Source organism: Streptomyces lycii (assembly GCF_009735685.1).
Taxonomy (GTDB): Bacteria; Actinomycetota; Actinomycetes; order Streptomycetales; family Streptomycetaceae; genus Streptomyces; species Streptomyces lycii.
In genome coordinates this window covers 1-57671 of record NZ_WHPN01000347.1, presented here as the reverse complement: position 1 = coordinate 57671, position 57671 = coordinate 1, and the positions used below count along the sequence as shown (strand labels likewise).

Sequence of the window (57671 nt, the reverse complement as noted above, 5' to 3'; positions counted from 1 at the left end):
ACCGGCTGGACCTCGTAGGCGGTGCCGGTGAGGAAGACCTCGTCCGCGCGGGACAGTTCCTCCGGCCGGATGTGGCGCTCGTACACCGCGATGCCCAGTTCCCGGGCCAGGTTGATCACGGTCTGCCGTGTGATGCCGTTCAGGACGACGTCCGGGATGGGGGTGTGCAGGGCTCCGCCGATCGCCAGGAAGAGGTTCGCCCCGGTGGCTTCGGCCAGGTGGCCGCGGTGGTCCAGGAGGAGGGCGTCGTCGTGGCCGGCGGCCACGGCCGCGTCCCGGGCCAGGGTGCAGATGTTGTACAGCGACGAGGCCTTGGCGTGCACCGGCGCCGTGTCCGGGGAGGGGCGCCGCCACCTGGAGGTGGACAGCCGGATCCCGCGCAGCCGGGCGTCGGCGGAGAACACGTGCGGCCATTCCCAGGCGGCGATGGCCACATGGACCGACGTGCCCGCGGAGGACACGCCGAGCTGCTCGCTGCCGCGCCAGGCGACCGGTCTGACATAGCCGTCGGCGATGCCCTGCCTGCGCACGACCTCACGGCTCGCGTCGTCCAGTTCGGACACGGCGAACGGCAGCCGGAAGCCGAGTTCCCGGGCCGAGGTGTGCAGGCGCCGCGAGTGCTCGGTGAGTTTGAAGACGCGTCCGCCGTAGACGCGTTCGCCCTCGAAGACGCCGCCGCCGTAGTGCAGTCCGTGGGAGAGGACGTGCAGCTTCGCGTCCCGCCAGGGGACGAAGGCACCGTCCAGCCAGATGCTGCCGTCGCGGTCGTCGAACGGGGGCGTGGTCATCGTGTCGTGTCCTCGGGCTCGTAGTCGATCCGGACGGCACGGTCCAGGAAGCGGTGGAACTCCTCCGCCTCGGCGGTGGACGCGTGGTGGGAGAGGATGAACGCGGGATAGCCGGTGAAGTCGGGATACGGGCGCACGACGTCACCGGGGCGGAGCATCCGCACGACGTGGTCGACGCGCGGGTCCCCGGCCAGTTCGTCCAGGCCGTGCACGGCGGTGATCCGGCCGGAACCGCCGCACGGCACGATGTAGTTCGCCGCGGCGCCGACGGCGCGGGGATCACGGCCGGCCTCGAAGGACTCCGGCGGCAGCCCGGCCGCGATCCGCAGGGCGTCGGCCGCGAGGTCGATCCCCGTCACCCGGTGGGCGATGTACTGGGAGACGCCGGAGCCCCCGATGCGGGCGCCCATCTCCAGCAGATGGGGCCGGGTGCCGCCGCGGAGCCTCAGCTCCGTGTGGGTGGGGCCGTCCGTGACGCCCAGCGCGGCGTGCGCGGCGATCACCTCGCGCCGGACCGCCTCCTCAACGCCGCCCGGCAGTCCGGCCGGGGCCCGGTAGACGCTCTCCTCGAAGTGCGGCCCCTCGGGCTCGCCCTTGTAGCCGATGGACAGCACCTGGACCCGGCCGCGGTGGGCGAGGGATTCGACCGCGTACTCCGGGCCGTCCAGGAACTCCTCCACGATGAGGCCGCCCCCGGCCCGGCCGGGCCTGCCCGCGCTGACCCGCCGCACCTCGTCGACGACGCCCTTCAGCTCCGCCCGGGTCCCGGCCTTCATCACGCCGAGGCTGGAGAAGCCCTGAGCCGGTTTGACGACCACGGGAAAGTCCAGCCCCGGGACGTCCGTGCCCGGCGCGTCGCCGTCCAGCCGGACGAAGCGCGGGACGTTGAGCCCGGCGGCGGCCAGCCGCTCCCGCATGATCCGCTTGTCCTGTGCCGCGAGCGCGGTGTCCCGGCCGACACCGGGCAGCCCGAGGGCCTCGGCGGCCTCGGCGACGAACGGCACGGCCGGGTCGTAGAGCGTGGTGATGCCGTCGAACGGGGCCTCCCGGTGCCGCCGCCGCAGCGCGGCCAGCGCGTCCGCCGGGTCGTTCTCCCAGTCCAGCGGCAGGACGTCCACCACGGCGGGCGGCAGCTGCTCCGGGCCGGGCCGCTCGTCGGGCCGGGGTACCAGGACGATCCGGATACCGGCCCGCCGGGCGCTGTCGAAGACCCAGGGCAGAGAGACCCGTTGATACACCAGGACGACGGTGGGAGGGGGGCTCGGGCGAGGGTTCACGGTGCTCCTTGCGTGCGTCGGGCATCGGCCGGCGCGGGAGCGGCGGCAGCCGCGGCGGGCGCCGCCGGACGCCTTCCGCCCACCGTCAGCCACACCCCGGCCGAGCAGAGGCAGATGAGGGCGAGCGCGGCCGGTCCGGGCGGCCCGGCCCAGCCGAGGGCCCACTCCCCCAGCCGGATCAGGAACGGCACGACCAGCGCCACGGCCGAGGTGAACAGCGGCCCCTTGCGCAGGATCAGTTCGTGCGAGATCAGGAAGACCGGGGCGGTGAGTACGGCGCCGAGCAGCAGGATCCCGCCCCAGTCGGCGGCGGTCACCCCGGTGAGCGGTACGAACAGCGCGACGGCGAGCCCCAGCATCACGGTGCCCGCGCCGGTGATCGCGGGCAGGGCGGCGAGCGGCGGGAGATCGGCCATCCGCTGCCGGTAGACGTAACCGTAGAGCGCGTAGGTGACCGTACCGCCGAACGCGAAGAGGCCGCCGGTCAGCAGGGCGTCCCCGCCCGCCGAGGCCGGCCCGGCGGCGCCGCCGTCCACGAATCCGTAGCCGAGGGCCGCGGTGACGGCCAGGGCGGTGCCCGCGGCCTTGCGGACGGAGGACCGCTCCCGGTAGGCCGCGATGCCGATCAGGAAGGTGACGCACGGCAGCAGGGAGACGATCAGCCCGACGCGGGATGCCCCGATCCGGCCGATGCCGAGAAGCGTTCCGGTGTAGTACGCGAAGAAGCCGAGGAAGGCCAGCAGGACCACGGCCCGGGGGCGGCGGGCCGCGGTGCGGACACCGGACCACGCCCCCGGGCGCAGGGCGGCGACGACGGCGAGCGTCACGAAGGCGGCCGCCGTGCGTCCCGCGGCCACCGCGAGCGGGGGCGCGCCGCTGACCAGGCGCCCGGAGAGCAGCCAGCCGGCGGCGAGCAGGATGACCATGAGCACGGACAGGGCGGGCACCAGGAGGGGCCCGCCCTGCCGTCGCGCCGGGTGGCTTCCGGTCACCACTCGGCCCGGGCGAAGCGGAGCGCCGGCAGCCGGGCCAGTCCCTGCTTGGCGCGCAGCAGCGTCCGCTGGTCGTCGGTGAACCGGTAGCGCTGCTTCTCCTCCCCCTCGGGAAGGTACTCGCGGACCATGGCGCGGGCCGCCGCCCGGTACTCGTCGTCGGTGCCGATGTCCGCCTCCAGCTTCTCCACCGCGGCGACGTAGTCGCGCAGTGCCGCCACCGCCCGGCCCCGGTCGAGCCGCAGCAGTCCCCCGCCGTCCGGGGAGCCGGTCAGCGCGCCGTGTTCCCGCAGCCAGGTGTAGAGGAAGACACCGGTGCCGGAGTCGAAGTTGCGGGTGGCGTCGTCCGCCTGCGGGTAGCGGAAGACCCGCTCCAGCAGGATCATGTCGATCTGCTGCTCGGCGTACGGGATCCCGCCGTCCGCGCAGGCGAGCACGGTCTTCGCGTCGACCTTGATCTCTTCCAGGAGGCCGACGAACCAGTTCATCTTGAGCGAGATGTTCTGGTCGAACGGCCACAGGCCCTGGTAGTGCATGGAGTCGTGCAGGTAGCCCCAGATCGCGCGCGCCTCGAAGCACACGCCGGGCGCCAGGCCGGTGGAGGCGCGGGGCACGGAGTCCGCGGTCAGGACGGCCTCGGCCCCGGGCAGCGCGTACGTTTCATGGATCTTCCGCATCTTGTTGTAGAAGAACATGGCGTACGGCTGCTCGCGGATCTTGTCGTGCGACGCCACGTTCTCCGGGAAGAAGACCAGGCAGTTGCCGTGCGCGACGCCCTCGCTGCCCGTGACGAGCAGCAGCGACTGGCAGTTGTTCTTCGGATGCGGGTGGGTGACCGCCAGCTCCGGCAGGGCCGCGGGCTCCTTGCGCAGCGCGTAGAAGCACTCCAGCCGCTTGCCGACGGGCGGCACGCTGTTGGTGCTGCGCAGCGGGGCGAGGAAGAAGACCGGCGAACCGTCCTCGGGAGGGAGCAGCGCGTCGCGGGAGCGGGCGAAGTGCGGCGGTGTGTCCAGGCCGGCGGCGCGCCATTCGTCGATGTCCCGGGCCAGCGCGTCGGCCTGGTGGGCGAGGCCGTGGCGGCCGTACCAGTCGCAGGCCTCGTCCCGGACGGCCGCCAGCAGCGCGTCGTCGTCCGGTCCCGGCGCGGCCACCGTGCCGTCGCCGGCCTGCCGGGCGCGGAACCGGTTGACCTTGGGGACCAGGGAGCGGTCCAGTTCCGCGGCGTCGCCGAGGACGTTCGCGGGGACGGGGGCCCGGGCGGTCACAGCGCCGCCTCCAGCTCGGCGGCGGCCCGTTCCGCCCGTTCCGCCTCCTCGGCCCGTCCCGCGTCGCCGGCCGGCTCCGGCCCGGAGTGGGTCCCGGGTCCGACCTGGTGCACCGTGAAGACCATGGGCACCGGCCCGAAGTCGCGCAGCACCCGCAGGCCGTGGTTGTGCGCGGCGACGAGCGTGGTGACGCAGCCGTCGACCTCGCCGTGGGCGCAGTCGAGAGCGGCCTGGGAGTTGCTCAGCACCTCGCGCACCTCGGCGCCGGCGGGGACGAGTCCCCTGGGCGCGGGGTGCGAGGCGACGGTGCGCGGTTCCGCCGGTCCCGCGCTGGCGAGCACCATGTTGTGGGTCGGCATGACGAAGCTGTCGATCATCCGCAGCCGGTGCAGGTTGCCGAAGACCAGGGTGTGCAGCGCCGGATAGACGGCACACGCCGTCAGGGCGTGCTTCCCGTCGGCGGGGACGGCCTCGAGGGCCGACTCGATGGAGGCGTGCAGTTCGACGGTTCCGTCGATGCCGCGCCTGCGGAGCCATGCGTGGGACGCGGCTTCCAGGTTGGTTCCGTGCGGACCGAGTGTGTGCAGGTGCCGGACGTCGGTTGATGTGTTCTCGTCGCGCCTCATGGGCGTGGATCCCCCCGGATGTGAACATGTCGATGACCCGCGGAGAGGTCGTTCTCCGGGCCATGGCCGCTGGAGTGGTGCTCCGCCGGGCCGCCGAGATCACAACAGGAAACCGGGTGTTGACACAAGGTAATCCTGACAACATTTCATATCGTAAGATGAAATTGCAGTGAGTAGTGGGCATGGGCGGACCGGGAGAGACGGCCCGTCCGCGGCGGCGGGGCGGCGCCGGCCGGCGGGTGGGAAGCTGGGATGTCCGAACGGGATGTCGCCGCGCGAGGAGGGCCCGAGCATGAACGGAACGGTCACGGCGGTCAGCAGCAACGCCACGTACGCCTTCACCAAGCCGAACCGGGAGAGCGTCACCCTGCTCGCCGGTCTCGGCGTGGAGGGGGACGTCCACGCGGGGGTGACCGTCAAGCACCGCTCACGCATGGCCAAGGACCCCACGCAGCCGAACCTGCGGCAGGTCCACCTCATCCACGAGGAACTCTTCGCCGAGCTGGGCGCGGCCGGATTCCGGGTCGCCGCCGGGGAACTCGGGGAGAACATCACCACCCGCGGCGTCGACCTGCTCGGCCTGCCCGCCGGCACCGTGCTGCGCATCGGCGACGACGCCGTGGTGGAGGTGACCGGGCTGCGCAACCCCTGCCTGCAGATCGACGCCTTCAGGGACGGGCTGCTGAAGCAGGTCGTCGGCCGCGACGAGGCCGGGAACACCGTGCGCAGGGCCGGCGTCATGAGTGTCGTCAGGGACGGCGGCGTCGTGCGTCCCGGCGACCGGATCGCGGTGGGGCTCCCGGACGGACCGCACCGGCCGCTGGAGCGGGTCTGACCGCTGCCGGTCCCTCCGCCGCGGCGGCCGCGGGCGGCCCGCATCGGCGCGTGCACCGCCACGGCGTGTGGCTCACCGCGAGGGTGCGGCGGGTCCCGTACGTCCCGGCCGGGTGCCGGGCGGATCCCGCCGCCGGTTGCCGGGCGCGTTCCCCGGCGTGTGTCCGAAGGTGCGGCGGAAGACGTCGATGAAGGCGCTGGCGGAGGACCAGCCGCACCGGTGGGCCACCGCGGTCACCGGGGTGTTCTCCGCCAGCAGGATCAGGGCGTGGTGCAGGCGCAGTTGGGTGCGCCACTGCGGGAACGTCATGCCCAGGTCGGCTCTGAACAGCCGGGACAGGGTCCGGCTGCTCGCTCCGACCTGTCCGCCCAGCGCGGCCAGGGTGCGGTTGTCGGCCGGATCGTTCCGCAGGATGTCCCACAGTGCCCGCAGCTGCGGGGCGCTGGGGATGGGCAGGTGCAGCGGCTGCCGGGCGGAGACGCGCAGCTGGTCCAGCAGTACGGCCCGCAGCCGCCGCTGTTCGGGGCCGTCGCGGTACGGGGTCCGGGTGTGGGCGAGGATCAGCTCGCGCAGCAGCGGGCTGACCGACAGCACGGCGGGCTCGTCCAGCGTGAGCGGATTCTCGCTCGTGGGCAGGCCGACCAGGTGCAGTTCCAGCTCGCCGTGGGCCTGGTGCGCGTGCACGGCGCCGGCCGGGACCCAGATGGCGCGGGTGGCCGGGGCGATCCAGGAGCCCGCGTCGGTCGTGACGGCCAGGACTCCCCGGGCGGCGTAGACGATCTGGTGGTCGTCGTGGCGGTGGGCGCTGATCGGGCCGCCGGAGGCCAGTTGCCGCGCGCGGGTCGGCGCGGCGGGCACATGGCGGATCCTGGGCATTGGTTGGCAGTTTATCGAAAGGCGACCCCGGTGCCCGCGGCGACGATGGCCCGATGCCGTGGAACAAGACCCTGGCCCGATGCCGTGGAACAAGCCGGTCGTCCTGCTGTCAGCCGGACATGCCTGTGTGGACGTCTACCAGGGTGCCGTGGCGGCCCTCGCGCCGTTCTTCGTCGCCGAGCGCGCCTCCTCGTACGCCGCCGCGTCGGGCGTGGTGCTCGCCGCCTCCCTGCCGCCATCGGTGGCGCAGCCGCTGTTCGGTGCGCGCTGACCACGCGCGGGCTTGCGCGCGAGGCCCGCTAGGAGGGCGGCCTCTGCGAACCGCCGGGCGTGTCCGCTCCCTTGATCCTGATGTTCTGGCGCACCACGTCGAAGACCTCCCGGTGGCGGTCCCATTCGGTGCTCGGTGCGGAGAGATACAGGGCGTACTCCTTGCCCCCCGGTTCGCCGAAGCCCAGGTACACGGCCCGGAATTCGCGTGCCCGGCCCCGGAAGGTGAACTCCCAGACCGCGGCGGGCATGCCGCGGTACGTCGTGCGCTGCATGCGCAGCTCGCCGTACCCGGGGAGCTTCCCCGCCCCGATGGACCGCTCCCGGTCGTCCTTCCAGCGCTGGAGCTGGTCCGACGCGGCCAGGTCGCCGAGGCTGACGCGCAGGCCGGCCAGGCCCTCCGGCCCGGTGTACGCGAGGTCGCTGTCGGCGGTGTCCGCGGGACGCCAGCCGTCCGGGACGGGCACGGAGAGGCCGGACTCCTTCTCCTCCTCGAAGTGGTAGCCCTCCGGGAGCGGCGACACGGGCGCGGTGTCCCGGCTCGGTGCGGCGGTGGGCGACGTCTCCGGGCGGGCGCCGTCGCCCCAGTCCTGTGCCACGACGGCGATCCCGGCCGCGGCAGCCCCGGCCAGCAGCACGGCGGTGGCCGCCAGTACGGCCCGGCGCCGGGCGGTGCGGCGCCGCGGGGCCGTACCGGCGGCCGCCACCGTGCGGCCGCGGTCCGCTGCCGGCGGGTTCCGCGGTGTGGTGGCGATCCGCGGCGTGGTGGCGAACGGAGCGGCACCGGGCGTCGCGCGGGCCCGCAGCCACAGTTCGACGTCCTCGCCGGACGGCCGGTTCGCGGGGTCCTTGGCGAGCAGGTGCTCGATGAGCGGGCCCAGCGGTGTGTCGCGGGCGGGCGGGCGCGGCGGGTCGGCGCAGATGGCGTAGGCCGTCGCCATGGCCGTGTCGCGGTGGAACGGTGTGCGGCCCTCGACCGCTTCGTAGAGCGTGGCGCCGAGCGCCCACAGGTCGGACGCGGCGGCGGGCGGTCCGCCCCGGAGGCGCTCGGGCGCCAGGTAGTCCATGGAGCCGATGACTTCGCCGGTCCGGGTGAGCGTCATGGTGTCGGTGGTCGTCGCGATGCCGAAGTCGGTCAGGACCACGCGGCCGTCGGTGCCGAGCAGCACGTTGCCCGGTTTCACGTCCCGGTGGAGGACGCCCGCGGCGTGGGCCGCCCGCAGCGCGCCGATCATGCCCCGGCCGATCCGTACGGCCTCGTCCGCGGTCACCGGGCCGTGCTCGTCCAGCACTTCGCCGAGGGTGCGGGAGGGGACGTACTCCATGACGATGCACGGCAGCCCCTCGTGGTCGGCGACGTCGTGCACCGCCACCACGTTCGGATGGCTGATCCGGGCGACGCTGCGCGCCTCCCGCCGCATCCGCTCGTACGCCGTGGCCTCCGCACGGCTGTTCACCCCGGGCGGCGCGTGCATCTTCTTCAGCGCCACCCGCCTGCCGAGGACCGGGTCCTCGGCCAGCCAGACGGATCCCATGCCGCCGCTGCCTATCCGTTCCAGCAGCCGGTAGCGTCCCGCCACGACCTGTCCCGGACCGGCCCGTCCCGGTTCAGCCCCCGTGCCCGACAACACCTTTCCCGCTCCTCGTCGTTTCGCGGACGGTCCGGCCGGGACGCCAACGCGGTCCCGTCCCGGGCCGATCGGCCCAAGCTGCCACATCCTCTCCTACCCCCGGACGGCCTTCCACTCCGGGCGGCGGACGGTCCGCCGGTCCGGCGGCCGGGGGCGAACGGGCAGGGGCGCGGCGCCGTACGGCTGGGGCGCGGCGCCGTACGGCTGGGGCGCGAGGGCGTTCCCGATGCCCGGGCGGACACCGCAGGCCGGGCCGGCCGGGCTACGCGCAGGGCCGCCCCGGGTAGGTGTCGCACTCCGGCGCTCCCGCCTCGCGCATCCTGCGCAACACCTCGCGCAGTGCCTCCTCGCCGTCGATGTCCACGGGGCGGTTGTCCGCCCGGTCGAAGACCATGGTCTCGGCGGCGGTGGTCCAGATGACCCACCGGTGCGGGTAGGAGGATCCGTCCTGCCACAGGTGCGCGTAGCGTCCGACGCCGTCCCTCCGTGCGTTCACGGTGTCCACTTCCCGTCCTCCCGGCCGTCGACGTACGTCGCGACCACCTCGATGTCCCCGATGCGTGCCGGGCCGACGCGCCGCGGGTCGTCCCCCAGCACCACCAGATCGGCGCGCTTGCCGGGGGTGAGCGTGCCCAGGCTGTCGTCCAGGCGGCAGGCGAAGGCTCCGTTCACGGTGTACGCGCGCAGGGCCTCCTCCACCGTGACGCCCTCGTCCGGGCCGATCACCCGTCCGGTGGCGGAGGCCCGCTCCACCATGAACTGCACGGCCCGCAGCGGCGATCCGTCGGTGACGGGACGGTCGGAGCTGCCCACCAGGGTGATGCCGTGGTCCAGGAAGCCCCTCCCCCGGTACAGCCACGGCGCCCTGTCCTCGCCCATGACCGACGCGTAGTCGTCGCCGAAGGAGCGCAGGAAGTTCGGCTGGACGACGGCGATCGCGCCGAGTGCCGCGAGGCGCGGCAGCTGGTCCGGCCGGATCAGCCCGGCGTGCTCGACGCGGTGCCGCGCGTCCGGGCGCGGGCGCAGGCGCCGGGCCAGCTCCAGGGCGTCCAGGACGAGGTCGGCGGCGCGGTCGCCGATGGCGTGGACGGCGAGCTGCCATCCGGCGAGGTGGCCGTCCACGATCGCCCGGGTGATGCGCTCCGGATCGTCCTGCAACTGCCCGGCGTGCTCCAGGCCCTGGTACGGGGCGCTCAGCGCGGCGGTGCGGGCCATCATGCCGCCGTCGGTCCAGATCTTGAGCGCGCCGACGGAGAGCCGGTCGTCGCCGAACCCGGTGCGCAGGCCGAGGCCGAGGGCGCGCGGAATGCCGTCGTCCGGGTGGGCGCCGACCGGCCGCAGCGCGTCGGCGGCCACCATGAGCCGGACCCGCAGCGGCAGCCGGCCCTGCTCCCGTACCAGTTGGTAGGCGCCCAGTTCGACCGGGGTGTGGCCGAAGAGGGCGCCGCCGATCCCCGCTTCGGCGCAGGCCGTGACCCCTTCCGCGCGGCAGACTCCGGCGGCGTGCGCGATCGCGTCGGCCAGCTCGTCCTGGGAGTACGGAAGGCGCAGCTGCCGGGCGGCGCCCATGGCGGCCTCGGCGAGACAACCGTTCTCGTGCGGCACGCCGTCGGGCAGCAGGTCCAGGACGGCGCTGTTGACGACGCAGGCGTGCCCGGAGTCGTGCGTCAGGTACACCCGGCGTCCGTGGGCGGCCCGGTCGAGTTCGGCGGCGGTGAGATGGCGGCCCAGGGACCGCTGGTCGTATCCGGCCAGGCTCACCCAGGCGCCGGGGTCCTTGCGCAGGGCGGCCCGCTCCACCACGGCGAGCACGTCCTCGGCGCGCTCGCAGGGGGCGACGCTCGGTTCGGCGGCCTTCAGCCCCGTCCAGGCGAGGTGGACATGGCTGTCGATGAACCCGGGCAGCACGGTCGCGCCCTGGAGGTCGACGGTCTCCCGGGCGGGCAGCCCGGTGACCGCCTCGTCCAGGCCCACGATCCGGCCCCGCCAGACGCCCAGGTCGTGGGCGACGGGGTGGTCCGGGTCCATGGTGAGGATGTTGGCGTTCGTCAGCCTCGTGCAGAGCACGGTCGGTGCCTCCCTAGGGGGTGTGCGCGACGGCGGCGTCGCCGGCCGCGGCGGGGCGCCGGGGGGCCGCGGGCACCATCAGCGGAGTGCCGGTCTCCGGGTCGTCGATGATCCGGCACGGCAGGCCGAACACGTCCTCGATCAGCTCCGCGGTCATGACCGCGGACGGGTGGCCCTCGGCCGCGACGGTGCCGCCGGGCCTCATCACGACGAGGTGAGTGGCGTAACGGCAGGCCTGGTTGAGGTCGTGCAGCACCGCGACGATCGTGTGCCCCTTCCGCGCGTGCAGGTCGGCGCACAGGTCGAGGACCTCGACCTGGTGGGCGATGTCGAGGAAGGTGGTCGGCTCGTCCAGGAGCAGGATGCCGGTCTGCTGGGCCAGCACCATGGCCAGCCACACGCGCTGCCGCTGGCCGCCGGAGAGGTCCTCGACGGGCCGGTCGGCCAGCTCCAGGACATGGGTCTGCCGCATCGCCCCGGTCACCGCGGCCTGGTCCTCGACCGACCACTGCTTGAGCATGCGCTGGTGCGGATAGCGGCCGCGTGCCACCAGGTCCCCGACCGTGATGCCGGCCGGCGCGGTGGAGCTCTGCGGGAGGAGGCCGAGTCTGCGGGCGAGGTCGCGCGGCCGGTAGGAGGAGACGGGGGCGCCGTCCAGGCGCACTGCTCCGGCCTTCGGTGTGATCATCCGGGCGAGGGCCTTGAGCAGGGTGGACTTCCCGCAGGCGTTCGGGCCGAGGATCACGGTGAACGAACCGTCGGGGACGGCGACCGAGAGATCGGTGGCCACGGTCCGCCGGTCGTAGGCCAGGGTCAGGTGTTCGGCCCGCAGCCGGGCCGTCGGACGCGTCGGTTCGGTCATGCGCGGCTCTTCCGGGACTCGGTGACCAGCAGCCAGATGAGGTAGAGACCGCCGATGGTGCCGGTCGCCGTACCCACCGGGACGATCGCGGGGGAGAAGAGCCGCTGTACCGCGAGATCGCTCACGGCCAGCAGGACGGCGCCCATCAGGGCGGCCGGGGCGAGTCCGGGGCCGGAGTGGCGGGTCAGCCTGCGGGCGAGCTGGGGGGCGGCCAGCGCGACGAACCAGATCGGGCCCGTCGTCGCCGTGGCGCAGGCGGCCAGTGCGACGCTGACGACGAGCAGCACCAGCCGGGTGCGTTCCACGCGCACGCCGAGCGCCCGCGCCGTGTCGGCGCCCATCTCCAGCATCGACATCCTGCGGGCGTACCGGAACGCGAAGGGGAACAGGACCGCGACGGCGATCACGGCCCCGTTCGCCTGTTCCCAGCCACGGCTGTTCAGGCTGCCTATGAGCCAGGCCTGGGCCTCCAGGGCGTCCTCGAGACTCGTCCGGGTGATCAGATACTGGTTGACGGCGAGCAGCAGGGCGCTCACGCCGATCCCGACGACGACGAGCCGGAATCCGTGCAGGCCGCCGGAGAACACCAGCAGGTAGACCGCCACGGCGGTCGCCAGCCCGCCGGCCAGTGCCCCGAGCGCGATCTCGGTCATGTCGCCGTGCAGCACGATGATGACGAGCAGCGCGCCGGTCGCCGCGCCGTTGGTGAAGCCGATGATGTCCGGGCTGCCGAGCGAGTTGCCCGAGAGGCTCTGCAGGATCGCCCCGCTGACCGCCAGGGCCGCTCCGACGAAGAGCGCGGTCAGCAGCCGCGGGAGGCGGACGGTGTTGACGACGAAGTCGGCGCCGCCCGAGCCGTTCCCGGCCAGCGCGCGGAGCACCTCCGGGACGGTCAGGTCGAAGTCCCCGGTGGTCAGCGTGATCCCGGCGACCACCACGAGCACGGCCAGCAGCGCCACCGACACGACGAGCGCGCGGGCCGGGACGCGCAGGGACAGCCCGCCGCCCCGGGTCCGTACGACGATGCCTCCGACGGCACGGACGTCCGCGGTCCCGGTGGTCCGGCCGTCCGGTGCGGGGCGGACGTCCCCGGGGCAGCTCACAGCATGACCAGCTTCCGGCGACGGCACAGCGCGATGAACAGCGGCGTGCCGAGGAAGGCGGTGACGATACCGGCCTGCACCTCGCCCGGCGAGCCGAGGACCCGGCCCAGCACGTCGGCGCCGAGCAGCAGCACCGGGGCGAGCACCGTCGAGTACGCGAGCACCCAGCGCTGGTCGGGTCCGGTCAGGAAGCGGGCCGCATGGGGCACCGCGAGGCCGACGAAGCCGATCGGCCCGGCGGCGGCGGTGGCCGCGCCGCACAGCAGCATCACCGCGACCGCGCCGAGCACCCGGGTGCGGCCGACGCGGACGCCGAGCGCCTTGCCGACCTGGTCGCCCAGGGCGAGAGCGTTCAGCGGGCGGGCCAGCGCCAGGGTGATCACCAGGCCGGCGGCGACGAAGGGAAGGATCACGTACACGACGTCGGCGGTGCGGCCGGCGAGCGTGCCCACGGTCCAGAACCGGAAGGAGTCGAACGCCTCCGGATCGAGCAGCAGCACCGCCGAGTTGAACGCGTAGAGCACGGCCGTCACCGCGGCTCCCGCGACCACCAGCCGCTCCGGTGTCGCCGGCGTGCGCCCGGCCGAACCGAGCAGGTACACGGCGGCCGACGCGAGCGCCGCGCCGAGGAAGGCGAACCACACGTAGCCGAGGACCGACGCCACCCCCAGGAACGCGATGGCCACGACCACTCCGGCCGAGGCGCCCAGGCTGACGCCGAGCAGACCGGGGTCGGCGAGCGGATTGCGTGTCAGCGCCTGCATCAGGGCGCCCGACAGCCCGAGCGCCACCCCGACCAGGAGTCCGAGGACGGTGCGGGGGACGCGGTAGTCGTGGATGATGACGGCGGCCTTCGACCCGTCGTCGTGCCACAGCACGTGCCAGGTCGAGGTGAACGGGATTCCCCGCGTCCCCACCCACACGCTGAGCAGCGCGACGAGGACCAGCACCGCGAGCGCGGCGAGCAGCCCCAGCCCGCGCAGCGAGACCGCGGCGGCCCGGCGCGCGGGCGGCGGCGGGGCGCCCTTCACCGCGCTCGTGGGTGCCGCCTTCGCGTCGACCGACAACAAGGACCCTCCCCCCACCCGACGACGCGGCGCGATCTCGCGCGAAGTGCGTAGTTAGGTTAGGCTAACCGAATCCGTAACGGAGGGTCAACGCCCGTTCCGGTCCGCACCGGGACCGCGCGACGGCACCGCCGGGACGTCCGACGCACCGGCGGCACCGACAGCGCCCGCGCCACGTCCGGCACTTGAGGAACTCCGGGCGCACACCCCGCGGCACCTCGGGCGGCATCGGCACCCCGGCACGCGCCCGCCGCGCGGTGAACGGCCGTCGCCGACAGGTGCGGTGGCAGCCGCGGTGACACGTGGTGATCAAGTGCTGTGATCAAGTGCTGTGGTCGAGTTCGGTGGTCGAGTTCGGTGGTCGAGTTCGGTGGTCGAGTTCGGTGGTCGAGTTCGGTGGTCGAGTTCGGTGGTCGAGTTCGGTGGCAGGGCGCGGTGACAGGGCGCGGTGACAGGGCGCGGTGACAGGGCGCGGTGCAACAACAGGACAGCGGAGCCGGCGGGCCGGACCCGGCCCGCCGGTGGTCCGGCTCATCGACGGTCTCGGCGGAGGTAGCGGATGCTCGACGGAAGTCCAGCCGGGGGCGATGTCCTCCGGAGGGCCATCGGCGGCCAGCGTCGCCGGGTCGCGGGAGCCTCGCTCCTCGGCATGGCGCACCAGGGCTGCGAGGCGATGGTCCCCGTCGTCATCGGCGTGGTCGTCGACGAGGCGGTGGCGACCGGATCCGCCGGCGCGCTGCTGCGCTGGACGCTGGTGCTCGCCGTCCTCTTCTTCGTCCTGTCCACGTGCTACCGGACCGCGGCCAGGATCAGTGAACGCGCAGGCGAGCAGGCCGCGCACCGGATGCGTCTCGACCTCGGCGCCCGGATCCTCGATCCGCGCGGCGGGGCCGACGCGGGCCGCCTCCCGGGGGCGCTGACCACCATCGCCACCGCAGACGCCAAACGCGTGGGCGCGGTCCCGGCCGTCCTGCCGTTCGGCATGGCGGCGGTCGCCGGACTGGCCGTCAGCGCGGTGGTGCTGCTGCGCATCTCGGTGCCGCTCGGTCTGCTCGTCCTCCTCGGCATCCCGCCGCTGCTCTGGCTCGGGCACCGGATCAGCCGTCCGCTCGAACGGCGCAGCGAGGCCGAGCAGGAACACGCCGCGCACGCCTCCGGCGTCGCCGCCGACCTGGTGGCGGGACTGCGCGTGCTCAAGGGGATCGGCGCCGAACCCGCCGCCGTGTCGCGGTACCGGCTGACGAGCCGTGACTCGCTGGCCGCCGCGCTGCGGGCCGCCCGGAGCCGGGCCTGGCACGACGGCGCGATCCTCGCCCTGACCGGGATCTTCATCGTGGTCATCGGCCTGGTCGGCGCGCATCTGGCGATGCGCGGCAGGATCAGCGTCGGGGACCTGGTGGCGGCGGTCGGACTCGCGCAGTTCCTCCTCGGGCCGTTCCAGCTCCTCACCTTCTTCAGCGGCGAGTTCGCCCAGGGCCGCGCCTCGGCCGCCCGGATCGCCGAGGTGCTCGCCTCCTCCCCCGCCGTCACCCCGGGACCGCAGGCGCTGCCCGATCCGGTCGCCGGCGGGCTCCGGCTCCGCGGCGTCACCCACGGCGCCCTCCGCGGGGCGGATCTCCGCATCGAGCCCGGCAGCCTGGTCGGCATCGTGACCGGGGACCCGGCAGCGGCGGCCGACCTGCTGCTCTGCCTGGGCCGGGAGACCGACCCCGCCGAGGGATCGGTCGAACTCGACGGCGTACCGCTGACCGGGCTGGACCCCGTCGACGTACGCCGCGCGATCCTCGTCGCGCACCACGACGCGGATCTGTTCGAGAGCAGCCTGCTGGACAACGTACGGGCCCGGGTGCCGGCCGGTGCGGACGGCGCCGCGGACGGCGCCGGTCCGGCCCTGGCGGCCTCGGCGGCGGACGACGTCGCCCGCAGCCTGCCCGACGGGGTGGACACCGTCCTGACCGAGCGCGGGCGTTCGCTGTCGGGCGGGCAGCGGCAGCGGGTCGCGCTCGCCCGGGCGCTCGCCGCCGACCCGCCGGTGCTCGTCGTCCACGACCCGACCACGGCCGTCGACACGGTCACCGAGTCCCGCATCGCCGCCCGCCTCGGGGAGCTGCGCCGCGGCCGCACCACGATCCTGGTGACCACCAGCCCCGCGCTGCTCGCCACGACCGACCGGGTCGTGGTCCTGGACGGCGGCGCCGTGACCGCCGACGGCCGCCATCCCGACCTCGTCGCCACGGACGAGGCCTACCGCTCGGTGGTGCTGACATGACCGCTACGGATCCGACAGCCGCCGGCCCGGCGGGAAGCCGCCCGGAAGGAACCGGCACCGCCGGGACGGACGACAAAGGACGGACGATGAGCGGAACCAGCGCGCCCGACCGCCCGTTGCTGCCGATCGCCACCGGCGCCCGGACCTTCGCCGTCGTCCGCGCGCTGCTGCGCCGGCACCGCCTGCTGGCGCTGTCCGCGGTGACCGTCCTCGTCGCCGGGACCGGGACCGGCCTGCTGACCGCCCCGCTGCTCGGGCACATCGTCGACCTGGTCGTCGAGCGGCGCGGTCCCGAGGCGCTGACGCTGCCCATGGTCCTCCTTCTCGCGGTGGCGGTGGCCCGGGGCGTGGCGACCGCGATCGGCACCTCGCTGGTCGCGCGGCTCGGCGAGACCGTCCTCGCGAGCGTGCGGGAGCGGTTCATCGAGCGCGCCCTGCGGCTGCCGCTGGAACGCGTCGAGCAGGCCGGCTCCGGCGATCTGACCTCCCGGGTGACCGGTGACGTGGCCGTGGTCACGAAGGGGGTGCGGCAGGCGCTGCCGGAATTCAGCCGCGCCCTGCTGACCATCGCGCTGACGCTGGTCGGGTTCGCCGTGCTGGACTGGCGTTTCCTGGTCGCCGTCCTGCCCGTCGTGCCGGTCCACGTGCTCACCGTGCGGTGGTACATCCCGCGCGCCACCCCCGTGTACGCCGAGCACCGGGTGGCGACCGGCGCCCTCCAGCACCAGCTGCTGGACAGCATCGGCGGGGTCCGGACGGTGCGCGCCTACCGGCTGCACGACCGGCACACCGAGCTGCTGGAGCAGCGCTCGCAGCGGGCCGCCGACATCGCGCTGCGCGGCATCCACCTGGTGACGGGGTTCTTCTCGCGGCTCAATCTCGCCGAGTTCGTGGGGCTCGCCTCCGTCCTGGTCACCGGGTTCCTCCTGGTCGGCAACGGCTCCGTGAGCATCGGGACGGCGACCGCGGCGGCGCTCTACTTCCACAGTCTGTTCAACCCGATCAACGCCGCGCTCTTCCTCATCGACGACGCGCAGTCCGCCGGCGCGAGCCTGGCCCGACTGGTCGGTGTGTCGGACCTGCCGCCCGAGCAGGAGCCCGAACGGCCCGCCGGTCCGGCGGACGGCTCGGTCCGGGTCGACGCCCTGAACCACGCGTACGTCCCCGGGCACCCGGTGCTGCGCGAGGTCGGTCTGACGGTCCGCGACGGGGAACGGGTCGCCCTGGTCGGCGCGAGCGGCGCGGGGAAGACCACTCTGGCGAAGCTGATCGCCGGCATCCACCGCCCGACCGGCGGCACGATCTCCCTCGGCGGTGTCGACACCGCGGAGCTGGGTCCGGCCGGCATCCGGCGGACGGTGACCCTGATCAGCCAGGAGGTCCATGTGTTCGCGGGGCCGCTCGCGGAGGATCTGCGGCTCGCCCGGCCGGAGGCCGCCGACGAGGAGCTGCGCGCCGCCCTGGACCGCGTCGGCGCGCTGTCCTGGGCCGAGGCTCTGCCCGAGGGCCTCGGCACGGTGGTCGGCGAGGGCGGGCACCGGCTCACCGTGACCCAGGCCCAGCATCTGGCCCTGGCGCGGCTCGTGCTCGCGGGCGCGCCGGTCGCGATCCTCGACGAAGCCACCGCGGACGCGGGCAGCGCGGGCGCCCGGGTGCTGGAGACGTCCGCCCTCCGGGCCCTCGAAGGCCGTACGGGGCTGCTGGTGGCCCACCGGCTGCCGCAGGCGGCGGCCGCCGACCGGGTCGTCGTCCTGGACGAGGGCCGGGTCGTGGAAACCGGCACCCATGACGCACTGGTGGCCGCGGGAGGGCGCTACGCGGCGCTCTGGGCCGCGTGGTCCGACAGCCGCCGCCCTGCCGGGGACCCGAAGGCCGAACCGGGACCGGAAACAGGACCGGGAACGGAACCGGGAACGGAAGCAGGAACGGAAGCAGGAACGGAAGCAGGAACAGAAGCAGAATCCGACACGGAACCAGGAGTGAGGCCCGGAACGACGCCGGGCCACGGGCCGGCGCCTGAACCAGCCCCAGAACCGGCCTTCGGGCCGGACCGCGAACCGGGAACGGCATCGGCGGCGGAGCCGGGAACGGAACCGGCAGCATGCCCGGGCACGGCCCCGGACACGGAGCCGGGCGCGACCACGGGAGCGGCCCCGGACACGGCCCCCGGTGCGGAACCCGGTCCGGGCCCGCGGCCGGTCACGGAGGGAGCGGCCACCTCCTGACGGGCGCGTTCCCGCGCCCGCCCGACGGGCGCGCTGTCCGTGCCGGCACCGGCACCGGCACCGGAGGGGACCCCGGCGGTCACCGGGGCCCCCTCCGCGGCCGGGGCTCTCCGCCGCGCACCGGCCGCCTCTCAGCCGCCGCGTCCGCTCACCGGCCGCCCTCCTGCCGGGCGACGAGACCGGCCGGCCGCAGATCGGTCCAGTGCGCCTCGACATGGGCCAGGCACGCCTCGCGCGTGTCCTCCCCGAAGACGGTCCGCCACCCCGCCGGCACCTCGGCGAAGGACGGCCACAGCGAATGCTGGTTCTCGTCGTTGACCAGGACCAGGAAACGGCCCTCCGGGTCCTCGAACGGGTTGCTGGTCATGCGTTCCCACTCCTCACTGGCGTAACGGTGAACAGTTCCGAGAGCGGCTGCCGCGGGTCGGCGGTCGCCCGGCGCAGCAGTGTCCGCAGTTCTCCGGCCAGCCGCTCCGCCTTCGCCCGGCCGAGCAGCCCGGTGGCGTGGATCAGCGCGCAGTGCACCGGCCCGTCGCCGCGCGGCTCGTGGAAGCTGAGCGTCAGCTCCGCCCCAGCCGAGCCGGTCGGCACGGCCTCCAGCGACCCCATGCCGCCGGTGAGTTCCGCCGCCGGTGCCTGTTCGTGGTGGATCACCATGACCCGGGGTCCCCCGGGCGGCAGTCCCGTCGCCCGTACGACGGCGTCGAACGGGACGTCCTGCCGGTCGAGGGCTGCGAGTGTCGTCTCCCGCACCCGGGACAGCAGTTCCGCGAAGCTTGGGTCCCCCGCGGTGTCGGTGCGCAGGATCACGGTGTTGGCGAAGCAGCCGACCAGGTCGGCGAGCCGGTCGTCGGTGCGGCCGGCGACCATCGTGCCGATCGGCAGGTCGGTGCCCGCGCCATGGGCGGTGAGCAGGACCGACAGCGCCGAGTGCAGGACCATGAACATGCTGGTGCCGGTGGCCCGGGCGAGCCGGTCCACGTCGGCGTGCAGCCGCTCGTCGAGGACGAACGGGACGTACTCGGCGCGGTGGCCGGGGCTGCCGGACCCGCCGGGACACGGCGGGTCCGCGGGCAGCGCGGGCTTCCGCGGCAGGTTCTCCAGGGTCCGGCGCCAGTACGCCAGTTGCCGTCCGCCGGGGCTGCCCGGGTCGGCGAGGTCGCCGAGCACCTCGTGCGCCCACCGGGTGTAGTCCGTGTAGGTCACGGGCAGCGGCCGCCAGCCGGGTTCGCGGCCGTGCGCGCGCTCCTCGTACGCCGTGGCGAGGTCGCGGAGGAGGGGCACCACCGACCACTCGTCCACCGCGAGATGGTGCATCGTCAGCAGCAGGGTCCGGGCTCCGTCGGTGCCGGTGAGCAGCCGTGCCCGCAGCGGGGCCTCCCGCCCGAGGTCCGGGGCCTGTGCGGCGAGTTCGGCGATTCGTGGGTCCGGGCGGGCGCACCGTTCCCGCTCCAGCGCGGGTGGTTCGGCGGGGCGCCGCAGCACGGCTCCGTCGCGCTCGGTGAAGCGGGTGCGCAGCGGCTCGTGCCGCGCCACCACGTCGCCGAGTGCCGCGGCGAGCGCGCCGGTGTCGAGTCCGCCCGGCAGGCGCAGCGCCAGCGCGTGGTCGAAGCCGGCGTGCCGTCGGTACGACGTCCACGGCCACCGCTGTACGGGGGCGGCCGGCAGCGGGGCGCCCGCCGGCCGTCCGGCGGGGCGCAGCGGCGGCCGGGCGGCGGTCGCGCCCGGCAGCTTGGCGGCGATCCCGGCGACGGTCGGGGCGTCGAAGACGTCGCGGATGCTCAGCTCCGCGCCGAACTCGGCGCGGATCCGGCCCAGCAGCCGCATCGACGCCATCGAATGGCCGCCCAGCGCGAAGAAGTTGTCGTGGACGCCGATCCGCTCCAGCCTGAGGATGTCGCAGAACAGCGCGGCCAGCCGTGCCTGGGTCGCGGTGGCCGGGCGGGTGTCACCGGCCATGGCGGACCAGTCGGGCGCGGGCAGCGCCTTGTGGTCCAGCTTGCCGTTGGGGGTGAGCGGCAGCGGGCCGTCCAGCGGCATGACGAGGGCGGGCACCATGTACTCGGGCAGCAGCCCGGCCACATGGGCGCGGAGTTCCTGCGGGTCGGGCCCGCCGCGGCCGGGCAGGTCACGGCCCGGCTCCGGGACGACATGGGCGACCAGCCGGACGATGTCGCCGTCACGGGCGGGCAGTACGGCGGCCCGGCTGACGGCGGGGTGCGCGGCGAGCGCGGCCTCGATCTCGCCGAGTTCGACGCGGAAACCCCGGATCTTGACCTGGTCGTCGACCCGGCCGAGGAAGTCCAGGTTGCCGTCGCGGCGCCAGCGGGCGCGGTCGCCGGTGCGGTACATCCGGGCGCCGGGCGGGCCGTACGGGTCGGCGACGAACCGCTCGGCGGTCAGCCCGGGCCGGCCGAGGTAGCCGCGGGCGAGGCCGCGCCCGGCCACGTACAGCTCACCGGCCACGCCCGGGGGGACGGGCGCGAGGCGGTCGTCCAGGACGTAGCAGACCGTGTTGGGGTCCGGGACGCCGATCGGCACCCGGCCGCCCGGCCGGAGGGCTGTCCGCCGGGACGGCCGGGAGCGCCAGAGGGTCGAGTTGACGGTGGCCTCGGTCAGTCCGTACGCGCAGATCAGATGGGCGGTGGCGGCGAACCGTTCGAAGAGGTCCGGCGGCACGGTCTCGGTGCCCACCAGGACCGTCGAGCCCTCGGGCAGTTCACAGCCGGCGGGCAGCGCGGAGACCAGGGACGGGGGCAGGATCATGTGGCTGATGCGCTGTTCCGCCAGGAAGCCGGTGAGTTCCGGCCCGGCGACGCGTGCCTCGTCGGGGACGAGCACCAGCCGACCGCCGTGGCACAAGGCCATGCACAGCTCGAACACGAAGACGTCGAAGCCGATCGAGGCGAACTGCAGGACCCTGCTGTCGCGTTCGAGGTCCATCCGGTCCACCGCCGTGGCGACGAGACCGGGGATGCCCTCGTGCGGGACCACGACGCCCTTGGGGCGGCCGGTGGAACCGGAGGTGTAGATGACGTACGCGGCCTCCTCCGGGCCGGCCGGGGGGCCGGCCGGCGCGGAGGGGGACAGCCCGGCCAGCTCGGTGACGGTCCCGGGGGCGTCGAGCAGGATCACGGGAACGCCCGCGACGCCGGGGATCTTCCCGGCCACCGGTTCGGTGCCGACCACCAGGGCCGCCCCGGAGTCCTCGATCATGTAGCGGAGCCGGTCGGCGGGGTGGACCAGGTCCAGCGGCAGGAACGCGGCACCGAGCTTGAGGGCGGCGAGCACCGTGGCGATCATGTCGGCCGAGCGGGGCACGGCCACACCGACCACGCTCCCGGCACCGGCCCCGTGGGCGGCCAGCAGCCGGGCGATCCGGTTGGCGCGGGCGTCCAGTTCGGCGTAGCCGACCCGCACGGACCGGTCCACGACGGCGACGGCGTCCGGCTGTTCGGCGACGAGCCGGCCGAACAGGACGGGCAGCGAGGCGTCCTCGACCTCGCGGGCGGTGGCGTTGAAGGCCTCCAGGACCAGGTGCCGCTCGTCGTCGGCGAGTACGGGGACCTCGGAGAGGGGCCGGTCGGGTGCGGCGGCGACGGCGGCGACGAGGGCCGTCAGCCGCTCCCCGAGCCGCTCCGCCGTTTCCGCGTCGAAGAGTTCGGTGGCGTACTCCAGGCGGCAGCCCAGGGAGCCGGCCCCGCCCCCGGCCGGTGCCCGCTCGGTGAAGCTGAAGACCAGGTCGAACTTGGCCGAGCGGATCCGGAACGGCACGTGGACGACGTCGAGTCCGGCAGGCCGCCCTTCGCCGCCGGTGCGGTGGTGGTAGCCCACCATGACCTGGAACAGCGGGTTGCGGGCCGGTGAGCGCGTCGGGTTGAGCTTCTCCACCACCGCCTCGAACGGCACGTCCGCGTGGGAGAACGCGGCCAGATCGGTGTCCCGGACCCGGGCGAGCAACTCGGTGAAGGCCGGGTCACCGCTGACGTCGGTGCGCAGCACGAGCGTGTTGACGAAGAAGCCGACCAGATCGTCGAGGGCTTCGTCGCCGCGTCCGGCGATGGGCGAGCCGAGCGGGATGTCCGTACCGGCGCCCATGCGGTGGAGCAGGGCGGCGACGGCCGCGTGCACCACCATGAACATGCTGGCGCCGCTCTCCTTGGCCAGCCGCTTCAGGCCCCGGTGGGACGCGGCGTCGAACTCGACGGCCAGTTCCGCTCCGGTGAAGGACGGGCGGGCCGGGCGGGGCCGGTCCGCGGGAAGCTCCAGTTCCTCGGGCGCGCCGTCCAGGGTCCGGTGCCAGTGGTCCAGCTGGCGGGCGGCCAGGCTCTCCGGGTCGGCGGGGTCGCCGAGCAGCCGCCGCTGCCACAGGGCGTAGTCGGCGTACTGGACGGGCAGCGGCTGCCACCGCGGTGCCGTGCCGGACCGGCGGGCGTCGTAGGCGGCGGCCAGGTCCCGCAGGAACGGCCGGTCCGACCACTCGTCGGTGGTGATGTGGTGCAGCAGGATCACCACGACGTGCTCGGCGGGCCCGGTCTCGACGACGGTGACCCGCACCGGCAGCTCGGCCGAGAGGTCGAAGGGACGGTTGACGGCCGCGTCGACGATGCCGGCCACCTCGTCCTCACCGGCCCGCACGTGCTCCACCGGCGGGTGTGCCCGCCCGGCGGGCAGCACCCGCTGGTACACCTGGCCCGCGCGCTCGGTGAACACCGTGCGGAGCGCCTCGTGCCGGTCGGTCACATCGCCGAGGGCCGCCCGCCACGCCGCCCGGTCGAAGGAGCCTCGCAGCCGCATCACCAGCGGGAAGTTGTACGCGGCCGAGGCGCACTCGATCTGCTGGACGACCCACAGCCGCTGCTGCGCGTGGGACAGCGGCAGTTCGGCGGGCCGTTCACCGGCCGTGAGGGCGGGCCGGGCGGCACCGGCGGGCCGGGCGGCACGTTCCGCCAGTTCGGCCACGGTCGGCGCCTCGAACAGGTCCCGGATCGCCAGTTCCGCCCGCAGCGCGGTCCGGGCGCGGCTGATCAGCCGGGTGGCGAGCAGCGAGTGCCCGCCCAGTTCGAAGAAGTCGCTGTCGATCCCGACGCCGTCCTCGGCCAGGCCCAGCACGTCGGCGAAGAGCGCGCACAGGGTCTCCTCCCGCGGCGTCCGGGGCGGGCGGCGGACGCCCGTCCCGGTGAAGTCCGGTGCCGGGAGGGCCCTGGTGTCGAGCTTGCCGTTGACCGTCAGCGGCAGCGTCTCCACCGTCATCAGGGCGGCGGGGACCATGTAGTCGGGAAGACCGGCCTTCAGGTGCTCGCGCAGCCGCCGGACGAGGGCGTCGGCGGCCCGGGCGGACCCGCCGGTCACAGGGGCGTCCGCGGGCTCGCCGGTCACAGGGGCGTCCGCGGGCTCACCGCTCTCGCCGCCGTCCGCGGGCTGCCCGGTGGCCGTGGCTGCCCCGGCTGTTCCGGCGTGTGCGGCCGCTCGGGTCCCCCCGGCCGGCGCGGCTTCTCCGGGGCCGGGCGCCGATGCCTTCTCCGGTACGACGTAACCGACCAGGCGCTGCGTACCGGCCGTCCGGGCCGCCACCACCGCCGCGTGCGCCACCTCGGGGTGCGCGGCCAGGGCCGTGGAGATCTCGCCCGGCTCGATCCGGTATCCGCGGATCTTGACCTGGTCGTCGGTGCGGCCGAGGAAGTCGATGAGGCCGCCGGGCCGCTGCCGGACGAGGTCGCCGGTGCGGTACATCCGCTCGCCCGGGGCGCCGTACGGGTCGGCGACGAACCGCTCCGCCGTCAGCCCGGGCCGGTCGTGATAGCCGCGGGCCAGGCCGGTCCCTGCGATGTACAGCTCACCGGGGCAGCCGGGCGGCACCGGCCGGAGCATGGCGTCGAGCACATGGGCGCGGGTGTTGCGGATGGGCCTGCCGACCGTGGGAGCCGGGCTGTCGGCGGTGGATCCGCCGAGCGCGTTGATCGTGTACTCGGTCGGCCCGTACAGGTTGTAGCCGTAGCAGCCCTCGGTGTCCCGCAGCCGGGTCCACACCTCGTCGGACACGGCCTCGCCGCCGAGCAGCACCAGCGCGGGACGGTGCCGTCCCGCCGCCTCGTCCCGGTCGAGCAGTCCCTCCTCGATCAGCAACCCGGCGTACGTCGGCGTCACGTTGACCACGTCGACGCGGTGCTCGTCGCAGTACGCCACCAGGGCCTCGGCGTCGCGGCGCAGCTCCTCGTCGCAGATGTGGACCTCGTGCCCCTCGACGAGCCACAGCAGCTCCTCCCAGGACATGTCGAAGGCGAACGACACGGTGTGCGCGATGCGCAGCCGCCGGCCGCCGGCCGACGCGATCGCCGGGTCGAAGATCTCCCGCTGGTGGTTGAGCTGCATGTTCGTCAGCCCGCGGTACGGGGTGACGACGCCCTTGGGGCGGCCCGTGGAGCCGGAGGTGTGGATGACGTAGGCGGGGTGCTCGAGCCGGTCCCGCACACCGCGCGCGAACGCGGGCCGCTCGGCGTCCGTGACCTCGCCGGAGGGCAGAGCGGCGAGTTCGGCGGTGACGGCCGGATCGTCCAGCAGGATCTCGGGCACCGGCGCACCGGCGTCCCCGCGCAGCGCCGGGGCGACGGCCGTCGTCGACAGCAGGCACAGCGGCCCGGTGTCCTCGACCATCAGGCGCAGCCGGTCGGCGGGGTGGTCCAGGTCCAGCGGGAGATAGGCGGCACCGGTCCGCAGCACCGCGAACAGCGCCACCACCGTCTCGACCGAGCGCGGCAGGGCCAGGGCGACGACCCGCTCCGGTCCCGCGCCGCGCGCCAGCAGCAACCGGGCCAGCCGGTTGATCTCCGCGTCCAGCCCGGCGTAGGTCAGGGCGCGGTCCCCGCAGACGAGTGCCACCGAGTCCGGTGCACGGGCCGTCCGGAGGGCGAGCAGGTCGGCGACGGTCGCGTCGGGCAGCGGCTGCCGGGTGTCCGCCCGCCCGGCGGCCAGTGCGGCACGCTCCGCGGGCAGTAGCAGGTCGACGCCGGAGACGGGCACGGCAGGGCCCGCCGGAGTGTCGAGGGCATCGGTCAGCCGCTCCAGCACGGTCGTGAACCGGGTGAGGATCCGGGTCGCCTCCTCGGCGCCGAACAGGTCGGGCCGGGCCGCCAGGGTCACCCGCAGCCGGGTGCCGGGTGTGACGATCAGGGTGAGCGGGAAGTGGGTGCCGTCCACGTTCGACACATCGGTGATGCCGTGCCGGCGCCTCAGCTCGGCCGCCCGTTCCTCGCCGTCGTCCGAGCGGAGCACGAACAGCGTGTCGAAGAGCTTGCGGTGGCCGGTCTCCTGCTGCAACGCCCCGAGGCCCACGTACTCGTACGGCATGACGGCCGCGCGCTCCGACTGCGTGCGCCGCAGCAGGCCGGGGACGGACTCGCCCGGGTCGAGGGCGACCCGGGTCGGGACCGTGTTGAGGAACATGCCGATGATGCCGGCCGAGCCGGGGATGTCCGTGGGCCGCCCGGCCACCGCCGTGCCGAACACGACGTCGCTCCGGCCCACCAGCGCCGACAGCACCATGCCCCAGGCGGCGTTCAGCACCGTGTTGAGGGTGAGCCCGTGCCGGCGGGCCAGCGCGCGCAGCCGGTCGCCCGTCTCCCGGGGCAGCACCGCGTCGTGGTCGGCGGGGATCACCGGGTCGCCGTCACGGCGGGCCGGCGCGACCAGGGTCGGCTCGTCGAAGCCGGAGAGCGCCGCGGACCAGGCCGCGATTGCGGCCGTGCCGTCCTGCTCGTCCAGCCAGGCCAGATAGTCGCGATAGGAACCGGCGGCCGGCAGACCGGTGCCGTCACCGGCCCGCTCGTACAGCGTGAACAGCTCCTCCAGGAACAGCCAGGCGGACCAGCCGTCCCACAGGACGAGGTGGTGGGTGACGACGAGCCGGTCCCTGCCGCCGGGCAGCCTGATCAGCAGCAGCCGGCAGAGCGGCGGCGCGGAGAGGTCGAAGCGCTTCCGGCGGTCGGCGGCCAGCAGTTCGCCGACCCGCGCGTCCCGGTCGTCGGCGGGAAGTCCGGTCAGGTCGGTCTCCACCAGCGGGATCTCCGCCCCGTCCACGATGAACTGCACCGGTCCGGGCAGACCGTCGCTGGTGAACCCGGCACGCAGGCCCGCGTTGCGCGCCAGCAGGGTCCGGGCCGCCGCCCGCAGCCGGCCGGCGTCGACCCGGCGGTCGAAGTCCAGCGTCTCCTGTGACAGATAGACGTCCAGCGCTCCCACGTCGTAGCTCGCGTGGAAGTACATGCCCTCCTGGAGCGGGGAGAGCGGCCAGATGTCGGCGACCGGCAGCCCGGCCCGTGACTCCACCCGCGCGGTCTCGTCCGGGGTGAGCGCGAGCCCGCCCAGCGGTGCGGGGGCCGCGGGCGCCGCCGGTTCGGCGGAGGCTGCGGTCAGCCGGTCGAGCAGGGCCCGCAGGGCGGGGTCGGGCTCGGCGCCGTCCTGCCGGGCCAGCACGGCCCGCAGAGCCGCGGCGGCGCGGCTTGCATCTTCCGCGGCCACCGTCACGTCCGGCCGGCCGGCGGTCCGCGAGGCCGTGTCCGGAGGTTCCGTGGCGGGCGCGGCGCCTTCCCCGGATACGGGGCCTTCGCCGGAGACGGCGCCTTCCCCGGGCACGGTGTCGTGGCGGGCCGCGGGGGCGAGCGCGGCGACGGGGGCGAGCGCGGCCGGCGTACGGCGTTCGAAGACCTCGCGGGTGCTGACCGCCAGTCCTCGCTCCCGGGCCCGGGTGGCCACGGCGACGGCGGTGAGGCTGTCGCCGCCCAGCACGAAGAAGTCGTCGTCCACGCCGACCCCGGGCACCCCGAGTACGGCGGCGTAGATCTCGCAGAACGCGCGCTCGCGATCGTCACGCGGCTCCCGGCCACCGCTCCCGGCGGCCGCGGCCGGTGCGGGCAGGGCGTTCCGGTCGAGCTTGCCGCTGGGAGTCAGCGGCAGCTCGTCGAGGACGACGACGACGGCGGGCACCATCGCGGCGGGCAGCGCGTCGGCGAGCGCGGAGCGCAGCGCGCCGCCGTCCGGAGCGCCGGCACCGGAGGCGCCCGCGCCGGACGCGGGCACGGCGTAGCCGACGAGCACTCCGTCCCGGACGGTCACGGCCGCCTCGGCGACATCCGGCCGGGCCGACAACGCGGCCTCGATCTCGCCCGGTTCGACGCGATGACCGCGGATCTTCACCTGGCGGTCGGTCCGCCCGAGGAACTCGACGGCTCCGTCCGCGCGCCGCCGCACCAGGTCACCCGTCCGGTACATCCGCCCTCCCGGCCCGCCGCCGGGGACTCCGGCCGACGCGGCACCGTACGGATCGGCGACGAACCGTTCGGCGGTCGGGCCCGGCCGGCCGTGGTAGCCCCGGGCCAGCTGGACGCCCGCGAGATACAGCTCACCGGGCACCCCGTCGGGAACCTGCCGCAGACAGGGGTCCAGCACATGGAGCCGCGTGTTCCACACCGGCCGGCCGATCGGGACGGACAGCTCGGTGCCGCCCTCGTACGGGAACCAGGTCACGTCCACGGCCGCTTCGGTGGGCCCGTACAGGTTGTGCAGGGGCACCGGGCCGCGGCCGGAGCGGGAGGTCAGTTCCGACCAGCGCCGGGCCGTCTCACCGCTCAGCGCCTCCCCGCTGGCGAACACCCGGCGCAGGCTCGCCGCCCATTCCGGCTCGTCCGAGGCGGCCTCCAGGGCGCGGACGAACGCGGTCAGCATCGAGGGCACGAAGTGCAGCGTCGTGATCCGTTCGGCGCGGATCAGCCCGGCCAGATAGGCGGGGTCGCGGTGGCCGTCCGGCCGGGCGAGGACCACCGCGGCCCCCTCGGTGAGCGGCCAGAAGAACTCCCACACCGATACGTCGAAGCTCGACGGGGTCTTCTGCAGCACCCGGTCGTCCGCGTGGAGCCCGTACTGGCCCTGCATCCAGGCGAGCCGGTTGACGATCGCCCGGTGGGTGACCGTGACGCCCTTGGGACGCCCGGTGGAGCCGGAGGTGTAGATGAGATACGCGGGGTGGTCGGGGTCCGGGCCGGCGACCGGCGGCTCCGGGACGTGACGGGGTTGGCGGCGTTGGCGGGGCTGGCGGGGGTCCCGGATCTGCGCCGGGGCCGCGGTCCGCTCCGCCGGGGGTGCCGCCTCGGCCGTCCCGTCCAGGGATTCCGCGGCGCCGGTGGGGTCTTCCGGGGCCGTGGACGCCGCGGTGCCCGCGGTCTCCGCCGGTTCCGTGGAGGCCGCCGCGTCCGTCGGGGCTTCCGGGGCCGCGGTCCGCTCCGCCGGGGGTGCCGCGGCGCCGCTCTCTTCCGGGTCCGCGCTCCGTTCCGCGGCTCCGGCGTCTTCCGCGTCCGCGCTCCGTTCCGCGGCTCCGGCGTTTCCCGCGTGTGCGGCGTCATCGAGGACGAGCCGTTCGGGCCCGGCCGTTCCGGGCAGCCGCCCGGCCACCGCGGTGGTGGTCACGACGGTGCGCGCGCCCGAGTCGGCGAGCATGTACGCCACCCGGTCGGCGGGGTAGTCCGGGTCGACGGGCAGATAGGCGGCGCCCGACTTGAGGACGCCCAGCAGTGCGACCACCAGTTCGGCCGAGCGCGGCACGGCGACGGCGACGACGCGCTCCGGTCCGGCGCCCCCGGCCCGGAGCCGTCGGGCCAGCAGTCCGGCGCGCCGGTCCAGTTCCCCGTAGGTCAGCGTGGTGCCTTCGAAGACCACGGCGGTGGCCCGTGGCGTGCGCGCCGCCCGGGCCGCGAAGAGGGAGGCGAGTGTGGCGTCGGGCACGGCGCGGGCGGTCGCGTTGAGCCGGTCCAGGCGTTCGTGCTCCCGCTCGGACAGCAGGTCGAGCCGGGCGACGGTCCGGCCGGGGTCGGTGACCACCGTCCGCAGCAGCGACTCGAACCGGCGGGCGAGTGCGGCCACCGTCAGCCGGCCGAGCCGTGCGGCATCGTGCTGGAACCGCAGGGCGAGCCACTGCCCCGGATGGACGATCAGCGCCAGCGGGTAGTGCACGGCGTCGAACACCTCGACACCGGTGATGCGCGGACCGCCGGCGGCCGCGTCAGGGCCGGCCTCAGCAGCAGCGGCGTCGGCGTCCGGCCCGGGCCACGGCCCGCCGGCCGGCAGGCCCTCCCCCGGCAGCCGCTCCCCCGGCAGCCCCCGCCCCGGATAGTTCTCGACCACCACGAGCGTGTCGAACAGCTCCCCGCCCCCGGCCGCCCGCTGGATGTCGGCGAGCCCCAGGTGCTGGTGGTCCAGCAGACCCGCGTGCTCGTCCTGAACCCGTCGCAGCAGCTCGACGAGCGACTCCCCGGGCCGGGTGCGCACCCGCGCGGGGACGGTGTTGACGAACAGCCCGACGGCGGAGCCGAGCCCGTCCGCCTCGGAGGCCCGTCCGGACACCGTGATGCCGAACACCACGTCCGAGCTGCCGGTGAGCCCGCCCAGCAGCAGGCCCCAGACACCGTGCAGGACGGTGCCGAGGGTGAGCCCGTGGCGACGGGCGAAGGCCGTCAGGTCCGCCGTGAGCCCTTCGGACAGCCGGACGTCGACGTGCTCCGGGCGGGCGGCCCCCGGCGCGCCGTCGCCGGCCGTGGTGTCCGGTGCCAGCCGGGTCGGCCCCGGGAGGCCGGACAGCGCCGCCCGCCAGGCCGCCCGGGCCGCTTCGCGGTCGCGGGCGGCGAGCCGGGCCAGATATGCGTGCGGGTCCGCCGGGACCGGCAGCTCCGCCCCGCGGTAGGCCGCGAGGAGTTCGCGCAGCAGTACGGCCACCGACCAGCCGTCGGCGATGATGTGGTGCAGGGTCAGCAGCAGCCGGTGCCGCCGCCCGTCCCGGACCAGGGTGGCCCGGATCAGCGGCGGGCGGGCGAGGTCGAACCGCTCGGCGCGGTCCGTACGGAGCAGTCCGGCCAGTTCGTCCGCCCCGGAGATCCCCGTCTCCCGCCACGGCAGCGTGACACCGTCCGCCAGCCGCTGCACCACGCGGCCGTCGGGAAGCTGGCGGAACGAGGCGCGCAGCAGCGGATGCCGGTCCAGCAGCCTCTGCAGGGCGTCGCGCAGCCGGCCGGCGTCGACGGGACCGGCGAGGTCCAGGAGTTCCTGTACGACGTAGAGGTCCGCGGCCCGCTCGTCGAACCGCGCGTGGAAGAAGAAGCCCTCCTGGAGCGGGGACACCGGGAGCGCCGTCTCGTCCAGCGGCGCCGTGCCGGGCAGCGCCGGACCCGCGCCGTCGGCGACCGAGCCCGCCGCGGCGGCGAGCGCGGCCACGGTGCGGCGGCGGAAGACGTCACGGGGGGTGATCGTGAGACCGGCCGCCCGGGCCCGGTCGACCAGCTGGATCGCGACGATGCTGTCACCGCCGAGTTCGAAGAAGCTGTCGTGAACGCCCACCGCCGGCAGGCCGAGGACCTCGGCGAACAGCCCGGCGAGCACGGTCTCCTCCGGTGTCGTCGGCGGGGCGTCACCGGCCGTCGCCGCCCAGTCCGGCTCCGGCAGCGCCCGTGCGTCGAGCTTTCCGTTCGGAGTCAGCGGTAGGGGCCCGTCCAGGACGACGACGGCCGACGGAACCATGTGGTCCGGCAGGGTGCCCGCCACCTGGGCCCGCGCCGCCGCCACGGCGGCGCGGGTGTCCGCACCCGCGTCGCCGACCAGGTGGGCGACGAGGCGCTCGGTCCCGCGGTGGTCCTCGCGCAGCAGTACGGCCGCCTGGGCGATGCCCGGGCAGGCCATGAAGGCGCTCTCGACCTCACCCGGCTCGATCCGGTGGCCGCGGATCTTGAGCTGGCCGTCGGCGCGGCCGAGGAACTCCAGGTTGCCGTCGGCACACCAGCGGACGCGGTCACCGGTGCGGTACATCCGGGCGCCCGGCGGGCCGAACGGGTCGGCGACGAACCGCTCCGCGGTCAGCCCCGGACGGCCCAGATAGCCGCGGGCCAGGCCGCGCCCGGCCACGTACAGCTCACCCTCGGCGCCGACGCCGACCGGACGCAGCGCCGCGTCGAGCACACGGCAGCGGGTGTTGGGGTCTGGCCGGCCGATCGGGACGGGCCCCTGCCGGCCGGGGTCCGCGGCCCACAGGGTGGAGTTGACCGTGGCCTCGGTCAGTCCGTACGCGACGACGACGCGCAGCCGCCCGGCCCAGCGGGCGATCAGTTCGTTCGGCACCGCCTCGGTGCCCACGACGAGCACCGCCCCCTCGGGCAGCTCGCAGTCCGGCGGCAGCGCGGCGACCAGCGACGGCGGCAGGATCATGTGGGTGGCGCCGTGCTCGGCCACGAAGTCCGTGAGGGCGGGCCCGGCGACCCGGCGCCCGGCGGGGACGAGGACGACCCGGCCGCCCACGCACAGCGACATGACCAGGTCCCAGACCGTCACGTCGAAGCCCGCCGAGGCGAACTGGACGACCCGGCTGTCCGCGTCGACGCCGATCCGGTCCGTGGCCGTCGCGATCAGGCTGCCGATGCCGTCGTGGGTGACGACCACGCCCTTGGGGCGGCCCGTGGAACCCGAGGTGTGGATGACGTACGCGGCCTGGTCGAGGGGGACCGGCACGCCGGGGTCCGTGTCACCGGCCGCGTGGAGCGCGGCGACCGTCGCCGCCTCGTCCAGCAGCACGCGGGCGACCGAGTCCGCGGGCGGCTGCTCGCCGGCGAGTTCGCGCGTCGTGACGACGGTCCGTGCCCCGGCGTCGTCGAGCATGTACCCGATGCGCTCCCGCGGGTGGTCGGCGTCCAGCGGCAGATACGCGGCACCGGCCTTCATGACCGCCAGCAGGGACACCACCAGCTCGGCGGAGCGCGGCACGGCCACGGCGACGACGTCCTCCGGGCGCACCCCCCGCTCGATCAGGACGTGCGCCAGCCGGTTCGCGGCGGAGTTCAGCTCCGCGTACGACATGGTGCGGCTGCCGACCGGACCCGCCCCCGCCCGGTCCTCGTACACCAGCGCGACGGCGCCCGGCGAGCGGCGCGCCTGCCGTTCGAACGCGGCGGGCCAGGACAGTTCGGGCACCTCGCGGGGCGCGGCCCCGAACTCCTCCAGCAGCCGGGCCCGTTCCGCGCCGGTCACCAGCTCGACACGGGCGAGAGGGCGGTCGGGGTCCGCCGCCATCGCGTCGAGGAGCAGCAGGAACCGGCGTTCGTGGCCGGCCAGTTCCTCCGGGTCGCACACGGCTGCGTCCGCGTCGAAGTCGATGCGGACGCGGCCGCCGGGGTGCCGGCTGACGGTGACGGCCAGATCGCCGGCCGGGCCGAGCCACAGCGGGACGATCCCGGCCTCCTCGCCGCCGAAGCGCGGGTGCTCGCCGCCGGGCAGGACGTTGACCGTCGGGCCGGCCAGTTCCGCCACCCCGCCGGCCAGGCCCAGGTCCCTGGCCAGGTCCTCGGCGCGGTAGCGGCCGTGCGCGACGGCCCCGGTGATCTCCCGGTCCACCGCCGCCAGCAGGCCGGCCGCCGTCGTGTCGCCGCGCACCGCGACGCGCAGCGGGACCACGTTGGACACCATGCCCGGGACGTCCCCGGTCCCGTCGTCCGGGCGGGCGGTGACCGGCAGACCGAGGACGAGGTCCTGCTCGCCGGTGACCCGGTGCAGACAGGCGGCCACGGCCGCGACCATCAGCCGGGACAGCCGGACCCCCGCGCGGCCCGCGGCCCCGCGCAGCCGCGCGGTGTGCTCCGGCGCCAGCTCCACCGTCCGCCGGACCCGCCGCGTCATGGGCGTGGACGGGCGCCGGACGAGGCGGGCGGGCTCCGGGCGGCCGGCCAGCCGGCCGAGCCAGAACTCCCGGTCGGCGCGGAAGGACTCGGACGCGCGGTAGGCCCGGTCGGAGTCCAGCAGCCGGGACAGTGCCCAGTCGGGCGCGGGCCGCCCGCCGTCCGCCGCGCCGGCCGAGTAGAGTTCGCCCGCCCGCCGGGAGATCAGCGCGACGCCGGCGCCGTCGAGGACCATGTGGTGGTACCGCTGGTACCACAGGACACGGTCCTCGCCGAGGCGCAGCAGCGCCTGGGCGAACGGCGGTCCGGCGGCGAGGTCGACCGGGCGGCCGCGCTCGGCGTCCGTCCAGCAGGCCGCCGCGGCGCCGGGATCCGGTTCGCCCCGCAGGTCGACCACGGTGACGTCGACCGGGAACGGTGCGGGCCTCTGGCGCGCCCCTCCGTCCCCGGAAGTGATCCGGACCCGCAGGCACTCCGCCTCGCCCACCGCCCGGCGCACGGCGGCCGCCAGCCGGCCGAGGTCGGTGCCGCCCGGCAGTTCCAGCAGGAACGCGATGTTGTGGGCCGAGCCGCCGGGCTCGATCTGCTGGGCCATCCAGATGCCGTTCTGGGCACCGGTCACCGGCATTCCGGTAGCGGGCGTCCGCTCGGACTCGGCCTCGAACATGGTCGGATCGCCTTCCCTGGTCGTGCGTCGGCGTCGCGCGTCGCGCGCGGAACGCCGTACGTCGTGTGTCACGCCTCGTGTGTTCACGCCTCGTGCGCTACGGCTCGTGCGTCACGGCTCGTGCGTCACGCGCGGTCCGTCGTGCGCCGTACGCCGTGCGTCCTGCGTCCTGCGTCGCGCGGCGCACGGCGTACGCGGCGGTGGAGCGGTTACTCGACGGCCGTCAGGAGCGGCTCGATCTCGTCGATCGCGTACGGGATCGACAGGACCGTGTTGAAGGAGAAGGCCGCGCCGATGTCCGGGTCCTGGTAGGGGACGAACAGGTCGCGCTTCTCCTGGGAGACCTCGAGCTTCCGGTAGAACGGCTCGGCCTTGATGCGGTCGTTGGCCTCGGTGCTGGAGGTGACCCAGACCAGCCGGTCGACGTCGAGCACGTCCAGCTTCTCGGCGCTCAGCTCGGCGACGTTCCAGCCCGGCTTGGCCAGGGTGTCGATCTCGGGTTCCAGCTTGAACCCGAGTTCGGAGAAGAAGATCGACTTGGGGTCGGTGCTGGTGAACGCCGAATACTTGCCCGCCTCGAAGCTGTCGGCCACGGCCAGGGTCGTGTCGGCGAACTCGGGGTGTTTGCCGCGGACCGCCTCGAAGCGCGCGTCGACGTCCGCGATCTTCTTCTTCGCCTCGTCCTCCTTGCCCAGCGCCCTGCCGATCTGCCGGGTCATCTCCTGCCACGGCGCCCCGTAGTCGGCGTGGTCCTTCGGCTGGGCGACGACGTCGGCGATCTCGGACAGCGTCTCGTACTGCTCCTTCTTCATGCCGGAGTACTGGGCGATGATCAGGTCCGGTTCGAGGGCGGCGATCTTCTCCACGTTGTACTCGTCGCGCTCACCGACGATCTCCGGCCGCTCGGAGCCCCACAGCTTCTCGGCCCACGGCCACTCGCCGTACGGCCGCTCCTTGAACCAGTCGACCGAGCCGACCGGCTTGACGCCGAGCGCCAGCACCGCGTCCTGGTCGGAGAGCCCGAGGGTGACGACCCGCTTCGGCTCCTCCTTGATCTCCGTACTGCCGTACTTGTGCTCGACGGTGACGGGGAAGGCGCCGGCGGCGGCGCCCTCGTCGCCGGCCGGGGCCGTGTCGTCGTTCCCGGTGTCGCTGCCGCCGCAGGCGGTCAGGACCAGGGTGACGGCGAGGGCGACGGCCGCGCTCGGCAGTCTTCTGGCGAGTCCCCGCAGCGGGGTACGTGGTCCAGCGGACACGGTGGTTCCTTACGTTGTAGGCGGGTTGCTTTCGGTCACTCGTAGGATCGAGAGACCCGGGGATGCTGGGTGTGAGTCCTGGGGACGGCCGTTCGTGCCGGGCCGGGACCGCCGGGTGACGCCCGCGGGCACGGGCACCGTCCGGCCGGCGGCGTACGGGGTGCTCGGCGTGGTGGGGAACGAGGGCGCGGGCGCGGCCGCCGGGGCCGTCGGGCGAGTCGCCGGACGGGGTGCCGGGCCGGGTGCCGTCCCGGGCCCGGGTCCGGGATTCACCGCCTCGGCTGGAGACGCGTGCCGATCTCGCCGCCGGCGTCGCGGGGCAGGGCGGCGGCCGGTTCCCGGCGCCGGCCGACGATCGACTCGAGGATCTCGCCGACCCTGATGGCGGTGTTCGACAGCAGGGAGGACGTGATGCCGTGCGTGTGCTCGGTGCCGCCCTGGAGATAGATCCCGCACCGCAGTCCGGGGTCGGCCGCGACGCGGTAGTCGCGCTCGACGCGGACCCGCCCCTCGTCGTCACGGTGGCAGTGCTCGCCGATCTCGCCGAGCAGCCCGAGGCCGTCGGCGGGCCGGTAGCCGGTGGCGTACACGACCACATCGGCGTCCAGGGGGGTGCGCTCGCCGGTGACCAGCGACTCGACGGTGGCGCGCACCTGGTCCGGGGTCTCCGCCACGTCGGTGAGCCGGGACACATTGAGGAAGCGCAGCCGTTCGGCGCCGAGGACCTTCTCCTGGTACGCCTGCCGGTACAGCTCGTCGATCAGGTCGATGTCGACCACGGCGTAGTTGGTGTTCGCGTGGTAGTCCATCAGCTTGCGCTTCACCCCGTCCGGGGCCCTGAAGTAGTCGTCGACCGCCGAGGGGTCGAAGATCCGGTTGGCGAAGCTGCTGTCGTCCGCGGGGCTGTAGCCGTACCGGGAGAAGACGGCGCAGACCTCGGCCTCGGGGAAGCGGCGGTGCAGATAGGCGACGTTCTCGGCGGCGCTCTGGCCGGCACCGACGACGACGAAGCGCGACGGCCGGGTGCCGTCCAGGGAGTCCACCCGCGCCAGCAGGTCGGAATTGTGCCAGATCCGCTCGGTCCGCTCGACACCGTCGGGCATCTGGGGCCGCAGCCCCGTGCCGATGACGAGGTTGCGGGCCCGGTGGACCACCGTCTCCGCGCCCGAACGCGCCGTCACATCGACGCACTCCACCACTCCGTCGCGTACGACGGGACGCACGGCGACGACCTCGTGGCCGTAGGACACCATGTCGTCGACCTGCGCCGCGGCCCACTCGAAGTAGTCGTGGAACTCCACCCGGAGCGGGAAGAGGCTCTTGCCGTTGACGAAGTCGATCAGACGTCCCCTGCTCTGCAGGTAGCACAGGAAGCTGTACTCGCTCGACGGATTCCGCACCGTCACCAGGTCCTTGAGAAAGGACACCTGCATGGTCGCGTCGTCGATGAGCATGCCGCGGTGCCAGCCGAAGGACGGCTGCCGCTCGAAGAAGTGAGCCGTGACCGCCTCCTGCCTGCCGACGCGCGCGTTGTGCTCGCTGAGCGCTATCGCCATGGCCACGTTGGACGGCCCGAAGCCGATGCCTATCAGGTCGTGGATCGGTGGTGCGTCGGCAGGAAGAGCCGGTGACATGTCACTCCCATCGTGCGGGGGCAGCCGCTTGTCAGGCGTGGGGGCATACGGGGAGCAGGGCACGCCGGCAGAGCGACGACCGAGCGGCGAACTTAGGTAAAGCTAACCTCATCTATCAGGCCTGTCGACAGGGCAAAGCGGACACTCGACGGCCATGAGGGCGCGAACTGCCCTTGCCGTGCGCCCCATTGCACACTTAGGTAAGCCTTGCTTTACTGAGCCGCCGGTCCATCGCTGCTCCGAGGAGGAACCATGCGGGTCGTCATGTTCGGGTTTCAGACCTGGGGGCACCGCACCCTGCGCGCGCTCCTGGAGTCCGAGCACGACGTGGTGATGGTCGTGACCCACCCCCGGAGCGATCACGCGTACGAGAAGATCTGGAGCGACTCGGTCGCCGACCTCGCCGAGGAACACGGCGTGCCGGTGCTGATCCGCAACCGGCCGGACGACGAGGAGCTGTACACCGCCCTCAAGGAGGCCGACCCGGACATCATCGTGGCCAACAACTGGCGGACGTGGATCCCCCCGCGCATCTTCGGTCTGCCCCGGCACGGCACGCTGAACGTGCACGACTCGCTGCTCCCCCGGTACGCGGGCTTCTCCCCGCTGATCTGGGCGCTGATCAACGGCGAGAGCGAGGTGGGCGTCACCGCGCACATGATGGACGAGCAGCTCGACGCCGGCGACATCGTGGTGCAGCGCGCGGTGGAGGTCGGGCCGAGGGACACGGCCACCGACCTCTTCCACAAGACGGTCGGCCTCATCGCCCCGGTCACGGTCGGTGCCCTGGCCCGCATCGCGGCCGGCGAGACGGAGTTCACCCCGCAGGACCGGTCCCGGGCGAGCTTCTTCCACAAGCGGTCCGCGGAGGACATCCGCATCGACTGGAACTGGCCGGCCGAGGACCTCGAACGCCTCGTGCGCGCCCAGTCGGCCCCGTATCCGAGCGCGTTCACCCACCACCGGGGGAAGCGTCTGGAGATCGTGTCGGCGGTCGTCTCCGAGGGCCGCTACGGCGGCACACCCGGCCGGGTCTTCTACCGCGAGGGCGACGGTGTGGTGATCGTCGCCGGTGCCGACGCCCGTACCGGCCGCAACCACGGCCTGGCCGTCACGCGGGTGCGCACGGCGGAGGGCGAGGAGCTGCCGGCGACCGACTACTTCACCTCGATGGGCGGTTACCTCACCAACCGTCCCTGACGACACCGGGACGACACGAGGACGACACGACGCCAAGGGGGCCGACGCGCCGAGTGGGTGCAGCCCGTACGCGCCGTGCGCCGGCCGCTCCGGCACGGCAACGGCACGGCACGGGGCAATCCGGCAGAACGGAGCCCGGCAGCCCCGGTGGCGAGGCGGCGCGGGCGCGAGGCAGCGCGGGCGCGAGGCGGGCGGGGCGGGCGGGCACCCCGGGAACTCCGCCGGCCGGCGGTCCGTTGCCCGGTGGCGATACGTTCGACGCGTTGCCGAGTTCGCCGCCCCAATCCCTTGCCGGAGGCACCGAACCATGACTCCGAGAACCACGGCTCCGACCCGCACCCTCCCCTCCCGCCGCACCGTGCTGCGCGGCGCCGTCGTCGCCGCGCTCGCGACCGGCGCGGGAGCGTCCGCCGCGACCGGCGCAAGCGCGGGTGACCTCGCGTCCGGCCGCTGGCCCACCGGGTTCCCGCTCCCCGACGGGTTTCTTCCCGAGGGCATCACCATCGGTGGCGGCCCGTACGCCTACATGGGCTCCCGCGCCAACGGCGCCGTCCTCCGCACCGACCTGCGCACCGGTCGCGGCCGCGTGCTCCACCGGGGCACCGACGGCACCGCGGCCATCGGCCTCAAGATCGACCGCGACGGCCTGCTCCACGTGGCGGGCGGCGCGGGAGGGACGGCCGCGCTCATCGACTCACGCACCGGCGCGCTGCTGGAAAGGCGCCGGCTCACCGACCCGAGCGGGCACTTCGTCAACGACGTGGTGCTGCACGGCGACCGTGCCTGGTTCACCGACTCGCGCGACGCCGTGCTCTACGGCGTCCCGCGCGGCCGCACCGGGGGCGAGGTCCGCCGGCTGCCGCTGACCGGTGACTGGGTGCAGACCCCGGACGTCAACAACGCCAACGGCATCGTGAGCGCCCCGCACGGCCGGGGCCTGATCGTGGTCAGCAGCACCCCGGGCCGCCTCTACCACGTCGATCCGGAGAGCGGGCACGCCACCGAACTGACCCTGATCGGCGCCGAGGACGTCGCCAACGGCGACGGCCTCGTCCGCGTGGGCCGCACCCTGTACGTCGTCCAGAACCGGCTCAACCTGATCGCCGTGTTCGAGCTGGACGGCCACCACACGGCGACCCTCCGCCGCACGATCACCGACCCGCGCTTCGACGTCCCCACCACCGCGGCCCGCTGGCGCGACCGCCTCTACCTGGTCAACGCCCGCTTCACCTCCCCGCAGCTGCCGGACACGGCCTTCGACGCCGTCGCCGTACCCGCCTGACCGGGCCGGCCCCGCCCGGGCGGACCGTCCCTGCGGACCGGCCGTGCCCGCCCGGGCCGGGCCGTGCCCGCCGCTGAGCGCCCCCTCTCCCGCTGAGCGGACCCGCACCCTCCGTCGGCCCGGCGCACCCCTCCGGGCGGTCGTCCGCGGCTCCCGCGTTCCCGGCCACGGCGTCCGGTCCCGCACGCCGTGCCGCCGGGCCGCGGCGCCCGGCGGCCCGGCGCGGCCTCCTCTCCCCGTGCCCCTGTTCCGCGGCGTCTCCGCGGCCGCCCCCGTCCGGAAGCGGGCAGATGTCCGGCATTCCCCGGCCGATGGGGGCATCGCGCCGTGCCCGCCGAAACGCGTTCGCGCTGGAAGATGACGAGATCACGCAGTGGATGGCATGGTGGCAGCCGTTCCGCGGCGAGGCCGCGGGCGTACCGCGCCGTCCGCCGGGACGCGGTCCGCCATGCCCGTGAACGGGAGGACGAGCGCCGCGCCGTGGCCGCCGCGACGGCATGCGCACCCGAGGCCGACGACACGACCGGGGAGGTCACCCTCGATGAGCAGCTCCGACCCTTCGACTCCGCCGGGGCCCGGTGCGCGGGGAGTCGGGCGCCGCCGGTTCCTCGGGTATGTGCTGGCCGCACCGACCCTGGTGGCCGCCGCCGAACTCGGCCGGGCTCCCGGCGCCGAGGCCGGCATACCCTCGCCGGAGATCACGGAGCTGACCGACCTCAACGACGTCATGACCGCGGCGGCCCTGCCGACCTCGAAGCTGATCACCGTCGAGGTCGACGAGGACGGCACCGTGTCGTTCGCGTTGCCGCGGGCCGAGGTGGGGCAGGGCATCACCACCTCGACGGCCATGCTGATCGCCGAGGAGATGGACGTACCGCTGGACCGGGTGCGGGTCACCTTGGCGGACGCGCGGCCGGAGCTGATGTTCAACCAGCTCACCGGCGCGTCGAACACCACCATCTCGACGTACACCCCGGTCCGGGTCGCCGCGGCCGTCGCGCGCGGCCGGCTGCTGGAGGCCGCGGCGACCCAGCTCGGCACGGCCGTCACCGACCTGACCCTGAAGGCCGGTGTCATCACCGATGCCGTGGGCCGGAGCATCGGAATCGGCGCTCTCTCCGCGAAGGCCGCGGGCATACGGACCGAGCAGGTGTCCGTGGAGCTCAAGAGGCGCGAAGAGTTCTCCGTCATCGGCAAACCGCACAACCGCGTCGACGCGCTCGCCGCCGTCACCGGTCGCAAGAAGTTCGCCATGGACCTCGATGTCCCGGGCGCCGAGCCGACCATGGTGTGCCGTCCGCCGACCATCAACGGCAAGGTCGGGGCGGTGGCGAACCCGGACGAGGTCCGAGCCATGCCGGGCGTCAGCGACGTCGTGGTGATCTCCACCGGGGTGGCGGTGCGCGCGAAGACCTTCGGCCAGTGCATCGACGCCGTACGCGCCCTGCGGGTGTCGTGGAAGCCCGGCACCGCCGAGGGCAAGTCCGACGAGACCGTGCTCCGGGAACTGCGCGCCGCGGAACCGCCGCTCGGGCTGCCGTCGCCGGCCCGCAGCGTCGAAGGTGAGTTCACCTTCCACTTCCGCAGCAACAGCGCGCTGGAGCCCAACTGCGCGATTGCCGACGTACGGTCCGACCGCGCCGAGATCTGGGCGGCCCTGAAGTCGCCGATCGTCGCCCAGCAGGCCATCGCCGCCCGGCTGAAGCTTCCGGTCGGCGCGGTCACCGTCCATGTCACCGAGGGCGGCGGCTCGTTCGGGCGCAAGCTGTTCTTCGACGCCGCGCTGGAGGCCGCCGAGGCGTCCCGGAAGACCGGCAAGCCGGTGAAACTCATGTGGCACCGCGCCGACGACTCCCGTCAGGGCCGCACCCACCCCATGGCCACCTCGCGGGTGCGGATCTCCTACAGCGGCGACACCGTCCTCAGCTACAAGCAGCGGCACACCAGCGTCTCCACCGACCTCGGGCACGGGCTCGGCGAGATGTTCACGGCCATGGCCGCGAAGCTGCCGGTGGGCGACATCGGCTTCTCCGAGACGTTCTTCCAGCTCACCCAGTCGATGCCCTACGACTTCGGCGCCAACAGCCGGCTGCTGAACGAGACCGACAAGGGTTTCAACACGGGCAGCATGCGCAACGTCTACTCCCCCGACGTCACCTGCGCCCGGGAACTCATGGTCGACCGGCTGGCCGCGAAGACGGGCAAGGACCCCTACGCGTTCCGGCGCGACTTCCTCCGCGACGACCGCGCCCGGGCGGCGCTGGAGACGGTCGCCGAGACCGGGAACTGGGGGCGGTCCATGCCCCCCGGCACGGCGCAGGGCATCGCGCTGCACTCCGAATACCACGCCACGAGTGCGGTGCTGGTGGAGATCGACTGCCGGCCGGAGACCGTGAACCGCCCCGTCCGCAACGGGGTCGCCGGGCCGCGTGTCACCAAAGTGGTCTTCGCCGTGGACGTCGGCCTCGCCGTCAACCCGCGCGGTCTGGAGGCCCAGATGATGGGCTGCGTCATGGACGGGATCGCGCTGACCCTGACGTCCAGCCTGCACCTGCGCGACGGGCACTTCCTGGAGGCGAGCTGGGACAACTACTTCTACACCCGGCAGTGGAACACGCCTCCCGAGCTCGACATCATCATCATGCCGACCAGCACCGGGAAGCCCGGCGGCGCCGGTGAGCTGGGGGTCGCGGCGTCGATGGCCGCGGTCGCCTGCGCCTACGGCCGCGCCACGGGGACCATGCCCACCACCTTCCCGATCAACCACAGCACGCTGTCCTTCGAGCCCAAGCCGACCGTGCCGCCCATTCCGCAGTCCCCCACCGACGGCCTGGACCACGTCCGCTGAAGCAAGGAGATCCCGTGCCAGAGCACACGTTCCGCCTCAACGGCGAGCAGGTCACCGTCGACATCGCCGATGACGTGCGGCTGCTGTGGGTGCTGCGCGACGTCCTGGGCGTCACCGGTCCGAAGTACGGCTGCGGCATCAACGTCTGCAAGGCCTGTACGAGTCACCTCAACGGCAGGGCCGTCAACCCCTGCGCGGTCCCCGTGGGAGACCTCCGGCCGACCGACGAGGTCACCACGATCGAAGGGCTTCCGGCCACGGTGGGCGCGGACCTGCACCCGATGCAGCAGGCGTGGCTGGACCAGGACGTGGCCCAGTGCGGCTACTGCCAGCCCGGTCAGATCATGGCCGCCGTGGCGCTGGTCCGGCGGGTCGCCGAGGAGGGCCGCGAGGTCACCGAGGAGGACCTCGACGGCATCCGCAACATCTGCCGCTGCGGCACCTATCCCCGTATCCGCGAAGCGATCAAGGCAGCGGCCGAAGCCACCCGCGGCCAGGGATGAACGGCCGGTGCTGCCGGGCCCGGGGGCGCGCCTCAGCTCGTCGCCCGGCCCTTCAGCGCCGCCCGCCAGGCCGGGACGGCGGTCTGCCGCACCGGTTCGGCGCGCCTGCCGCCGCGGGCGAAGAAGTCGGCGAGCGGCAGGGTCGCCGCGCCGACCGTGACGGCGTCCGGCCCCAGCTCCCCCAGCCCGATGGTCATGCGTTCGGCCGGATAGTCCAGTGAGTACGCGACGGCGTACTCGCGCACGGCCGCGAGGAAGCCGGGGCCGAGCTGCAGCCCGGCCCAGCCGCCGACGAGGATGCGTTCGGGCTGGAAGAGGTTGATGAGCCCGGACAGCCCGGCGCCCAGATACTCGGCGGTCTCCCGCACCACGCGCCGCGCGACGGGATCGGGCCGCCCGCCGCCGGCGGGGTGGGCGGCGGCCAGGAGCGCCGTGAGGGCGGTCTCCTCGTCCGTGTTCTCCGGGGGCCGCCCGCCGGCTTCCCGCCAGCGCTCCAGCAGGGCGTCGGCACCGGCGTACGCCTCCAGGCAGCCCAGCGCTCCGCAGCGGCATCTGCGGCCGCCCACCTGGACGGTCAGATGGCCCCACTCCAGCGCCCTGCCCTGCTCCGCCACATCGGTGACCAGGCATGCGCCGACGCCGGAGCCGAAGAGGATGACGGCCACGCTCTGTGCGCCGCGGCCGGCGCCGAACCACATCTCCGCCTGCCCGAGCGTCCTCGCGCCGTTGTCGATGAAGTAGGGCACGGAGCCGGGGAGCCGGCCGGAACTCCGCAGCAGCGCCTCCAGCGGCACGGCGTTCCAGCCGATGGTCTGGCCGTGGACGACCGCGCCGGTGTCGGTCCGGGCGACGATGCCGGGCACGCCGATGCCGACACCGATGAGTTCCCCGGGCTCCACGCCCGCGGCGCCCAGCACCTCCTCGATGCCGGTGCGGATGTGCTCCACCATGGTCTCGACGCCGTAGCCCTTGCCCCGCAGCGGCCGTTCGGCCCGGGCCAGCTCGGTGAGCGTGAGGTCGAACAGCTCGATCCGCACCCGGGTCTCGCCGACGTCCACACCGATCATGTGCCCGCTGCCGGGGACCACGCGCAGCAGGGTGCGCGGGCGCCCCGCAGCCGGCTCCTGGCCGGGATGGACGCTGCCGGCCTCCTCGACCAGGCCGTCGGCCACGAGTTCGGCCACCACGTTGCTGATGGAGCCGGAGCTGAGCCCGGTGGCCGGGCCCAGCGACTGACGGCTCTTCGGCCCGTCGAAATACAACCGTCGCAGTACGGCGGCGCGGTTGCCCCGCCGCAGGTCGCTCACCGTTCGTCCGCTCTGCCCAGCCATCCGGTCCCTTCCCGCCCTCGGTCGACCCGAACATACCGCTGCGCGACCTCTTGACGCGTACTTTTCACGCGTATTAACTCACGCCGTAAAATAAGCCGTGAGGGTGGGCGTCCGCGAACGGGGCGCGGACCGGGCACGCCGTCCGGGCCGGCCCGCCGCCCCGTGGCTCGACGCTCCTGCGGAAAGGGACACCTGGAGTCATGCGCACCTTCAGAGCAGCAGCCTGCGCCGCGACAGCCGCCTCACTGCTCGCGGCCACGACCGCCTGCGGCGGGGGCTCGCCGACCGGGGGCGGGGGGTCCAACGACAAGCCGGAGACCCTCACGTACTGGGCCTCCAACCAGGGACCGAACCTCGAGGCGGACAAGAAGATCCTCACCCCCGAGCTGAAGAAGTTCGAGAAGCGGACCGGGATCAAGGTCGAGCTCGAAGTCATCCCCTGGTCCGACCTGCTGAACCGCATCGTGACGGCGACGACCTCGGGGCAGGGGCCGGACGTCCTCAACATCGGCAACACCTGGTCCGCCTCGCTCCAGGCCACCGGGGCGCTGATGCCGTGGGACGACAAGGCGTTCGAGAAGGTCGGCGGCAGGGACCGGTTCGTCGAGTCCGCTCTCGGCTCGACCGGCGCCACGGGCTCCGACCCCGCCGCCGTGCCGCTGTACTCCATGGCGTACGCCCTCTACTACAACAAGAAGATGTTCGCCGACGCCGGCATCGACGGGCCGCCGGCGACGTGGGACGAGCTGGTCGCCGACGGCAAGAAGCTGTCGAGGGACGGCAAGTGGGCGCTCGGCGCCGAGGGCTCGAATCTGTCGAACAACATCCACCAGGTGTTCGTTCTCGGCAAACAGCACGGCGCAGACTTCTTCGACTCCCGGGGCGAGCCGGACTTCACCTCCGACGGGGCCGTGGCGGCCGTGAAGAGTTACGTCGACCTGATGGCCGAGGCGAAGATCATCGCGCCCGGCAACTCCGAATACGCGCAGAACCAGTCGCTCGGCGACTTCGCCAAGAACAAGACGGCCATGGTCCTGTGGCAGGCCGCCGCCTCCACCTTCGAGTCCCAGGGCATGAAGGAGGACGAGTGGGGCGTGGCCCCCGTCCCCGTCCGGTCCGGCGCACCCGGCCCGGGCACGTCCGTGAACTCGATGGTGGCCGGCATCAACATGGCCGTCTTCCAGAACACCGACAACCTCGACGGCGCGGTGAAGTTCGTGGAGTTCATGACCAGTGACGAGGAGCAGAAGATCCTCTGCTCGGCCTTCGGGTCGATCCCGCCGGTCAAGTCGGCACAGCGTGATCCCGCCTTCGACCGGCCCGAGCTGGAGGTCCTGCGGAAGACGCTCGCCGAGAGCGCCGCTCCCCTCCCCCAGGTCCCCGACGAGTCACAGTTCGAGACCACCGTCGGCACCGCCGTCAAGAACCTCTTCGCCGCTGCCGCCACCGGCCGGGAAGTGACCACCGAGACGGTCCGGGCCGAACTGGTGGAGGCCGAGCAGCAGATGACGAAGCAGTGAGCGGAACGCCCATGACCACGACCGCCGCCCCGGCGGGCGGGAAACGGACGTTGCGGAAGGACACCCCCGGGGCGGCGCGCGGACCGCGCCGCCGCCCCGGGCGGCTCCGCCGCGCCGGGCTGCCGTATCTGCTGCTGCTTCCCGCCCTGGCCCTGGAAATCCTCGTCCACCTGGTGCCGATCGTCACCGGCATCGCCATGAGCTTCAAGCAGCTCACGCAGTTCTACCTGCGCGACTGGGGCGCGGCGCCCTGGAGCGGGCTGGACAACTACGAGCTGGCCGTCGACTTCGACGCGCCCGTCGGCGCGGCCCTGCTCCAGTCCTTCTTCGTGACCTGTGCCTTCACCGTGCTGTCGGTGGGCCTGTGCTGGCTGATCGGGACGGCGGCCGCCGTCTACATGCAGGAGACGTTCGCCGGGCGGGGCATCCTGCGGGCCCTCTTCCTGGTGCCCTACGCGCTGCCCGTGTACACCGCCGTGATCACCTGGGTGTTCATGTTCCAGCGGGACAACGGCCTGGTCAACCATGTGCTCCACGAGCAGCTCGGGCTCACCGACGGCCATCCGTTCTGGCTGCTCGGCGGCAACAGCTTCGTGGCCCTGCTGACCGTCTCGGTGTGGAAGGGCTGGCCGTTCGCCTTCCTGTTCATCATGGCGGGGCTGCAGAACATCCCGAAGGAGCTGTACGAGGCCGCCTCGCTGGACGGCGCCGGAATGTGGCAGCAGGTCCGCCGCATCACGCTGCCGTCGCTGCGGCCCGTCAACCAGGTCCTGGTGCTGGTGCTCTTCCTGTGGACGTTCAACGACTTCAACATGCCGTTCGTGATGTTCGGCGAGGCGGCGCCCGAGGCGGCGAACCTGATCTCCGTCCACATCTACCAGTCCTCGTTCGTCACCTGGAACTTCGGCACCGGATCCGCCATGTCCGTCCTGCTGCTGCTCTTCCTGCTGCTGGTCACGGGCCTCTATCTGCTGTTCACCTCCCGGGAGAGGAAGGCCGCCCATGCCTAGGTCCCCGATGGCCGCGCCGCGGTCGTTCCTCTGGTCCCGGCGCGTCGTCCTGACCCTGCTGACGGGCTTCGTGCTGCTGCCCGTGTACGTCATGGTCTCCAGCTCGCTGAAACCGTTGGAGGACGTGTCGGAGAAGTTCCGCTGGCTGCCCAGCGGGCTGACGATCCGCCCGTACATTGACATCTGGGACACCGTCCCGCTGGCGAAGTACTTTGTGAACTCCCTGGTGGTGGCCGGTGCCGCCACCGTGTGCTCGGTCGTCGTCGCGGTCTTCGCCGCGTACGCCGTCAGCCGCTACCGGTTCCGCGGAAAGCGCGTCTTCACCGTGACGGTGTTGTCCACCCAGATGTTTCCGGGCATCCTCTTCCTGCTGCCGCTCTTCCTGCTCTACGTCAACATCGGCAACGCGACGGGCATCGCGCTGTTCGGCTCGCGCGGCGGGCTCGTCCTGACCTATCTGACGTTCTCCCTGCCCTTCTCCATCTGGATGCTCGTCGGCTACTTCGAATCGGTGCCGCGCGACCTGGACGAGGCCGCCATGGTCGACGGCTGCGGGCCCCTCGGTGCCCTCTTCCGGGTCGTGGTGCCCGCCGCGGTCCCGGGCATCGTCGCCGTCGCCGTCTACGCGTTCATGACGGCCTGGGGCGAAGTCCTCTTCGCCTCGGTGATGACGAACGACACCACCCGCACCCTGGCCGTCGGCCTCCAGGGCTACGCCACCCAGAACGACGTGTACTGGAACCAGATCATGGCCGCCTCCCTCGTCGTCAGCGTCCCCGTGGTCGCGGGGTTCCTGCTGCTCCAGCGCTATCTCGTCGCCGGGCTGACCGCCGGCGCCGTCAAGTGACCTGCCGCCACCCTCCGGCACCGCCGAAAGGACATCCGTGACCGAGACCATCGACCTCGCCGCTCTCCCGCACGACTTCGCCTGGGGCACCGCCACCTCGGCGTACCAGGTCGAGGGCGCCGTGGACCACGACGGCCGCACCCCGTCGATCTGGGACACCTTCTCGCACACCCCCGGCAAGATCGACGGTGACGACCACGGTGACACCGCCTGTGACCACTACCACCGCTGGCGGGACGACATCGGGCTGATGAAGCGGCTGGGCAGCAACGCCTACCGGCTCTCCGTCGCCTGGCCGCGGATCGTGCCCGGCGGGGACGGCCCCGTGAACCCCAAGGGCCTGGACTTCTACGACCAACTGGTGGACGGCCTGCTGGACGCGGGGATCACCCCGTCCGTGACCGTCTACCACTGGGACCTGCCGCAGGTGCTCCAGGACCGGGGCGGCTGGCCCGAGCGGGACACCGCCCACCACCTCGGGGCCTACGCCTCCGCCGTCGCCGAACGGCTCGGCGACCGGGTGACCCATTGGACCACTCTCAACGAGCCACTGTGCTCGGCCTGGATCGGCCACCTGGAGGGCAGGATGGCCCCGGGCCTGACCGACCTGACGGCCGCCGTGCGCGCCTCGTACCATCTCCTGCTCGGGCACGGACTGGCGGCGCAGGCCATCCGCGCGGCCGCCCCCGGCGCCCGGGTCGGCATCGTCAACAACCTCTCCACCATCACTCCGGCGAGCGACCGTCCCGAGGACGTCGCGGCGGCCCGCCGCGCCGACGGCCACACCAACCGCTGGTGGCTCGATCCCGTGCACGGCCGCGGCTTTCCCGCCGACATGCTCGACGTCTACGGGGTGGAACTGCCCGAGCGGCCGGGGGACCGGGAAACCATCGCGGCGCCGCTGGACTGGCTGGGACTCAACTACTACTTCCCCGCCATGGTCGCCGACGACCCGGCGGGCCCCGTCCCGCACACCCGCCAGGTGCGCCGCCCCGGGGTGCCCCGCACCGGCATGGACTGGGAGGTCGACGCGAACGGCATCGAAGCCCTGCTGCTGCGCCTCACCCACGAGTACGGCGCCCGCAAGCTCTATGTCACCGAGAACGGCTCCTCGTACCCGGACGTGGTGCGCGCCGACGGCACCGTCCACGACCCGGAGCGCACCCGCTACCTGGAGCAGCATCTCGCGGCCTGCTCCCGCGCCGCCCGCCGGGGCGCGCCGCTGGCCGGGTACTACGCCTGGTCGCTGATGGACAACTTCGAGTGGGCCTACGGCTACGACAAGCGCTTCGGCCTCTTCCACGTCGACTACGAGACCCAGCGCCGCACCATCAAGACCAGCGGCCGGCGCTACGCGGACATCATCAGCGAGCACGCACGGCATGCGGCGGTGAGCAGCACGCGGCGGTGAGCAGCAGGCCGCGGCGGCGCGCGCGCTGAGCCGCCGGGGACGGGGCCGGGCCCGCGGGACGGAGACCCGCTCTCCGGTCCCGCGGGCTCGTCGCACGCCGCCGGGTCTCCCCGCGGCCACGGGACCGGAGCCGTGCCGGACCGCGGAGCCGGGCCGGACCGCGGAGCCGGGCCGGACCGCGGCGTCGTGCCGGACCGCGGCGTCCGTCCGCGCCGTGCGCCCGGAGTCCCCTCGCCTCCTCCCGCCAGCTCCTCCCCCCTCCCCTCTCCTCCCGGGGAGGGGAGGGGGGAGGAGCTGGCGGGGACGGGTTGTTCGTCGCGCGGGAGGCACCTGCTGAACAATTCCGCGGGTGCTGTAGTCGTCGAGGCGGGTCTCCGGCGGCGAGCCTGCCGCCGCCCGCGGGCGGCCACGACACGGGAGGGACGCTTCATGCGAATGAACCGATGGGCAGCGGCACTGGGGCTCTTCGTGTCGTGGTCGGTCCTGACGGCGGAGCAGCGGATGAATCTCTCCTACCCCGGGCTGTGGTCCACGCTGGGCCTGATCGCCTTCCTCTTCTTCGTGGTGATGCTCATCATGGGCCCGCGGAAGAACTGACCCGCCGGCCCGCACCGGCGGCAAGGCCCCTCCCCCGAAAGGGCGCCGCTCCCGAAACGGCGCCGCTCCCGGAAAAAGACCGCTCCCGGAAGGCGCCGCCCGTGACGGCGGAAGCCGGGAAACGGGCCCGTTCCCCGGCCCGCCGTGCAAGCATCCAGGCGGGATGACGCCTAACGCCGCGAGGGGTTGGTCATGCGTATTCAGTTGTCACTGAACGGGGCACGCAGCGATGTCGAACTGCGGTCGCTGTACCGGTGGCTGCGCGCCGAGGGCCGGCAGCTCGACAGCGCCGGAGTGACGGTACGGGCGCCGGGCGCAGGCCCCGGCGGGCCGCACGAGATGGGCGGCGCCTTCGAGGTGGTCGAGTTCGTTGTCGGCACGGCGACCCAGCTGGGGTCTCTCGCGGTCGCCGTCGCCGCTTGGCGCGCGGCGCACCATTCCCGCAGCTCCGTCACCTTCGAGCACGGCGGCACCAAGGTCACCCTCAGCGGCGCGGATCTCGACAACGCGCGCGCCGTCCTCAGCGCGCTCGAGGAGTTACGGAGGAACGAGGCGTGACCGGTGGCAGAAACGGCCCCCCGCCGGCGGACGGGGCACGGGATCACCGGCTGGACCCCGCCCGTTCGGCCTGCGTGCTGATCGGTGTCGGCGACTACACGGACCTGCCGCCCCTGAAGTCGGTGTCGCACAACCTCGACGCGCTGGAACGGGCGCTCGCCGACGAGGCTGTCTGGGGAGTGCCCGAGGACCACCGCTGGGTGGTGCGGAATCCGCGGACGCAGTGGCAGATGATCAAGCCGATCCAGGAGGCCGCCGAGAAGGCCGAGGACACCCTGCTCGTCTACTACGCGGGACACGGCCTGCTCGATTCCGGCGACGACGCGCTCCACCTCACCCTCACCGTGTCCCAACCGGGCGAGCCCACCCTGGCCCTGTCGTACGAGGAACTGCGGCGCACGCTGGGTGACGTCAGATCCTCCGTCCGGCGCCGGGTGGTGATCCTGGACTGCTGCTACAGCGGGCAGGTGCTGGACCGGATGTCGGCGAGGGAGGCGGTGAGCGGGCGCATCACCCGTATCGACGGCTCGTACATCATGACGTCGACGGCGGGGAACCGGCGGGCGATGGCTCCGCGGGGTTCCAAGTACACGGCGTTCACCGGCGAGTTCTTGAAGGCGCTGACGGAGAGCGACGCCCGGTTCGAGCGGGAGAAGTGGCTCACGCTCGACCAGATCTACCAGGTGGTCAGGGAGTCGCTGCTGGCCAAGGGGCTGCCGGAACCCCAGCAGCAGAGCCGTAACGGGGTGGGCGACCTGCCGTTCGTGCGCAACCCGCTGCGGCAGCGGTCCGGGCTCGCGGAGCCGCCACCGTATTGGACGGGACGCAAGCGGCTGCTCGCCTCGGCGGTCCTGCTGGTGGTCGCGGCGACGTCCGCGGCCGGCGGGGTCTGGTGGCCGCCCGGGCAGGAGCCCCCGACGAGCGGTCCCTGCGGCACCGAGGACGTGTCGCTGCTGAGCACGTCCGACGACCTCGACGAGGCGCCGCTGCACGGCGAGCAGATAGAAGGGCTCTCCGCGCTCGCGCTGGACGGGACGTCCGGTGACGCCCTCGCCCTGCCGGACGACGACCCGGGGCGGATCTACCGTCTCTCGCTCGGCCCGGCCGCCGGCCTCGAACCGCGGGCCCGCCGGGTTCAGGGCCTGTACCGCGAGGACGGCACCCGGTACTCGCACGGCTTCGACGGCGAGGGCCTGGTCCTGGAGAAGGGCGGGAAGACCGTCCTGGTCAGTACGGAGGGCAGTCCCGCGATCCGCCGCTTCGACCTGAAGACCGGGCGGGAGCTGGGCCGGGTGCCCCTGCCGGAGCTGTTCCGTCTCCCTCCCGCCGGCCAGGCGCAACGGTCGCGCAACGTCGAGTCGCTGACCGCCACGGACGACGGCCGGCACCTGTTCGTCGGTCTGGAGGCGCCGCTCGCGGGTGACGACGACAAGCACGGGCGCGCCGGCCTGCGGATCCAGCGGTACGAGGGAACGCCCGGCGGCAGCTACCGGCCGGACCACCAGTACGCCTACGAGACGGAGGAGGGGATGTACCTCTCCGAACTGGTCGCGCTCGACGGGGAACACCTGCTGGCGCTGGAACGCGGCGGCCTGGTGGGCCTGGGCAACAGCATCCATGTCTACCGTGTGGATCTGAGCGACGCGGACGACGTGGCGGGCGGAGGCGTCGGCGAGGGGTCCGCGGACGCCTACACCGAGAAGGAGCTGCTCTTCGACCTGGCGGCCTGCCCACCGGGACGGGTGAAGTCGAAGCGGCCCCAGCCGAACGACATCGTGGAGAACGTCGAGGGCATGGCGGTCGGCCCGCCGCCGAAGGGCGAAGAGCACCGGGGCCGCCGCCTGCTGTATCTGGTCTCGGACGACAACGGACAGCACGACCGGCGGACCCGTCTCTACGCCCTCAGCGTCCGCCTGCCGTGAACCCCGGCCCGTGCGGGGCGGGGCCCGCCGGGGTCGCGGCGGAAGCGGCGGGGCGACGGGCCGGCGTCAGCGTCCCGTCGTACCGTCGATCAGTTCGCGGAGGATGTCCGCGTGCCCGGCGTGGCGGCCGGTCTCCTCGATCATGTGGACGAGGGCCCGGCGGACGCTCGGGGCGGGGCGGTCCGGCCGGGGCCGGGGAAGCGGCCCGCCGAGGTCGGCGCAGCCGTCGAGGACCCGGTTCGCTCGCTCGACGGTCTCCCGGTAGCGGGTGACGACGTCGGCCACACCGTCGCCGGGCGCGGCCCGGAACGTCGACGGCCAGTCGGTGACCGCTTCGCCGAGGAAGGTGGAACGCTCGACGTGGGTGAGGTGCTCGAGCAGGCCGAGCAGGTTCGTGCCCGAGGGCACCTGGGCCGTCCGGACCTGGGGTTCGGGGGCGCCCTCGACCTTCGCGGCGATCGAGGTCCGGAGGTAGTCGAGGAACCCGCGCAGGGTCTCGGCCTCGCTGCCGCCGGTACGGGGCGGCGGAGTGTCGCTGCGGCGGCCGCGGCGGGATGCGGTGGGCATGGTGATCTCCTTCGTCGCGGAGCGGTGGGCGCGCCGGTCAGGCCGTACGGCGCACGAGCAGGACGTGGTCGACGACCTCCGCGGTGCGCCCGCCGGGGCCGGTCGCGGTCCGGCGGGGCGCGTCGGCCCGCTCGACCCGCCAGGCCGCCGGGTCCAGGCCCATGTCCGCCGCGACCTCCCCCGGGGCCGGGTACCGGACGTCGGGATCCTGGTCCCACGACCACGGCGCGGCCGAGCCGTGGTCGACGACCAGCAGCCGCCCGCCCGGGAGCAGCGCCCGCGCGGCCGTGCGCAGGACGGCCGCCCGGTCCAGGTCGAAGGGGGTGTGCAGGTAGTGGGCGGTGACCAGGTCGAACCGGCCCTCCGGGAAGGACTCGCGCAGGTCGTGCCGCTCGGCGGTGACCCGGTCGCCGAGGCCGAGCGAGCCGGCCCGTTCGGCGACCCGCGCGACCGCGACGGCCGAGATGTCGACGGCGGTGACCCGCCATCCGCGGCGCGCGAGCCACAGCGTGTCGCCTCCATCGCCGCATCCGAGGTCCAACACGTCGCCGGGCGGCACATCCGCGGCCGTTTCGACGAGACGGTCGTTCGGCCGCGGGTCGGCGGCTGCCGGCCGGGCCGCGTACACACCGTCCCAGAACGTCACTGCCTCGGCCGCGTCGCTGGTGCTCATCGGAACTCCTTCTGTCGGGGTGCGGCCAGTCTCACCAGAACTCCCCGGCACGGCACGAGATCTTGCTGTTATGGCAAGCTGGGCCGCATGAACGGCGGAACGGACGACGTGCTCGGCACGGTGGGGCCGCGGCTGCGTGCGCTGCGCCGCAACCGCGGCATCACCCTCGCCGAAGTCTCGGCCACCACCGGAGTGTCGGAGAGCACCCTGTCCCGGCTGGAGAGCGGACAGCGCCGGGCGACCCTGGAGCTGCTGCTGCCGCTCGCCCGCATCTACGACGTGCCGCTGGACGACCTCGTCGGGGCCCCGCGCACCGGCGATCCCCGGATCCATCTCAAGCCGATCCGGCGGTTCGGGATGGTCTTCGTGCCGCTGTCGCGGCGGCCGGGCGGGACACAGGCGTTCAAGATGATCATCCCGAGCCGGGCGGAGCCGCTCGAACCGGACCCGCAGACGCACGAGGGCTTCGAGTGGCTGTACGTGCTCAACGGCCGTCTGCGGCTGGTGCTGGGCCGGCGCGATCTGACGCTGCCGCCCGGTGAGGCCGCCGAGTTCGACACGTCCGTGCCGCACTGGCTGGGCAGTGCCGACGGCGGCGCGGTCGAGCTTCTCGTCCTGTTCGACCTGCAAGGGATCCGCGCCCACGTGCGCCCGGGTTCCGCGCCGAAGGGCGCCGTGCCGGACGGGCCCGCCGGGGACGGGCCCGCCTTGACGGAGAATCTGCCCTAGCGACGTCGGGTGCCTGCGCGTGGCCCGCAGTGCCCGGCCGGGACCGGACTCGGCGTGCCCGCACCCGGCGGCCCGGTCCGGCCGGACGACCGGGCCCGGCGCGCCCTCGCCCCGGCGTGCCCGTCCGGCGCGTGCGACCGGCGCGTGCGACCGGTACGCCCGCACCGCCGGTCAGAACAGGTCCCGGGCCTCGTCCCGCAGCACCGACAACGACCGCCGCACGGCCGCGGTGTCCGGCAGCACGGCGAACAGCAGGGGGCCGCCCGTGCCCGGTTCCTCGGCCAGGATCCGGCGGACCCACTCCATGCCGTCCTTGAGTTCGGCGTACGCGTCCGCCGTCCCGCCGCTGCGGGCGAAGTTGCCGAGCGCCGCCCGGTGCATCGCGTCGATCAGCGCGGAGAGCGCCATCGGCAGGAACGGCGGACCGTCCGCGGGCAGATGGTCCCGCAGATACGCCCTCGTCAGGGAGACATAGCGCTCGTTCTCCAGCACCTCACGCCTGCGGAGCTCCGGCACGACGCGGGTCAGCCGGTAGCGGCGCAGCACCAGTTCGGGCCTGCTCAGGAAGTCGAGCATCACCACCTCGGTGGCCGCGATCACGACGTCCACCGGCGACCGCGTCCCGGTGGGCTTCACCAGGTGGCGCGACAGCAGCTCCAGCCGCGCGGAGTGGTCCGGGAACGCCAGCTCGTCCTTGCCGTCGAAATACCGGAACACCGTCCGCCGGGACACCTGTGAAGCGTCCGCGACGGCCTCCACGGTGACGCTCTCGTATCCCTGCTCCAGGAACAGCGCCATCGCCGTCTCCGCGATGCGGTACTTCGTCTCCAGCCCCCGCTCGACCACGGCTCCTCCCTCCTCGACGTCTGTTCTCGAAGTCGTCGCGAGTCTATGACCACGGGCGCGACCGGGACCGCAGTCGCCGGCCCCGCCGCGGCCCGGGCTCCCGGTCACCCGCCACCCGGGACCCCGCGCCGCTCACCCGCCGAACGCCCCGGGCCGCGCCGTCGCGCTCCTGTCCCCGGCGTCGAAGACCATGCTGCGCGGCCACTGCTGCCACCGGGCACCGAGACCGGAGTGCTGCGGACTGCCGGTGCGTACGAAGGCGCGGACGCTGTCGGTCATCAGCTGCGAGAGCTGGAGCCGTCCGGGTTCGTTCCTGCGGCTGAACGAGAACGCGAACACCCCCTCGTCGAAGGAGCGGAACAGGAACGGCAGGTCGATCGCGTGCACCGCGCCGTACACGGTGTCGAAGGGGACGGGCTGCTGGTTCCAGCCGAACCGGTAGTAGAAGAGGCGGTCGCTGCCGGCCGCTTTCAGGGAGTCCATGGAGTCCAGGACGATTCCGCCGAAGATGCTGTCGGTCAGCCGGCCGGCCTCCTCGTTCCAGCCGCCGGGGCCGTCGGCCGGCAGATAGCGGTCGGCGATGAAGTCGCCGACGTCCAGCCGGGACGGCCGGTCGGGGTCGAACCGGTACTGCCAGGTGAAGCGCTGGTAATCGGTCGGGCGGTACGCGCCGATGACCGAGCCGAACAGCTTTCCCTCCTCCGCCGTGTTCCCGGCGAGTACCGGAATGTCGCGGTACCGTCCGGCCTCGATGGCCGCGTGGTGGTCCGTGGGCAGCACCGAGCCGTCAGCGATCACCCGGGGCGGGTCCCCTGCTTCGGCACCCAGACGCACCTGGGCCCGGACGAGTTCGCCGGCGGGCATCGACCTCAGGCGGCGTACGGCCTCGCCGGGGTCCGGGGCCGGGCCGGCCGCCTCCTCGGTGAACTTCTCGGCATACGTGCGCGCCGCCGCGGGCGTGGCGAACTGCAGGCCGCCGCTGAGCGGGATCGCCTTGTCGATCAAGCCCTTGCTCAGCGGCGAGACCATGAGCGCCCAGACGTTCACCGCGCCCGCGGACTCGCCCATGACCGTCACGTTCGACGGGTCACCGCCGAACGCGCGCGCGTTGCGGTCCACAAAGCGCAGCGCCTCGATCTGGTCCAGCGTCCCGAAGTTGGCCGAGCCGTTCCGCGCCCCGCCCGGTCCGGGCAGGTCGAGCCACCCGAAGACACCCAGCCGGTAGTTGACGGTGACCACGACCGCGCCGGCCTCGCGTGCCAGTGCCCGGCCGTCGTACATCGGGTCGGCCGAGTAGCCCACCATGTTGCTGCCGCCGTGGACGAACACGATGACGGGAAGGTTCTTCCGCGGGGTCGACGGACGGAACACGTTGAGCGTGAGGCAGTCCTCCGCGCCCACGGGCTTCTTCAGGCCGTCCCGGATGTCGAGCCCGTAGTGCGGACCGCTCGGCGCCGGGCTGAAGAACCGCCCCTCCTGGATGCAGCCGTCACCGAACCGGCGTGTGTCGCGCACGCCGCGCCACGGCCGGTGAGTCACCGGGGCCCGCCAGCGCAGCCGTTCCACGGGGGGCTCCGCGTACGGCACACCGAGCCAGGAGTAGGTGCCGGTGGACCGGCTCTCGTCGACGCCCCTGACGAGCCCGAGACTCGTGTGCCGCAGCACGGGCGTCTCCCGCGCGCTCGCGGACGAGGCCGCGTTCAGCGAGGTGGCCGCCAGCACGAGGCCGAGCAGTACGGCCATGACACGGCTCCGCACGGTCACTTCCCCCCTTCCGGCCCGACCGGGGCCACCACGTCCGCATCCCGGCCGGACCGCCGCGGCTCCGCGTCGCCCCCGCCGGTCCGCCGGTCCTCGGAACGCACCGTCCGGTGCAGCACCGGCACGAGCAGCACACCGAGGACGGAGGCGCCGACGAGCACGGCATACCCGGCGGACTCGCTCCCCCGGCCCTCGGCGAGCCCGTACAGATAGGGGCCGACGAAGCCGCCCAGCAGCCCGACCGTGTTGATGAACGCGAGCCCGGCGGCGGCCATCAGCCCGGACATCCTCGCCATGGCGACCGACCAGTAGAGCGGCAGGATGCCGATGAGCAGCAGCATGGCGACATCGATCAGCAGAATGCGCAGGACGGCGCCGTCGGAGAGGCTGTACGCGATCGCCACGACGACCGTGGCGGCCGTCGTGTACGTCAGGACGCGGATCTCGTTCCGGACGCGGCGCTGGATCCACGGGATCACGAGCACGCCGACGAACGCGGCGATGCCCACGCTGCCGCTGACGACCCCGATCAGGAAGGACCCCTTCACGTCGAGGCTTTCGACGATCGACGGGAAGTTGTACTGGATCGCCACGCTGTTGATCTGGTTCGCGAAGTAGATCGCGGACAGCGCGAGGATGAACGGCCGGGCGAAGGCCACCCTGACGTTGCCCTTCAGGGTGCTGTGCCCGGGGGCGGACCGCATGACGGCGCGGTCGTTCAGCACCTCGGCCTCCCGTGCCGTCAGCCACGGCGCGTCCTCCGGCCGGTCGGGCACCCCGCGCCACACGAAGTACGCGACGACCACCGTCATCGCGCCCTCGACGAGGAACATCCACTGCCAGCCGTACAGCCCGCCCGCTCCGTGCAGCTCCATCAGCGCGCCGCCGAGCGGGCCTCCGAGCGTCAGGCCGGCGCACACGGCGAGGTAGATGATCCCGACCATCGTCACCCGCTGCTTCTGCGAGAACCAGATGGTGACGACGTACATGAGCGCCGGGTACAGCCCCGCCTCGGCCGCGCCGAGCAGGAACCGGACGATGTAGAACGACAACTCGTCCTGCACGAACATCATGCAGGAGCACAGCAGGCCCCAGGTCACGGCGATACGGGTGATCCAGCGCCGCGGCCCGACGCGGTGCATGACGAGGTTGCTGGGCACCTCCAGGAGCGCGTAGCTCAGGAAGAAGATGCCCGCGCCGACGCCGTACGCCGCGGCGCTGATGCCCACGTCGGCTTCGAGCGACGTCTTCGCCATGCCGACGTTGGTGCGGTCGACGAAGGCCATGAAGTACACGAGGCACAGGATCGGCAAGAGGCGGAAGGCGGCTTTGCGGCTTGCCGTGGCGTGCAGGGCGTCGAGGTCGTCCGGCACGGTTCGCTGCTGGTTCACAACGGGTCTCCCGGAGGTGCGATACTGGCACTGGATGTCACTCTTTGACACCCGGTGACGTAGGACCGTGTCACAGGTCACACTGGAGCGCAAGACCTCCGGCGCGCCCCGGGAACGGGAAACGGCGAAGGCCGTCTCCGCCCCGCGCGGAAACGGCCTTTCGGTGTGCTGTGGTCACGCGCCGGTCTGCCGCCGGTCGCCCTGTCGGGGTGCCGGTCTGCCGCTGCCTTGCTGCCGGTGTGCCGGTGTGCCGCAACTGCGCTGTG

Annotated in this window: 36 protein-coding genes and 2 pseudogenes (1 of these 38 running past the window's edge); 16 read left to right on the top strand and 22 right to left on the bottom strand. The window is 73.7% G+C overall.

Annotation, left to right across the window (positions count from 1 at the left end; translation table 11 throughout):
- The 5 genes in view from GCU69_RS22530 to GCU69_RS22510 are tightly spaced (at most 41 nt apart) and all read right to left on the bottom strand, a layout consistent with a single transcriptional unit that may run on beyond the window.
- Positions 1–788: the 5' portion of a branched-chain amino acid aminotransferase gene (locus tag GCU69_RS22530; protein WP_098754729.1), read on the bottom strand. The gene continues 100 nt to the left of window position 1, outside the view; only the first 788 of its 888 coding nucleotides appear in the window; the start codon lies at positions 786–788; the stop codon falls past the left edge of the window.
- On the bottom strand, positions 785–2026 hold the full coding sequence (locus GCU69_RS22525; protein WP_235978637.1) for an ATP-grasp domain-containing protein: 1242 nt from the start codon (positions 2024–2026) through the stop codon (positions 785–787). Before GCU69_RS22525 ends, GCU69_RS22530 begins: the two co-directional genes overlap by 4 nt.
- Before the next feature lie 35 nt (positions 2027–2061).
- Entirely contained in the window at positions 2062–3012 is a 951-nt protein-coding gene (locus GCU69_RS33970; protein WP_156207015.1) for a DMT family transporter, read from the bottom strand.
- Between the two features lie 41 nt (positions 3013–3053).
- On the bottom strand, positions 3054–4322 hold the full coding sequence (locus GCU69_RS22515) for a DUF6421 family protein (RefSeq protein WP_156207014.1): 1269 nt from the start codon (positions 4320–4322) through the stop codon (positions 3054–3056).
- Positions 4319–4948: a type 2 periplasmic-binding domain-containing protein gene (locus tag GCU69_RS22510; protein ID WP_235978636.1), complete on the bottom strand. Its 630-nt coding sequence runs from the start codon at positions 4946–4948 to the stop codon at positions 4319–4321. The genes GCU69_RS22515 and GCU69_RS22510 overlap by 4 nt, the downstream gene beginning before the upstream one ends.
- Positions 4949–5240: 292 nt before the next feature.
- Between GCU69_RS22510 and GCU69_RS22505 the strand changes: the two genes are divergently transcribed.
- Positions 5241–5783 (top strand): MOSC domain-containing protein, encoded by a 543-nt coding sequence (locus GCU69_RS22505; protein WP_098754733.1) that lies wholly within the window; start codon positions 5241–5243, stop codon positions 5781–5783.
- Between the two features lie 72 nt (positions 5784–5855).
- Here GCU69_RS22505 and GCU69_RS22500 read toward each other — a convergent pair whose 3' ends face one another.
- Complete coding sequence (locus GCU69_RS22500) at positions 5856–6659, bottom strand: AraC family transcriptional regulator (RefSeq protein ID WP_156207013.1); 804 nt, start codon at positions 6657–6659, stop codon at positions 5856–5858.
- Positions 6660–6717: 58 nt separating this feature from the next.
- Between GCU69_RS22500 and GCU69_RS22495 the strand changes: the two are divergent.
- Positions 6718–6921: pseudogene (locus tag GCU69_RS22495) on the top strand (hypothetical protein); the annotation flags it as partial.
- Between the two features lie 37 nt (positions 6922–6958).
- Here GCU69_RS22495 and GCU69_RS22490 read toward each other — a convergent pair.
- The 6 genes from GCU69_RS22490 to GCU69_RS22465 all read right to left on the bottom strand — a co-directional run bounded on the left by GCU69_RS22490 (position 6959) and on the right by GCU69_RS22465 (position 13659).
- The gene (locus GCU69_RS22490) at positions 6959–8509 is read right to left on the bottom strand and encodes a serine/threonine-protein kinase (RefSeq protein ID WP_268969334.1); all 1551 of its coding nucleotides are present in this window, start codon (positions 8507–8509) and stop codon (positions 6959–6961) included.
- A 313-nt stretch (positions 8510–8822) separates the two neighbouring features.
- Positions 8823–9056, bottom strand: a complete 234-nt coding sequence (locus tag GCU69_RS22485; protein WP_143671242.1) for a hypothetical protein — start codon at positions 9054–9056, stop codon at positions 8823–8825.
- Positions 9053–10627 (bottom strand): amidohydrolase, encoded by a 1575-nt coding sequence (locus tag GCU69_RS22480; RefSeq protein ID WP_156207011.1) that lies wholly within the window; start codon positions 10625–10627, stop codon positions 9053–9055. Before GCU69_RS22480 ends, GCU69_RS22485 begins: the two co-directional genes overlap by 4 nt.
- A 13-nt stretch (positions 10628–10640) precedes the next feature.
- A complete protein-coding gene (locus GCU69_RS22475; RefSeq protein ID WP_156207010.1) occupies positions 10641–11489 on the bottom strand; it encodes an ABC transporter ATP-binding protein in 849 nt (282 codons plus the stop codon).
- Entirely contained in the window at positions 11486–12592 is a 1107-nt protein-coding gene (locus tag GCU69_RS22470; protein WP_408055834.1) for a FecCD family ABC transporter permease, read from the bottom strand. The genes GCU69_RS22475 and GCU69_RS22470 overlap by 4 nt, the downstream gene beginning before the upstream one ends.
- On the bottom strand, positions 12589–13659 hold the full coding sequence (locus tag GCU69_RS22465; RefSeq protein ID WP_156207009.1) for a FecCD family ABC transporter permease: 1071 nt from the start codon (positions 13657–13659) through the stop codon (positions 12589–12591). The genes GCU69_RS22470 and GCU69_RS22465 overlap by 4 nt, the downstream gene beginning before the upstream one ends.
- 559 nt (positions 13660–14218) lie before the next feature.
- Between GCU69_RS22465 and GCU69_RS22460 the strand changes: the two genes are divergently transcribed.
- Both GCU69_RS22460 and GCU69_RS22455 read left to right on the top strand, forming a co-directional pair.
- On the top strand, positions 14219–15928 hold the full coding sequence (locus tag GCU69_RS22460) for an ABC transporter ATP-binding protein (RefSeq protein WP_218037966.1): 1710 nt from the start codon (positions 14219–14221) through the stop codon (positions 15926–15928).
- Positions 15925–17778, top strand: a pseudogene (locus GCU69_RS22455) (ABC transporter ATP-binding protein); the annotation flags it as partial. The gene GCU69_RS22460 and the pseudogene GCU69_RS22455, both read left to right, overlap by 4 nt.
- A 523-nt stretch (positions 17779–18301) precedes the next feature.
- On the opposite strand, the gene GCU69_RS22450 reads toward GCU69_RS22455, so the two are convergent.
- The 4 genes from GCU69_RS22450 to GCU69_RS22435 all read right to left on the bottom strand — a co-directional run bounded on the left by GCU69_RS22450 (position 18302) and on the right by GCU69_RS22435 (position 36409).
- Positions 18302–18520, bottom strand: coding sequence for an MbtH family protein (locus GCU69_RS22450; protein ID WP_098754741.1), 219 nt, complete (start codon positions 18518–18520; stop codon positions 18302–18304).
- A complete protein-coding gene (locus GCU69_RS22445) occupies positions 18517–33519 on the bottom strand; it encodes a non-ribosomal peptide synthetase (protein ID WP_156207008.1) in 15003 nt (5000 codons plus the stop codon). Before GCU69_RS22445 ends, GCU69_RS22450 begins: the two co-directional genes overlap by 4 nt.
- A 209-nt stretch (positions 33520–33728) precedes the next feature.
- On the bottom strand, positions 33729–34775 hold the full coding sequence (locus tag GCU69_RS22440) for an iron-siderophore ABC transporter substrate-binding protein (RefSeq protein WP_218037965.1): 1047 nt from the start codon (positions 34773–34775) through the stop codon (positions 33729–33731).
- Between the two features lie 269 nt (positions 34776–35044).
- Positions 35045–36409: a lysine N(6)-hydroxylase/L-ornithine N(5)-oxygenase family protein gene (locus tag GCU69_RS22435; protein WP_098750245.1), complete on the bottom strand. Its 1365-nt coding sequence runs from the start codon at positions 36407–36409 to the stop codon at positions 35045–35047.
- 252 nt (positions 36410–36661) lie between these two features.
- Here GCU69_RS22435 and GCU69_RS22430 point away from each other — a divergent pair, with 252 nt between their 5' ends.
- The 4 genes from GCU69_RS22430 to GCU69_RS22415 all read left to right on the top strand — a co-directional run bounded on the left by GCU69_RS22430 (position 36662) and on the right by GCU69_RS22415 (position 42242).
- Positions 36662–37609 carry a methionyl-tRNA formyltransferase gene (locus GCU69_RS22430; protein ID WP_156207007.1) on the top strand — a complete coding sequence of 316 codons (948 nt, stop codon included), beginning with the start codon at positions 36662–36664 and terminating at the stop codon, positions 37607–37609.
- Between the two features lie 307 nt (positions 37610–37916).
- Positions 37917–38891 carry an SMP-30/gluconolactonase/LRE family protein gene (locus tag GCU69_RS22425; RefSeq protein WP_098754448.1) on the top strand — a complete coding sequence of 325 codons (975 nt, stop codon included), beginning with the start codon at positions 37917–37919 and terminating at the stop codon, positions 38889–38891.
- 541 nt (positions 38892–39432) lie between these two features.
- The gene (locus GCU69_RS22420; protein WP_156207006.1) at positions 39433–41739 is read left to right on the top strand and encodes a molybdopterin cofactor-binding domain-containing protein; all 2307 of its coding nucleotides are present in this window, start codon (positions 39433–39435) and stop codon (positions 41737–41739) included.
- Positions 41740–41753: 14 nt separating this feature from the next.
- Positions 41754–42242, top strand: a complete 489-nt coding sequence (locus GCU69_RS22415; protein ID WP_098754450.1) for a (2Fe-2S)-binding protein — start codon at positions 41754–41756, stop codon at positions 42240–42242.
- Positions 42243–42274: 32 nt separating this feature from the next.
- Here GCU69_RS22415 and GCU69_RS22410 read toward each other — a convergent pair whose 3' ends face one another.
- On the bottom strand, positions 42275–43573 hold the full coding sequence (locus tag GCU69_RS22410; RefSeq protein ID WP_098754451.1) for an ROK family transcriptional regulator: 1299 nt from the start codon (positions 43571–43573) through the stop codon (positions 42275–42277).
- Between the two features lie 200 nt (positions 43574–43773).
- Between GCU69_RS22410 and GCU69_RS22405 the strand changes: the two genes are divergently transcribed.
- The 7 genes from GCU69_RS22405 (at position 43774) to GCU69_RS22375 (ending at position 51438) form a co-directional block, all read left to right on the top strand.
- Positions 43774–45093 (top strand): ABC transporter substrate-binding protein, encoded by a 1320-nt coding sequence (locus GCU69_RS22405; protein ID WP_156207005.1) that lies wholly within the window; start codon positions 43774–43776, stop codon positions 45091–45093.
- Between the two features lie 11 nt (positions 45094–45104).
- Entirely contained in the window at positions 45105–46103 is a 999-nt protein-coding gene (locus tag GCU69_RS22400; RefSeq protein WP_156207004.1) for a carbohydrate ABC transporter permease, read from the top strand.
- A complete protein-coding gene (locus GCU69_RS22395) occupies positions 46096–46950 on the top strand; it encodes a carbohydrate ABC transporter permease (protein ID WP_098754454.1) in 855 nt (284 codons plus the stop codon). The genes GCU69_RS22400 and GCU69_RS22395 overlap by 8 nt, the downstream gene beginning before the upstream one ends.
- 37 nt (positions 46951–46987) lie before the next feature.
- Positions 46988–48361 (top strand): GH1 family beta-glucosidase, encoded by a 1374-nt coding sequence (locus GCU69_RS22390; RefSeq protein WP_156207003.1) that lies wholly within the window; start codon positions 46988–46990, stop codon positions 48359–48361.
- Between the two features lie 435 nt (positions 48362–48796).
- Complete coding sequence (locus GCU69_RS22385) at positions 48797–48958, top strand: hypothetical protein (RefSeq protein WP_180268821.1); 162 nt, start codon at positions 48797–48799, stop codon at positions 48956–48958.
- Between the two features lie 192 nt (positions 48959–49150).
- Positions 49151–49516, top strand: a complete 366-nt coding sequence (locus GCU69_RS22380; protein ID WP_098753773.1) for an effector-associated constant component EACC1 — start codon at positions 49151–49153, stop codon at positions 49514–49516.
- Positions 49513–51438 carry a caspase, EACC1-associated type gene (locus GCU69_RS22375; RefSeq protein WP_156207001.1) on the top strand — a complete coding sequence of 642 codons (1926 nt, stop codon included), beginning with the start codon at positions 49513–49515 and terminating at the stop codon, positions 51436–51438. Before GCU69_RS22380 ends, GCU69_RS22375 begins: the two co-directional genes overlap by 4 nt.
- A 66-nt stretch (positions 51439–51504) precedes the next feature.
- Here the strand turns inward: GCU69_RS22375 and GCU69_RS22370 are convergent, their stop codons facing one another.
- On the bottom strand, positions 51505–52005 hold the full coding sequence (locus GCU69_RS22370) for a DinB family protein (RefSeq protein WP_098753775.1): 501 nt from the start codon (positions 52003–52005) through the stop codon (positions 51505–51507).
- A 37-nt stretch (positions 52006–52042) separates the two neighbouring features.
- Positions 52043–52678 carry an SAM-dependent methyltransferase gene (locus GCU69_RS22365; RefSeq protein ID WP_098753776.1) on the bottom strand — a complete coding sequence of 212 codons (636 nt, stop codon included), beginning with the start codon at positions 52676–52678 and terminating at the stop codon, positions 52043–52045.
- A gap of 87 nt (positions 52679–52765) precedes the next feature.
- Between GCU69_RS22365 and GCU69_RS22360 the strand changes: the two genes are divergently transcribed.
- Complete coding sequence (locus tag GCU69_RS22360) at positions 52766–53407, top strand: helix-turn-helix domain-containing protein (RefSeq protein ID WP_170315911.1); 642 nt, start codon at positions 52766–52768, stop codon at positions 53405–53407.
- Positions 53408–53578: 171 nt separating this feature from the next.
- On the opposite strand, the gene GCU69_RS22355 is transcribed toward GCU69_RS22360, so the two are convergent.
- The 3 genes from GCU69_RS22355 to GCU69_RS22345 form a co-directional block, all read right to left on the bottom strand.
- On the bottom strand, positions 53579–54253 hold the full coding sequence (locus tag GCU69_RS22355; RefSeq protein ID WP_098753778.1) for a TetR/AcrR family transcriptional regulator: 675 nt from the start codon (positions 54251–54253) through the stop codon (positions 53579–53581).
- Positions 54254–54385: 132 nt separating this feature from the next.
- Positions 54386–55996 carry a carboxylesterase/lipase family protein gene (locus GCU69_RS22350; RefSeq protein ID WP_156207000.1) on the bottom strand — a complete coding sequence of 537 codons (1611 nt, stop codon included), beginning with the start codon at positions 55994–55996 and terminating at the stop codon, positions 54386–54388.
- Between the two features lie 17 nt (positions 55997–56013).
- Positions 56014–57405: an MFS transporter gene (locus GCU69_RS22345; RefSeq protein WP_235978635.1), complete on the bottom strand. Its 1392-nt coding sequence runs from the start codon at positions 57403–57405 to the stop codon at positions 56014–56016.
- Between the last annotated feature and the right edge of the window lie 266 nt (positions 57406–57671).

Coding starts and splice junctions, on each gene's coding strand:
- GCU69_RS22510 (WP_235978636.1), bottom strand. CDS start 4,948: ATGAGGCGCGACGAGAACACATCAACCGACGTCCGGCACCTGCACACA.
- GCU69_RS22380 (WP_098753773.1), top strand. CDS start 49,151: ATGCGTATTCAGTTGTCACTGAACGGGGCACGCAGCGATGTCGAACTG.
- GCU69_RS22400 (WP_156207004.1), top strand. CDS start 45,105: ATGACCACGACCGCCGCCCCGGCGGGCGGGAAACGGACGTTGCGGAAG.
- GCU69_RS22395 (WP_098754454.1), top strand. CDS start 46,096: ATGCCTAGGTCCCCGATGGCCGCGCCGCGGTCGTTCCTCTGGTCCCGG.
- GCU69_RS22505 (WP_098754733.1), top strand. CDS start 5,241: ATGAACGGAACGGTCACGGCGGTCAGCAGCAACGCCACGTACGCCTTC.
- GCU69_RS22425 (WP_098754448.1), top strand. CDS start 37,917: ATGACTCCGAGAACCACGGCTCCGACCCGCACCCTCCCCTCCCGCCGC.
- GCU69_RS22435 (WP_098750245.1), bottom strand. CDS start 36,409: ATGTCACCGGCTCTTCCTGCCGACGCACCACCGATCCACGACCTGATA.
- GCU69_RS22460 (WP_218037966.1), top strand. CDS start 14,219: ATGCTCGACGGAAGTCCAGCCGGGGGCGATGTCCTCCGGAGGGCCATC.
- GCU69_RS22360 (WP_170315911.1), top strand. CDS start 52,766: ATGAACGGCGGAACGGACGACGTGCTCGGCACGGTGGGGCCGCGGCTG.
- GCU69_RS22370 (WP_098753775.1), bottom strand. CDS start 52,005: ATGCCCACCGCATCCCGCCGCGGCCGCCGCAGCGACACTCCGCCGCCC.
- GCU69_RS22385 (WP_180268821.1), top strand. CDS start 48,797: ATGAACCGATGGGCAGCGGCACTGGGGCTCTTCGTGTCGTGGTCGGTC.
- GCU69_RS22450 (WP_098754741.1), bottom strand. CDS start 18,520: ATGACCAGCAACCCGTTCGAGGACCCGGAGGGCCGTTTCCTGGTCCTG.
- GCU69_RS22365 (WP_098753776.1), bottom strand. CDS start 52,678: ATGAGCACCAGCGACGCGGCCGAGGCAGTGACGTTCTGGGACGGTGTG.
- GCU69_RS22445 (WP_156207008.1), bottom strand. CDS start 33,519: ATGTTCGAGGCCGAGTCCGAGCGGACGCCCGCTACCGGAATGCCGGTG.
- GCU69_RS22350 (WP_156207000.1), bottom strand. CDS start 55,996: ATGGCCGTACTGCTCGGCCTCGTGCTGGCGGCCACCTCGCTGAACGCG.
- GCU69_RS22420 (WP_156207006.1), top strand. CDS start 39,433: ATGAGCAGCTCCGACCCTTCGACTCCGCCGGGGCCCGGTGCGCGGGGA.
- GCU69_RS22475 (WP_156207010.1), bottom strand. CDS start 11,489: ATGACCGAACCGACGCGTCCGACGGCCCGGCTGCGGGCCGAACACCTG.
- GCU69_RS22500 (WP_156207013.1), bottom strand. CDS start 6,659: ATGCCCAGGATCCGCCATGTGCCCGCCGCGCCGACCCGCGCGCGGCAA.
- GCU69_RS22410 (WP_098754451.1), bottom strand. CDS start 43,573: ATGGCTGGGCAGAGCGGACGAACGGTGAGCGACCTGCGGCGGGGCAAC.
- GCU69_RS22405 (WP_156207005.1), top strand. CDS start 43,774: ATGCGCACCTTCAGAGCAGCAGCCTGCGCCGCGACAGCCGCCTCACTG.
- GCU69_RS22430 (WP_156207007.1), top strand. CDS start 36,662: ATGCGGGTCGTCATGTTCGGGTTTCAGACCTGGGGGCACCGCACCCTG.